Origin of the sequence: Janthinobacterium sp. NKUCC08_JDC (genome assembly GCF_019345575.1) — a bacterium.
In the GTDB taxonomy this organism is placed as follows: domain Bacteria; phylum Pseudomonadota; class Gammaproteobacteria; order Burkholderiales; family Burkholderiaceae_D; genus Janthinobacterium; species Janthinobacterium aestuarii.
This window is the reverse complement of sequence record NZ_JAHKQW010000009.1, coordinates 173,015-225,139: the sequence shown is the minus strand read 5'-3', so window position 1 is coordinate 225,139 and position 52,125 is coordinate 173,015. Positions and strand designations below refer to the sequence as shown.

Annotated in this window: 36 protein-coding genes (1 of these 36 running past the window's edge); 23 read left to right on the top strand and 13 right to left on the bottom strand. The window is 67.2% G+C overall.

The features are described from left to right. The coding region (locus KO538_RS20460; protein WP_219329481.1) for a transposase at nucleotides 1-488 on the top strand (488 nt) is incomplete at its 5' end. Nucleotides 489-686: 198 nt separating this feature from the next. On the opposite strand, the gene KO538_RS20455 is transcribed toward KO538_RS20460, so the two are convergent. Next, nucleotides 687-1,748 (bottom strand): nitronate monooxygenase family protein, encoded by a 1,062-nt coding sequence (locus KO538_RS20455; protein WP_219329480.1) that lies wholly within the window; start codon nucleotides 1,746-1,748, stop codon nucleotides 687-689. An 87-nt stretch (nucleotides 1,749-1,835) separates the two neighbouring features. Between KO538_RS20455 and KO538_RS20450 the strand changes: the two genes are divergently transcribed. Both KO538_RS20450 and KO538_RS20445 read left to right on the top strand, forming a co-directional pair. Next, nucleotides 1,836-2,708 (top strand): LysR family transcriptional regulator, encoded by an 873-nt coding sequence (locus tag KO538_RS20450; protein ID WP_219329479.1) that lies wholly within the window; start codon nucleotides 1,836-1,838, stop codon nucleotides 2,706-2,708. Beyond that, complete coding sequence (locus KO538_RS20445; RefSeq protein WP_219329478.1) at nucleotides 2,705-3,844, top strand: YbfB/YjiJ family MFS transporter; 1,140 nt, start codon at nucleotides 2,705-2,707, stop codon at nucleotides 3,842-3,844. Before KO538_RS20450 ends, KO538_RS20445 begins: the two co-directional genes overlap by 4 nt. A 3-nt stretch (nucleotides 3,845-3,847) precedes the next feature. On the opposite strand, the gene KO538_RS20440 is transcribed toward KO538_RS20445, so the two are convergent. Genes KO538_RS20440 through KO538_RS20430 form a run of 3 tightly spaced genes read right to left on the bottom strand, consistent with a single transcriptional unit; the run spans nucleotide 3,848 to nucleotide 6,695 of the window. Next, nucleotides 3,848-4,885: a serine hydrolase gene (locus KO538_RS20440; protein WP_219329477.1), complete on the bottom strand. Its 1,038-nt coding sequence runs from the start codon at nucleotides 4,883-4,885 to the stop codon at nucleotides 3,848-3,850. Next, nucleotides 4,876-5,682: an alpha/beta fold hydrolase gene (locus KO538_RS20435; protein WP_219329476.1), complete on the bottom strand. Its 807-nt coding sequence runs from the start codon at nucleotides 5,680-5,682 to the stop codon at nucleotides 4,876-4,878. Before KO538_RS20435 ends, KO538_RS20440 begins: the two co-directional genes overlap by 10 nt. Further along, nucleotides 5,679-6,695 carry a M14 family zinc carboxypeptidase gene (locus KO538_RS20430; protein ID WP_219329475.1) on the bottom strand — a complete coding sequence of 339 codons (1,017 nt, stop codon included), beginning with the start codon at nucleotides 6,693-6,695 and terminating at the stop codon, nucleotides 5,679-5,681. The genes KO538_RS20435 and KO538_RS20430 overlap by 4 nt, the downstream gene beginning before the upstream one ends. 208 nt (nucleotides 6,696-6,903) lie before the next feature. Here KO538_RS20430 and KO538_RS20425 point away from each other — a divergent pair, with 208 nt between their 5' ends. The 16 genes from KO538_RS20425 to KO538_RS20350 all read left to right on the top strand — a co-directional run bounded on the left by KO538_RS20425 (nucleotide 6,904) and on the right by KO538_RS20350 (nucleotide 37,784). Further along, nucleotides 6,904-7,638, top strand: coding sequence for a hypothetical protein (locus tag KO538_RS20425; protein ID WP_139248289.1), 735 nt, complete (start codon nucleotides 6,904-6,906; stop codon nucleotides 7,636-7,638). Beyond that, complete coding sequence (locus KO538_RS20420) at nucleotides 7,635-8,210, top strand: RNA polymerase sigma factor (protein ID WP_139248288.1); 576 nt, start codon at nucleotides 7,635-7,637, stop codon at nucleotides 8,208-8,210. The genes KO538_RS20425 and KO538_RS20420 overlap by 4 nt, the downstream gene beginning before the upstream one ends. An 8-nt stretch (nucleotides 8,211-8,218) precedes the next feature. Beyond that, nucleotides 8,219-9,196 (top strand): FecR family protein, encoded by a 978-nt coding sequence (locus KO538_RS20415; RefSeq protein ID WP_219329474.1) that lies wholly within the window; start codon nucleotides 8,219-8,221, stop codon nucleotides 9,194-9,196. A 143-nt stretch (nucleotides 9,197-9,339) separates the two neighbouring features. Next, the gene (locus KO538_RS20410; protein WP_257620471.1) at nucleotides 9,340-21,945 is read left to right on the top strand and encodes a filamentous haemagglutinin family protein; all 12,606 of its coding nucleotides are present in this window, start codon (nucleotides 9,340-9,342) and stop codon (nucleotides 21,943-21,945) included. Next, nucleotides 21,942-22,649 (top strand): sigma-70 family RNA polymerase sigma factor, encoded by a 708-nt coding sequence (locus tag KO538_RS20405; RefSeq protein WP_219329473.1) that lies wholly within the window; start codon nucleotides 21,942-21,944, stop codon nucleotides 22,647-22,649. The genes KO538_RS20410 and KO538_RS20405 overlap by 4 nt, the downstream gene beginning before the upstream one ends. A 76-nt stretch (nucleotides 22,650-22,725) precedes the next feature. Next, on the top strand, nucleotides 22,726-23,385 hold the full coding sequence (gene paoA, locus KO538_RS20400; RefSeq protein WP_219329472.1) for an aldehyde dehydrogenase iron-sulfur subunit PaoA: 660 nt from the start codon (nucleotides 22,726-22,728) through the stop codon (nucleotides 23,383-23,385). After that, complete coding sequence (locus KO538_RS20395) at nucleotides 23,382-24,341, top strand: xanthine dehydrogenase family protein subunit M (protein ID WP_219329471.1); 960 nt, start codon at nucleotides 23,382-23,384, stop codon at nucleotides 24,339-24,341. The genes paoA and KO538_RS20395 overlap by 4 nt, the downstream gene beginning before the upstream one ends. A gap of 4 nt (nucleotides 24,342-24,345) precedes the next feature. Continuing rightward, entirely contained in the window at nucleotides 24,346-26,544 is a 2,199-nt protein-coding gene (gene paoC, locus KO538_RS20390; RefSeq protein ID WP_219329470.1) for an aldehyde oxidoreductase molybdenum-binding subunit PaoC, read from the top strand. A 117-nt stretch (nucleotides 26,545-26,661) separates the two neighbouring features. Continuing rightward, the gene (locus tag KO538_RS20385; protein WP_257620470.1) at nucleotides 26,662-28,299 is read left to right on the top strand and encodes a response regulator; all 1,638 of its coding nucleotides are present in this window, start codon (nucleotides 26,662-26,664) and stop codon (nucleotides 28,297-28,299) included. Further along, the gene (locus KO538_RS20380) at nucleotides 28,296-29,309 is read left to right on the top strand and encodes an ABC transporter substrate-binding protein (protein ID WP_219329469.1); all 1,014 of its coding nucleotides are present in this window, start codon (nucleotides 28,296-28,298) and stop codon (nucleotides 29,307-29,309) included. The genes KO538_RS20385 and KO538_RS20380 overlap by 4 nt, the downstream gene beginning before the upstream one ends. A 10-nt stretch (nucleotides 29,310-29,319) precedes the next feature. Beyond that, nucleotides 29,320-31,836 (top strand): ATP-binding protein, encoded by a 2,517-nt coding sequence (locus KO538_RS20375; protein WP_219329468.1) that lies wholly within the window; start codon nucleotides 29,320-29,322, stop codon nucleotides 31,834-31,836. Nucleotides 31,837-31,972: 136 nt separating this feature from the next. After that, nucleotides 31,973-32,491, top strand: coding sequence for a sigma-70 family RNA polymerase sigma factor (locus tag KO538_RS20370; RefSeq protein WP_219329467.1), 519 nt, complete (start codon nucleotides 31,973-31,975; stop codon nucleotides 32,489-32,491). Continuing rightward, the gene (locus KO538_RS20365; RefSeq protein WP_219329466.1) at nucleotides 32,488-33,462 is read left to right on the top strand and encodes a DUF4880 domain-containing protein; all 975 of its coding nucleotides are present in this window, start codon (nucleotides 32,488-32,490) and stop codon (nucleotides 33,460-33,462) included. The genes KO538_RS20370 and KO538_RS20365 overlap by 4 nt, the downstream gene beginning before the upstream one ends. A 95-nt stretch (nucleotides 33,463-33,557) precedes the next feature. Continuing rightward, nucleotides 33,558-35,930 carry a TonB-dependent receptor gene (locus tag KO538_RS20360; RefSeq protein ID WP_219329465.1) on the top strand — a complete coding sequence of 791 codons (2,373 nt, stop codon included), beginning with the start codon at nucleotides 33,558-33,560 and terminating at the stop codon, nucleotides 35,928-35,930. A 145-nt stretch (nucleotides 35,931-36,075) separates the two neighbouring features. Next, nucleotides 36,076-36,708, top strand: coding sequence for a hypothetical protein (locus KO538_RS20355; RefSeq protein ID WP_139248287.1), 633 nt, complete (start codon nucleotides 36,076-36,078; stop codon nucleotides 36,706-36,708). Between the two features lie 89 nt (nucleotides 36,709-36,797). Continuing rightward, nucleotides 36,798-37,784 carry a magnesium and cobalt transport protein CorA gene (locus KO538_RS20350; protein ID WP_072453828.1) on the top strand — a complete coding sequence of 329 codons (987 nt, stop codon included), beginning with the start codon at nucleotides 36,798-36,800 and terminating at the stop codon, nucleotides 37,782-37,784. Between the two features lie 9 nt (nucleotides 37,785-37,793). Here the strand turns inward: KO538_RS20350 and KO538_RS20345 are convergent, their stop codons facing one another. Beyond that, entirely contained in the window at nucleotides 37,794-38,492 is a 699-nt protein-coding gene (locus tag KO538_RS20345) for an alpha/beta hydrolase (RefSeq protein ID WP_219329464.1), read from the bottom strand. A gap of 242 nt (nucleotides 38,493-38,734) precedes the next feature. Between KO538_RS20345 and KO538_RS20340 the strand changes: the two genes are divergently transcribed. Next, nucleotides 38,735-39,118, top strand: a complete 384-nt coding sequence (locus KO538_RS20340; protein ID WP_219329463.1) for a cytochrome c — start codon at nucleotides 38,735-38,737, stop codon at nucleotides 39,116-39,118. Nucleotides 39,119-39,154: 36 nt separating this feature from the next. Here the strand turns inward: KO538_RS20340 and KO538_RS20335 are convergent, their stop codons facing one another. From KO538_RS20335 to KO538_RS20305, 7 genes are all read right to left on the bottom strand, one after another. Next, nucleotides 39,155-40,000, bottom strand: coding sequence for a universal stress protein (locus KO538_RS20335; RefSeq protein WP_072453826.1), 846 nt, complete (start codon nucleotides 39,998-40,000; stop codon nucleotides 39,155-39,157). 34 nt (nucleotides 40,001-40,034) lie between these two features. Continuing rightward, nucleotides 40,035-41,840: an alpha/beta hydrolase gene (locus KO538_RS20330; RefSeq protein ID WP_219329462.1), complete on the bottom strand. Its 1,806-nt coding sequence runs from the start codon at nucleotides 41,838-41,840 to the stop codon at nucleotides 40,035-40,037. 62 nt (nucleotides 41,841-41,902) lie between these two features. Then, entirely contained in the window at nucleotides 41,903-45,400 is a 3,498-nt protein-coding gene (locus tag KO538_RS20325) for a PAS domain S-box protein (protein ID WP_219329461.1), read from the bottom strand. Next, a complete protein-coding gene (locus KO538_RS20320; RefSeq protein WP_219329460.1) occupies nucleotides 45,397-46,539 on the bottom strand; it encodes an FIST signal transduction protein in 1,143 nt (380 codons plus the stop codon). Before KO538_RS20320 ends, KO538_RS20325 begins: the two co-directional genes overlap by 4 nt. A 14-nt stretch (nucleotides 46,540-46,553) precedes the next feature. Next, nucleotides 46,554-47,612: an HD domain-containing phosphohydrolase gene (locus KO538_RS20315; protein WP_219329459.1), complete on the bottom strand. Its 1,059-nt coding sequence runs from the start codon at nucleotides 47,610-47,612 to the stop codon at nucleotides 46,554-46,556. A 52-nt stretch (nucleotides 47,613-47,664) separates the two neighbouring features. Next, complete coding sequence (locus tag KO538_RS20310; protein WP_219329458.1) at nucleotides 47,665-48,168, bottom strand: chemotaxis protein CheW; 504 nt, start codon at nucleotides 48,166-48,168, stop codon at nucleotides 47,665-47,667. A 60-nt stretch (nucleotides 48,169-48,228) separates the two neighbouring features. After that, a complete protein-coding gene (locus tag KO538_RS20305; RefSeq protein ID WP_219329457.1) occupies nucleotides 48,229-49,131 on the bottom strand; it encodes a sensor domain-containing diguanylate cyclase in 903 nt (300 codons plus the stop codon). Nucleotides 49,132-49,487: 356 nt separating this feature from the next. Here KO538_RS20305 and KO538_RS20300 point away from each other — a divergent pair, with 356 nt between their 5' ends. Then, nucleotides 49,488-49,721, top strand: a complete 234-nt coding sequence (locus KO538_RS20300; RefSeq protein WP_219329456.1) for a hypothetical protein — start codon at nucleotides 49,488-49,490, stop codon at nucleotides 49,719-49,721. Here KO538_RS20300 and KO538_RS20295 read toward each other — a convergent pair. After that, nucleotides 49,718-50,620 (bottom strand): LysR substrate-binding domain-containing protein, encoded by a 903-nt coding sequence (locus KO538_RS20295; RefSeq protein WP_219329455.1) that lies wholly within the window; start codon nucleotides 50,618-50,620, stop codon nucleotides 49,718-49,720. The genes KO538_RS20300 and KO538_RS20295 overlap by 4 nt on opposite strands. A gap of 125 nt (nucleotides 50,621-50,745) precedes the next feature. Here KO538_RS20295 and KO538_RS20290 point away from each other — a divergent pair, with 125 nt between their 5' ends. After that, nucleotides 50,746-51,396, top strand: a complete 651-nt coding sequence (locus tag KO538_RS20290; RefSeq protein WP_219329454.1) for a glutathione S-transferase family protein — start codon at nucleotides 50,746-50,748, stop codon at nucleotides 51,394-51,396. A gap of 18 nt (nucleotides 51,397-51,414) precedes the next feature. Then, nucleotides 51,415-52,125, top strand: the 5' portion of a protein-coding gene (locus KO538_RS20285; RefSeq protein WP_257620469.1) for an LLM class oxidoreductase. Its footprint extends 315 nt past the window's final position; only the first 711 of its 1,026 coding nucleotides appear in the window; its start codon is at nucleotides 51,415-51,417; its stop codon lies off the right edge, out of view.

The window sequence follows — 52,125 nt, the reverse complement described above, 5'->3', positions numbered from 1 at the left end:
TAGTTCCTAAACCGCTCACTTCGGGCAATCGTGCAAAGGGGCTATTCGATAAACGCGACTTCCGATATCTGCCCGAGAGCGACGAGTTCCAATGTCCTGCTGGAGAACGTGCAATCCGACGATTCAGCACGCTAGAAAAAGGGCTGCTGTTTCACAAATACTGGTCGTCATCTTGTCCCAAGTGCCTGATGAAATCTCAGTGCACCACCGGCGCAAATCGCCGTATCGCCCGCTGGGAGCACGAAGACGCCCTCGATAGGATGAGCAAGCGGATAGCTGAGCACGGAGACGTCGCGAGAATCAGGCGGCAAACAGTCGAACATCCATTCGGTACGTTAAAAGCTTGGATGGGTGCTACACATTTTTTAACTCGAACGTTACCACGCGTGAAAACAGAGATGAGCTTACATGTTCTAGCCTACAACTTGAAACGCATGGTGAACATCATGGGAAATCAGGGGCTGAAAGCGGCGTTGTTGGGGGCGTGAGCCCTTTTTAACTTCGACTCGCACGTCGGGGAAAATCGGGGGCTTGCACGGAGCGGCCGCTCCCGATACAAAAACTCGGGTTTTCACACAGCCTGGGGCGAAAGCGGACACTGCAATACAGTCGCACGTCGAACCAAGGTGGTATGCGGCCAAGGCCTTCATTGTCCTGGCTGCACGCGTGTCAGCGGCAGCCTGAAATCAGCGCGCCATTTCCTGTGCGAGCGTGGCCACCAGTTCCTCCGTCCCCATCTCCCGCGCCAGCGGCGCCCCCTGACCAGTCCACTGCGCGGCGAATTCGCTGTTGCCGTGCTGGCTGGCCAGCGCGTTTAATTGTTTGGCGGCATCGTAGGCGACCGGGTAGTCGGCTGGCGGCGGGCTGCCTGGCGCTTCGCCGTGTTCGATCAGACGGTTCACCATGCCGCGCGCCAGGCGGCCCGATAGCACGCTGGTCAGGCGCGTGCTTGCGGCACGTTCGCTTTTCAGGTTGGCGCGGTAGCCCGCGTTGGCCGACGATTCCGGACATAGTACGAACGCCGTGCCCAGCTGGGCGGCTGCGGCGCCCAGGTCCAGCGCGGCGCGGATGCCTTGTCCATCCATGATGCCGCCGGCGGCGATCAGGGGCAGGGCGGTGCTGCCTGCCAGCAGGCGCAGCAGGACGCTGGTGCTGTGGCGCTCGTCCGGCGCTTGCGGGTCGAAAGCCCCGCGATGTCCGCCCGCTTCCACGCCTTGCGCCACGATGGCGTCGACGCCGGCCTGTTCGATCAGCGCCGCTTCGCGCAGATTCGTGGCCGTCGCCAGCGTGTAGATGCCGGCCTGGCGCAGGGCGGCGATCTGCTGCGTCGTTGGCAAGCCGAAATGGAAGCTGACGACGGCGGGACGCAGTTCCAGCAACAGCTCGAATGCCGCGTCATTGCCGATGAACGTTTCGTAGATTTCGTCGAGCGCCACGGGTGCGGCCGCGCCCAGCTCCGCAAACAGAGGCGCCAGGTGGGCCAGCCAGGCCGCTTCGCGCCGCGCATCCCTGACCGCCGGCGCATGGCAAAACACATTCACATTGAAGGGACGGTCCGTCAGCGCGCGCGTGTCCATGATCATCTGGCGCGCCTGCGCCACGGTGCCAGAGCCGATGGCCAGCGAACCGAGGCCGCCCGCGTTCGAGACGGCGGCGGCCATGCGCGGCGTGGAGATACCGGCCATCGGCGCCTGGATGATGGGCAACTGCAAGCCGAGGCGGTCGAGGAAGGGCTGGAACGAGCTCATGGTGTTTCCTTCACAAAGTTGAGGACATTGTGCAATGTTCGCATTTAAAGAATATAATATCATAATCATTTTGAAATAGAGAATACCATGGACATGGAATCCCTGACGATTTTTTGCGCCGTTGCCATTGAGCTGAGCGTCACCCAGGCTGCTGCCAGGCTGGGGCGCGCGCCGTCCAGCGTCACCACGCGCATCCAGCAGCTGGAAGCCGATATCGGCGCGGAACTGTTCGTGCGCACGAATAAACGCATGGCGCTGACGGCTGCCGGCGAGCGCTTTCTCGAGTATGCGCAGCGTTTGCTGGCGCTGGCGGAGGAAGCGCGGCACGTCGTCACGGGCGGGCGCGAGGGCGGCACCTTGCGCGTCGGCAGCATGGAAAGCACGGCGGCCAGCCGCTTGCCGGCGCTGCTGGCCGCGTATCACGCCCGCCATCCGGCGACGCGGCTGGCGCTGAGCACGGGGCCGTCGCGCCCCCTGATCGAGCAAGTGCGCACGGGCTTGCTCGACTGCGCTTTCGTCGCCTTGCCGCCCTCGTTCGGCGGCGGCGCATTGGAAGAGCTGGGCCTGGCATCGACGGCCGTGTGGCGCGAGGAGCTGTGTCTGCTGCTGCCGGCCAGCGAAGGGCAGGCGCGCAGCGCCATGGACGTGCGCACGCGCTCGCTGGCAGCCTTCCCGCAGGGCTGCACCTACCGCGGCATCGCCGAAGAGCTGCTGGGCGTCGCCGGCAGCACGCAGTGGCAGGTGCAGGAAATGAGTTCGTATCACACCATGATCGCCTGCGTGGCGGCCGGCGCCTGCGTGACCTTGCTGCCGGCCAGCGTGCTGGCGCTGTCGGACGCGCCAGCTACCTTGACAACGCTGCCCGCAGGGGAGATTGACACCGTGCTGGTGTGGCGCGCGGGATTCGACGTGCCCGCCTTCCAGCATTTGTTGGTGCAAGTGGGCGAGGCGGCGCCATGAGCGCGCCGGCCAGGCTGCGCGCCGCCATCGCGGCGGCGGTCATCCTCGCCATCGGCATGGGCTTTGGCCGCTTTGCCTTCACGGCCATCTATCCGCACATGGTCAGGGAAGGCGTCTTGAGCTTGCGCGACGGAAGCCTGGCCGCCTCGGCCAACTATGCCGGCTACTTGCTGGGCGCTATCCTGGCCATGCGCGCGCGGGCCCACAGCGCGCACCGGCTGTGCCTGTGGTCGGTGGCCGGCACGGCGCTGTGCCTGGGCGTGCTGGCCTTGACTATGCCCGTCTGGCTCATCGTGACGGTGCGCGGCGTGGCGGGCGTCTTCAGCGCCCTGGCCATGGTGGCCGCCTCGCTGTGGCTGCTGGTCCAGCGCGGACATGGTCGCGGCGCGCCGCTGCTGTATGCGGGCGTGGGCGCGGGCATCGCCGTGTCGGCCGAATTGCTGGTGCTGGCTTCGCGGCTGGGCTGGCACAGCGCCGGCATGTGGCTGCTGCTGGCCGGCGTCACCGCGCTGGCGGGGCTGGCGGCAGCGCCCGCCATTGCCGCCAGCGGCCAGGCAACCCTGGCTGCACCGGCGCAAGCCGCCGCATCGGACCTGGCGCCCGTAGCGCCGTGGCCGCTGGTGCTGATCTACGGATTGGCGGGATTTGGTTATATCGTCACGGCCACGTATTTGCCCGTGCTGGTCGGCGCGGCTTTGCCCGGGCTGAACTCCGCCCACGTGTGGGCCGTGTTCGGCCTTGGTGCGGCGCCGTCGTGTTTCCTGTGGCACCGGCTGCACGAGCGACTTGGCACGCGCCAGGCGCTGAGGCTCAATTTGCTGCTGCAGGCGCTGGGCGTGGCGCTTCCCGTGCTGGCGCCCACGGCCGCCGGCTATCTGCTCAGCGCCGTCCTCGTCGGCGGCACGTTTGTCGGCACGGTGACCATCGCCATGCCGGCCGCGCAGCGGGCCGCCGTCAAGGCAGCTAAGTTTGGCTCGAACATGATGGCCATCATGACGGTGGTGTATGGTATCGGACAGATCATCGGCCCCGTGCTGGCTGGCAGCCTGTATGCGCAATCGCACAGTTTCAATAGCGCCTTGCTGGCCGCCGCTGGCGCGCTGCTGCTGGCGATTCTCGTCAGCCTGCGGCTGTAAAAATCAGAGATCGAATGCGCGGCGCATGAGGTCGCGCCGGATGTCGTTGATCCTGTCGAACTCGCGCGTGTAATACAGCTTGTTCGTCAGCAGCACGGCGTAGCGGCCGCGCCGGGGGCTGAGCCACATGGCCGTGCCCGTGAAGCCCAGGTGACACCAGACGTCGTCTTGCGGCCCGGTGCCTGCCGCCGGATGCCAGAACAGGCCGCGCGAGGGCTGCAGATCGCCCGTCTGTACCGTCAGCGATTCCCTCACCCAATCGGCGTCAAACACCTCGCCATGCGGAGTCAGCATCGCCCGCAGGAAGCGCTGCAGGTCGGGCACGTTGGAAAACAGGCCGGCAATGCCGCACACGCCACCCAGCAGCCGGCTCGAAAAGTCATGCACCGTACCGGCAAGATGCGCGCCTGCTTCGTCGCAGTACTCGGTCGGTGCGACTAGCTGGCCGTGCCGTGGCGTCACAGGACCATATCCCGTGGCGGCCATGCCCAGCGGTTGCAGCACATGCTCTGCAAGGGCCACATCCAGCGGCATGCCCAGCAGCCGTTCGATGACCAGGCCGAGGATCAGGGCCGCGCGGTCCGTGTATTCCACGGCCTGGCCTGGTATGCCTTCCAGCGGCTCGCGCAGCACGCCGCGCACGATATCGTCGTACACGTCGCCATAGCTGGCGCGCAGGCGGGCGCGCAGCGGCAAGCCGGCCGTGTGCGTGAGCAGCTGGAAAATCGTGATCGGCGCCAGCGCGTAGCCTGCCGTGCCGGGCAGCAGATCGGCCAGCCGGCTGTCCAGGCGCAGGCGATTCTGCTTCACCAGCTGGCCGACCAGCGACCAGACGCTGATGATCTTGGTCAGCGACGCGATGTCGAACAAGGTGTCGACCTGCATCGCGGCGCTGGCGGGATCGGGCGTGAGCCGCCCGGCCGCGCCCATTGCGTGGTGGTCGACGGTGCCCACGGCCCAGGCCGCGCCTGGAAAAATCTGTTCGCGTACGCCGGCTTCCACCAGCGCTGTCAATTGCTCTGTAAGGTTGCTTATCTGCATGATGATTGTGCTGTGTTTATCTTGTGATCGTCTGTCGCTGCCACGCCTAGCCACCTCGCCACCGATTGCGCCACCCATTGCCCCTCGTCGAGCGGCAGGTCGTGGCCCGCGTCGCCGTGGATCAGGCAATCGGCCTGCCAGGCGCGGGCCAGGCGCTGCGAGCAGCGGTGGTCGACCAATCGGTCTAGCACGCCGGCCATCACCAGCACGGGCATGGGGGGGCGGATTGCCGGGGCGCGGTAGCGGGCGGCCGACAGCAGCTGGCGCAGCGCGTTGCGCCGGCTGACCGGGTATTGCTGCTGGTAACTGAGCCAGTCGCCCAGCAGGGCCGGGTTGCCATGGGCATGCCTGCGGCTGGTCAGGCGCAGGATCAGACTTTCCTGGCTGCGCCCGTCGCCCAGCAGCAGCTGGCGCAGCAGGGCGCCATAGTTCTGCCAGCGCAGGCGCCGGTAAAACGGGCTATAGGGCCGCATGCTGGTGTTGATCAGTACGCAGCGGGCGATTTCCTGCGGGTAGCGGTGACCCCATTCAACGGCCACCATGCCGCCCAGCGACAGGGCCAGCAAGTGGTAGGGCGCGGGGATGCCGCGCGCCAGCAGCTCCTGGCGGCAGTCTTCCACCATGTCGGCCACGCGGGTGGCGCTGTCCTGCGCGTGGCGCGTGCCGTTGCCGGGCAAATCGGGCGTGACGATGGTGGCGCCGGGCAGGGCGCGGGCCAGGGTGGCGGGAAAGCTGCCCCAGTGGCGCTGTTCGCGCATCAGGCCGCGCAATAAAATCCAGGTGGGCGAGCCGCTCATGACTCGTACCATTGCGCCAGGGCGCGCCGGCGCTGGGCCTTGCGCAGCAAGCCTTCCGGCATCCAGCGGCCGTGGCTGCTGGCGGCGCGCATGAGGAAATCGAACCACACCAGGTGCCGGCGCAGCACACGCTGCAGGCGGTGCGCGGCCGTGGGGTTGAAGAGGCTGACGCGGTTGAACAGCTGGCGCGGGTTTTTCTTGACCCAGCGCCATGAACCCATTTCCAGGGTCAGCGGCAGGAACACGCGTCCGCTGTAGCTGGTGCCGTTCAGGTACAGATAATCCCACAGGTCGCCATGCGTGCGGTATTGCCGGCTTTGCGGCTCGAACACATAGTTGTGGTTGGGATAGCTCTGGCTGAATAGCTCTTCCAGCGCGCCGATCTCGGCTAGATGCTCGATGGGCACCTTGGTATGCGCATGGGGAAACCAGATGCGGTCGCGCAAGCCGAAACCGGAATGGCAATCGAGGGCGATGCTGAACTGGCGCGACAGCAGTTCGCGCTCGACGAGGTCGCACACGGCCTGGCTTTCCACCTCCATCGGGCCATCCGCCGCGCCCCGGTACCAGGGCAGGCGGGCGCTGTAGCGCTGTCCACCGAGCATGAACGGTACTTTTTCGCGCGCGCTCAATGGCGCATTGCGCATCAGGTCCACGCCCTGCGGATTGCAGCGCGTCGCTTGCCACATGCCGCCAGGATTGACCAGCGGCATAAACACGAGGCGCATGCTTTCCAGCTGCTGGTGCAAGGTGGCGTCCCAGCGCAGGCGCGCGATCAGGCTTTCGAGGAACGACAGCAGCACTTGCGTGCCGATGCGTTCGAGGCCGTGGATGCCGCCGAAAAAGCCCAGTACGGGTACGTCGGGGCTCGGATTGCCCATGGCGATCGAGTACACGGGAAATTCGCGCCCATCCATGGCGATGCTGCAGGGCGCGGCCACTTCCAGGTGGCTGCCGCCCTCGTCAATGAGGCGCTTCAGCATGACCAGCTCGGGCAGATTCTTTTCGATCATCAGGCGTCTGAAAGGGAAAGTAGCAGCCAGTGTAGCCGAAATCACGGCCGCGCCAGACGTCCCGCATGGCGAAATTTGCGCACGCCGCTGATGTCACGAAGCCGTCATTTTTTGTGTGTAGGCTATTGCAGTTGATGCAAGAATTATTACTTGGCAATGCCTTGTTGCCACGCAGTTTCCCCTCACACGATAGCGACTCGATAGCGATATGACAGGCAGCCCGGCATCCGTCCATGTGCTTGCGCTGGCGGGATACCTGGTACTGCTGGGTTTCCTGGCCACGGTGGGGCCCGTGCGGGCCCAGCCGGCCGATGGCGCCGTCTTGCAGTTCGATATCGCCGCGCAAAACCTGGGCGACGCGCTCGATATGTACAGCCGCCGCACGGGCGTCGCCGTGCTGATGGACCAGCGCTACGCGCAGCGCCAGTCGGCCGCCGTGCGCGGCCCGTATGCGGCGGGTGCGGCCCTGCAAGCTTTGCTGGAAGGCACGGGCCTGCTATCGCGCCTGTCCGACGCGCAAGCTGTCATTGTGTATGCCCCGGCCGGCGCTTCAGCAACGGCAGCGGACTTGCCGCAGGCCGCCGTCGTGGCCGCCGCCGACATCCCGGGCGCCACGCAGGGCGGCGGCGACCATGCGGCCTATGTCAGCCGCTTGCAGCACGCGCTGCTGGGACTGCTGTGCCGCGCGGCGCAGACGCGTCCCGGCGGTTATCGCCTGGCGCTGCAACTGTATCTGAACCGTGCCGGCGTGGTGGACCGCGTGCACCTGCTCGACAGCACGGGTTTGCGCGCGCGCGACACGGCCATTGCACGCGTCGTGCTGGGCATGCGCGTGGGCGCCGCGCCGCTGCCCTCGATGCCGCAGCCCGTTTCCATCCTGCTGCTGCCGCAAGGGCCGGGCAGCGAAGTCGATTGCGCCCCCAAGACCATGGCCGCGCCATGAGCATGCCCGACCTGCGCACCAAGCTCAAACGCCACCTCAGTTCGCGCTACGCCGTGCTGCGCTGGCGCCTTGAGCGCGTCGTTGGCTGCAAGCACCATGCGGCCGATGCGCTGCAGGAAACCTGGCTGCGCCTCGAAGCGATGGTGGCGCCGGGGCCGGCCGCCGCGCCCGTCCACAATCCCGACGCCTATTTGCTGCGCATGGCGGCCAATATCGCCACCGATGCCTACCGCCGCGACCGCATCATCGTCACCGAGCGCGAACGCGAAGAACTGATGCACATGGCCGACGAACCCGGCGACGACATCAGCGACCCGGCCCGCATCGTCTCGGCGCGGCTCGACGTGCAGGCGCTCGACGCGGCCCTGGCGGGCCTGTCGCCGCGCCGCCGCGCCATCCTGACGGCGGCGCGCATCGACGGCATGCTCAATGCGGAAATCGCCGAACGCTTCGGCATTTCCGTGGCAATGGTGAAGAAAGAATTGCAGGCCGCCCTGCAACACTGTAAAACGTGCATGGCCGACGCCGATGCGGCCCAGCGCAGCGATGTGTCGGGCCGGCGTAAATATTGATGAATCCCATGACTGCTCCCGACCGCGATCCACGCGCCCCTTCCCATACTGCCGACAGCGAGGCTGACATCGGCCGGCAAGCTGCTGCCTGGTGGGCGCGGCTGCGTGCCGACGATTTTACGCAAGCCGACGCCGACGCCTTGCGCGCCTGGTGCGCGCTTAGCCCCGACCATGCGCGCGCCTGGCGCGAGCTCAAGCAAGTGTGGCAGGCGCTCGACCCCGCCTTGACCCGCGCCGCCGCACCGCAGCAGGCGGCCGTGCTGGCGTTCCCGGCGCGGCCCGGACGCCGTGCTTTTCTCGGTGGCGCGCTGGCGGCCGGCGTGGCCATGCTGGCCTTGCGTCCGCCCTTGGGCGCCTGGCCGTCGCTGCAGGAGCTGAGCGCCGACTACCGCACGGGCACGGGCGAGCAGCGGAAAGTGGCCCTGTCGCAGCAGATGACGGTGCAGATGAATACGCAGACGCGCATTAACGTGCGGGCGCCGGAAGCGATCGAACTACTGGGTGGCGAAGCGGAAATCGTTGCCAGCGGCGCGCGCCAGCCCGTATCGGTGGTGGCGGGCGCCGGGCGTTTATTGGCGCAGTCGGCCCGCTTCAATGTGCGCCACACGGACGACGCCGTGTGCGTCACCTGCCTGGCGGGCGCCGTGGACGTGGTCTGGCAGCAGCGCCGCCAGACTCTCGATGCGGGGCAGCAACTGGTCTACGACGAGCAAGGCGTGCAGGCGGCCACGGCCGCGCCGGCGGGGGAGGCCAGCGCGTGGCGCACGGGCGCGCTGTCGTTTGCCGGCCAGCCGCTGTCCCGCGTGGTCGATGAAATCAACCGCTACCGTCCGGGCAGGGTCGTGCTGCGCAATGCCGAACTGGGCCGGCGTCTCGTGCGCATGCGTTTTTCCATCACCCAGATGGATGGCGCGCTGGCGATGATACGCGACTTGACGGGCGCGCAAATGACCAGCCTGCCAGGCGGCATTGTCTTGCTCAGCTGATCCCGGCGTTCCCTGCGGCAGGGGAATCAAAATATTTTTCAAAAAGTATTATCCCTTCCGCCGCCCAGCTACGTCATGGAGGCATGGACGCTTGCGCTAACGCCAGGCTCCGTTCCCTTCTCTCTAGCCAGGAAACCATTGCCATGACCAAGTTTCACACTGCCCAGCGCCCAGTCCTCACGTCCACGCTGGGCAGCCGCTTGCGGCTCACGCCGCTCGCTTACGCATTGACCACCATGCTGATGGCGGGCGCCTTCAGCACGCCGGCCCGCGCGCAGCAGGCGTTCAGCGGCGGCTGGTTCGCGGCCAAGGGCGCGGCGCAAAATACGGCGGCCAGCTCCGGCCGCTTGCCGAATGGCCAGCCGCTGCCCCTGGGCAGCCGTCCAGAGGGCCAGCAACAGCAGGCGAACCAGCAGTTGCAGCGCTCGCTCAACAACCTGAACCTGGCCGCGCGCGCCATCGCCGCGCAGCAAGCGGCCCAGGCGCAGGCGCGCCAGGCGGCAGCCGGCGCACCTGGCACACTCGGCGCGCCCGATGGTCTCGTACAAGGCGGCCTGCAAGTCGACACCAACAGCCTGACGGCCGGCTGGCTCAACGCCCAGGCGCCCGTGCAGACGGTAGCGGCGGGCAAGACGGCCGTGCTGGTGCAGCAGACGGCGGACAAGGCTGTCCTGAACTGGGAAACGTTTAATGTGGGCAAGGACACGACTCTGACCTTCCAGCAGCAGAAGGACTGGGCCGTGCTGAACCGGGTCAACGATCCGCAAGCGCGGCCCAGCCAGATCCAGGGCCAGATCAAGGCCGACGGCACCGTGCTGCTGGTCAACCGCAACGGCATCGTGTTCAGCGGCACGAGCCAGGTCGACACGCGCAGCCTGGTGGCGGCCGCGGCCCGCATCAGCGATACGCAATTCCAGAAGAATGGCATCTACAGTCCCGGCACGGCCGGCGCCGCGACGTTTACCGATGCGGACGGCAAGGTGCTGGTGCAGACGGGCGCGCGCCTGGCCAGCAATGCGCCCAAGGGCAGCACGGAAGGCGGCGGTTACGTGATGCTGCTGGGCAAAGAGGTCCACAATGCTGGCGAGATCAATACGCCGAAAGGCCAGGCCCTGCTGGCCGCCGGCGACAGTTTTACCATCAAGAAGGGCGTGGGCACGGACGGCAACCCGCTGTCGACCACGCGCGGCAGCGAAGTCACGCCGCAATTCGCGGCCGCCAGCACTGCGGGCAAGGTCGTCAACACGGGCCTGATCCAGGCGCGCGAAGGCGACATCACCCTGGCCGGGCGCGACGTAAGGCAGGATGGCGTGCTGCTCGCGTCCACCACGGCGGCCACGCGAGGCACGATCCACCTCAACGCCCTGGGCGGCGATGCGGCCGTGACCCTGGGACGCGGCGCCACCACGGCCATCGTCGTCGAGGACGACGGCAAGACGATGGCGCTCGACAGCCAGCGCGACGCCATGCGCGGCCCGGCCGTGACGACGGAGCAGAATATCTCGCTCGTCAACGACCGCCGCGACCAGTCGCGCATCGAGATCGGCAGCGCCGGCACGGTGGAATTCCTCGGCGGCTCGCTGACCCTGGCCACGGGCGGACAGCTCGCCGTCAACGCCGGCAGCCGCAGCCTCGTGCGCGATGGCGCCCAGCTCGACGTTTCCGGCGCCGTGGGCGTGAAAGTGGCGATGTCTGCGAACAATGTCGAGATCAACGTGCAGGGCAACGAGCAGCGCGACGCGCCCGTCAACCGCGACGGCAAGGCCCTGATCAACAGCAGCATCTGGGTCGACCGCCGCAAGCTCGTGTTCGTACCGAAAGGCACGAACGGCTACGACAGCGACCGCTGGTACACGGCCGGCGGCTTGCTGGAAGTGGCCGGTTATTTGGGCACGCAAGGCCATTCCGTCAGCGAATGGATGGCGCAGGGCGGCACGGTGAGTTTTGGCGGCAAGGATGTCGTCACGCAGCTTGGCTCCAGCATCAACCTGTCGGGCGGCACCCTGGACGTGCAAACGGGCGCCGTGCGCCAGACCTGGCTCAAAGGCGCGGACGGCAAGCTGCACGAGGCGGGCAGTGCGCCCGGCGACTTGCAGTATCTGGGCGTCTACAAGGGTTACGAGGAGGAACACGCGCGCTGGGGCAAGGATGCCAGCGCCTTCTACGCCAATCCCCTGATCGCCGCGCAACAGCGGCTGGAAAACGGCTACACGGCGGGGCGTGACGCGGGCAAGCTGGTGGTCGGCACGGGGTCGGCCGTGCTGGAAGGGGGCATCGCCGGCGACGTCTTCCAGGGCGAACGCCAGGTACAGGCGCCGCAAGCGCTGCTCGACGGCTACCAGCAGTCGCAGTTCGCCGCCGCGCAGCGGGGACAGTTGATCGTTGGTCAGTATCAGCCCATGTTCGACAAGCGCACGGGCGTGCTGCAGCATGCCTTGTCGGCCGTCATGGACGAGGTGCGCCTGACGCGCGTGCAGGACGGCATCGCGGCCGGCCTCGACGTGACAGGCATGCTGGACGTTGAACGCCAGGGCAAGCTGCTGCTCGACACGGGCTTGCTGAACAGCCAGCCACTGGGCGCCATCCGCATCGCGGCCAAGGGCGCGGTCACCGTCGACAGCGCGCTGCAGGTGGCCGATGGCGGCAACATCACCCTGTTCGGCAATGACGTGGCCATCAACGCCAACCTGCGCAGCCATGGCGGCAGCATCATGGCCGGCAATGTGCTGAACCAGATCGGCGCGCTTGGCATGAGCGACACCGTCGTCATCCCGGGCGGGTCCGTGGGCAAGCTGGTGCTGGCTGATGGCGTCAGTCTCGACACCAGCGGCTTGCTCAGCAATGTGCTGCGCGACCCGCTGGCCACCGCTGGCTTGCCCTACATGAATGGCGGCAATGTCTCGTTGCGGGCGAGCGGCGACGTGCGCATCGGCAATGGCAGCCTGATCGACGTGAGCTCGGGCGCGGCCATCCTGTCGCAGGCGAAGCAGCAGGGCGGCAAGGGCGGCAACGTGAGCCTGGCCAGCTATGGGCCGAAGGCCGACCTGGTGCTGGGCGAGGGCGCGCAAGTGCGCGGCCATGGCGTGGCGGGCGGCGGCAAGCTGGAATTGCAGGCGAACAATATCGTGATCGGCCAGGCCGAGACGGAACAGAAAGGCGCCCTGCAACTGGACGGCGGCTTCTTCGACAAGGGGTTTTCCAGCTACAGCCTGGTCGGCAAGCAGGGCGTGGCGGTGGCGGAGGGCACGCAGGTCGACGTGCGCATGCCCGTGCTGCGCGTGGTGGACAACGAGAAACTGGCCGTATGGACGCCGGAGCAGTACACGGAAAACGCGCTCAAGGGCACCTTGACCCAGCGCAAGGGCGCCAGCCTGGCCTTGCAGGTGGGCGATATCGAGTCCGATGCGGCCGGCATGGCCAGCGCCGAACTGCTGGTGGGCAAGGGTGCCGTGGTGAGCGTTGATGCGGGCCAGTCCATCAAGCTGTCCAGCGTGGGCCAGCTGACGGTGGATGGCCGCTTGAACGCCTGGGGCGGCAAGATCAGCCTGGGCGGCGTGGGCGTCGGCGTCAGTGTGTCCGAAGCCGTGGAAGCGGCCGGCCATGGCCGTTCCCTGTGGATAGGCGAGAATGCCGTGCTCGACGTCGCGTCGCGCGCCGTCACGGCTGTGGATGCGCAGGGCCGGCGCTACGGCAAGGTGGTCGATGGCGGCAGCATCGTCGTCGGCGGCGAGATCGACCATGCGCACGGCAGCACGTCGGCGGCCAGCCTGTTTGTTGTCGTGCGCGATGGTGCCGTGCTCGACGCTTCGGGCGCGCATGTCGTGCTCGACGTGAACGGTATGAATGGCGCGGCCGTCGACGTCGCCAGCGCGGGCGGCAGCATCGCGCTGGCGTCGAACAACGGCTTGTACCTCGATGGCCAGCTGCTGGCCAGGGCCGGCGGGGCGGGCGCGGCGGGCGGCAGCCTGTCCGTGGCCACGGGTTCGCCCGAATACCTGAAAGTGCTGGCGACGGACAAGGTGCTGCAGGGGCGCCAGCTGGCGCTGACGCAACGCCAGGGCGCCAGCGACCTGGCCGACAACGTGCGCGCACGGGACGCGGCGGCAACGCTGCAGTACGGCCACGGCCGGTTTTCCGTGGAGCAGGTGGAAGCGGGCGGCTTCGGCAGCCTGGCCCTGCTGGGTGCCGCCTCCTTCGATGGCGACGTGTCGCTGCATCTGCAGCAAAGCTTCCAGCTGTACGGCGCGCCCGTGCTGACACCAGGCAGCAAGCCCGGCGCGAAGGTCGGCATCGCGGCGCCGTACGTGCGCCTGGCCAGCGTCAAGCCGGTCGGACGCGATTTCTATGTCACGCCAGGCACGGCGGGCGAGTCGCCGGTCGCCGGCCAGGTCAGCATGGCGGGCGACCTGATCGACGTGCGCGGCCTGGTCAATATCGTTGCCGACGACGTGCGCCTGAGCAGCCGCGGCGACTTGCGTTTCCTGCTGTCCCCGCTGGGCTGGGGCGGCGCGGAGGCGACGACGGTGCTGTCCTCGCCGGGCGACATGACCCTCAGCGCGGCCCAGCTGTACCCGGACACGGGCGCCGGCGCCGCCGTACGCGTCGGCTACGGCCGCACCGATGGAAAGTTCGGTTACGACCCGGCGCGCAGCCTGCGCATCGCTCGCACGACCGATGGCGTGCCGGCCATGCCGTATTCCGCCTTCGGCTCGCTGGAACTGGAGGCTGCGCACATCGAGCAGGGCGGCGTGGTGCGCGCACCGCTGGGCCGCCTGGCGATCGGCGCGGCCCGCTATGACAATGACAAGAGCTTGACTGTCAATCTGCTGGCCAACAGCATCAGCTCCGTCAGTGGCGCCGGCCTGGTCATGCCGTATGGCGGCACGGTCGATGGCCAGAGCTGGAACGTGGATGGCAAGCTGGCCGCCTTCATGGGCGTGGGCGGCTTCAATGCGCAGGGTGGCTTGCGCGTCGGCGTGGAAATGGCCGGCGTGGCCGTGAACGTGCAGCCGGGCGCGCTGCTCGACCTGTCCGGCGGCGGCGAACTGACGGGCGCCGGCTTCATCGCGGGCCGCGGCGGTTCCACCGATGCGCGCACTCACCCGCTGGTGCAGGTGGGGGCGAACGGCGGTTTTGTCTTGCCTGGCCTGGCGACGAATCCCGTGTACGCCATCGTGCCTGGTGTGCAGGCGCCGCAAGGGCCTTCGGGCGCCGCCGATGCCGTCATTGGCCGGCAGGTGACGATAGGCAGCGGCGTGCCGGGCCTGGCGGCCGGCACCTATACCCTGATGCCGTCGACCTACGCCTTGCTGCCGGGCGCCTTCCGCGTGGAGCTGAACGGCCTGGCGGGCCAGGGCGGCGCCGGCTCGCTGGCGCAGCCGCTGCGCAACGGTTCCTGGGCCGCGCCCGGTACCCTGTCGATCGCCGGCACGGACATCCGCGCGCCGCTGGCCAGCCAGCTGATACTCACGCCGGCCAAAGTCTTGCGCACGTATTCCCAGTACAACGAAATGGGCTATGCCGCGTTTGCCCTGGCCGATGCGCAAACGCGCGGCATTCCCCGCGCGATGCTGCCGTCCGATGCGAAAACGCTCAAGCTGACCATGGCGCCCGGCGGCGGCCTCGAGACGTTCCAGTTCCAGGGTGCCGGCAAATTCGCGGCGGCCGAGGGCGGCTATGGCGGCACCGTGGTGCTGATGTCGAACGATAGCTCGACTGGCGAAATTGAAATTCTCGCCGACGGCGCGCCAGCCAGCGGCGGCGCAAAACAGGTCAGCATACGGGCTTCAAGCCTGAACAATATCGGCGCGGCCCGCATCGTGGTGGGCAATTCGCCCACGGTGGAATATGGCCAGGGCGGCAATTACGTGAACTTCGGCGTCCAGTCGGCGCGCGCCATCTATCTGCGCGCCGGCGCCGTCCTGTCGGCGCCCGAAGTGTTCCTGGTCGCCCAGGATCCGAGCAACGTGCAATTGGGCAATGGCGTGATCGATATCGCGGCCGGCGCCGGCATCAACACCCTGGGCCGCGGCAAGGCCGCGTACGACGCCAATGATGGCTTCATCTACCAGAGCCGCCCGGACGTGCACGTGCTGGCCGCGTCGAACGGCTTGCTCAATGTGGCGCCCGTCAGCGGCACGACGCGCGGCGGCATCCGCATCGGCATGTGCGCCGCCGCTTGCGCCGGCACAGGCACGGGTACAGCGAGCCTGTACTCGGAAGGCACCTTGCTGCTGGCGACCAGCGGCAGCTTCCAGCTCGACGACACGGCCCGCTACGGCACGCGCAACCTGAGCCTGGCCGTGGGCGCCATCAATATCGGTTCGAACGAGGCGCTGGCGGCGGCCCAGTCCGGCGGCACGCGTCCCGCTGGACTGACCCTGAACCAGGGCCTGCTGGACCGATTGCTGCGCGGCGACACCAGCACGGGCGCGCCAGCGCTGCAGGCGCTGATGCTGAACGCGGCCGACAGCGTCAATTTCTATGGCGACGTGGTGCTCGACACCTACGACAAGACGAGCGGAAAATCGAACCTGGAGCGCCTGGTGCTGACCACGCCGGCCATGTATGGCCAGGGCGAGGCCGGCACGGTGGCCACCATCCGCACGGCCAATCTGATCTGGGGAGGCGCCCTGTCGGCGCCCGGCAACGTGATTGCGCGCGGCGCCGGCACGGGCAGCGGCACCTTGAATCTGGAAGCGGAACGCATCGATTTCGGTTTCGGCCCGTTCACGCAGCCGGCCGGCGTCGCCACCTTCGACCGCCTGGCGCTGGGTTTTGGCACCGTCAACCTGAAAGCGTCGGGCCAGGTCACGGCCAACCACAAGGGCAGCCTGTCCGTCCACCAGGCGCAGGGCGCGTATGAGGCGGGCAAGGGTTTCCAGTACAGCGGCGGCAACCTGAACATCGTCACGCCGCTGCTGACGGGCGACGCCGGTTCGTCGCACAGCTATACGGCCGGCGGCGCGCTGGCCGTGACGGCGCCAGCCGGCGCGCCAGCCCCTTTCGCCAAAACTAACGCTGCGCTGGGCGCCCAGCTGGCCTTGAACGGCGACAGCGTGAACGTGGCCACGGCCGTGGTGCTGCCCAGCGGCAAGCTCACGATCAGCGCGCAGCACGACATCACCGTGGCCGACGCTGCGCGCATCGACATGGCGGGCCGCAAGAGCACCTTCTTCGACGTGGATAAATACAGCTGGGGCGGTGACGTGGTCCTGGACAGCCGCGCCGGCGATATCCGCGCAGCTGCCGGCAGCGTGATCGACCTGTCGGCCGAGAACAACCGCGCCGGCAGCCTGAAGGCCGTGGCCCTCGATGGCGCGGCCGGCATGGTGGAGCTGCAAGGCAAGATATTGGGCGGCGCCAGCGGCAGCTACGACGCGGGCGGCACCGTGGTGCCGTACAAGTTGGGCAGCGTGGATGTGCGCGCGCGCACCCTGGGCGTAGGCGGCACCCTGGACGGCCAGTTCGCCGCGCTCAACACGCGCCTGAACGAGGGCGGCGTGACGGGCGCGCGCAGCTTCCAGCTGAAACAGGGCGACTTGACCATCGGCAATGAACTGAAGGCGGGCGACGTGCAGGTGGCCGTCGACAATGGCCGCCTGACGGTGGCCGGCGTGATCGATGCCAGCGGCGAGCGCGTGGGCAGCATCCGCCTGGCCGGCAAGCATGGCGTCACCCTGGCCAACAACGCCGTGCTCGACGCGCATGGCACCGTTCTGCGCGTCGACAGCTATGGCAAGATCATCGACAGCCCGAACCGGGCCATGGTGGAACTGAACGGGGGCGAAGGCGTGCTGGACCTGGCCGGCGGCGCGCAGATCGACGTGCGCCACGGCACGGCGGCCGTGCTTGGGAAGGGCAAGGGCGAACACGACGGCGCCGCGCGCGGCACGGTGGAATTGATGGCGCCGCGCCTGGGCAGCGGCGGTTCCCGCACGGACGCAGACGCGGCCACCTTTGGCGATATCGCCATCGCCACCGGCAGCGGTTTTACCGTGCGCGGCGCGAAATCGATCGCCATCAATGCCATGCAGCGCTATGACGATGCGGCTTATGCCACGGACCTGTCGGCCATCGGCCGCCCGTACCAGGTGGTCAACCAGGCATACCTCGACAGCAAGCATGCGGACAGCACGGCCTTTATCGATGCGGCGCTGGCCAACACGAACTTGCGCAATGGCAAGCTGGCGGGCTTGAACACGGCCGCGTATGCCGAGGCGCTGCACTTGCGTCCCGGCGTCGATATCGTCAGCAAGACGCCAGACGGCGACCTGGTGGTGCAGGGCGACCTGGATCTGTCGGGCATGCGCTACGCCAGCCTGAACCCGCGTTTTCAAGTGACGAATGCGCGCGGCTCGGGCGAGGTGGGCAGCCTGCTGCTGCGCGCCGGCGGCGATTTGAATATCTATGGCAGCATCAATGACGGCTTCGCGCCGCCGCCGTCCACGCAGGACGACAAGGGCTGGTTGTTGCTGCCGGGGCGAGACATCAACGGCAGCGACGTCATCGTGCCGGGCAAGGGCGTGACCCTGGCCGACGGCACCATCTTCCCGGGCGGCGTCACGCTCAATTACGACGTGCCCGTCAAGGCCCTGAGCTTCCGCGCCAACACGCGCCTGCCCGTGGATGTGGTACTGAACCAGAAGCTCACCGTGCCGGCCGGCACGGTACTGGCGGCCGCCGTGCGCGACAGCGCCGGCAATATCGTCCACGCGGCGGGTACCTTGCTGGCCACGGAACAGACCTTTACTGCCGGCATGCGGCTCGACGCGGGCAACGTGGTCGGGCAAATGGTCAAGGTGCGCGCCATGACCTGGCCGAAAGGCGTCGCCTTGCCGGGCTTGCTGGGCGAGCTCAACGTGGTCACGCTCAGTGGCAAGGTGGCGCTGCCCGTCGGCGCGCTGATCCCGAACGGCACCGACGTCAAGCTGTTGCCCGGCGTGGATGCCATCGAACTGCGCCCGGAAGTGGCGGGGCGCCAGGGCGCGCTGTGGGCCATCGCACCGATGCTGGCCGAAGGTTCGCAATCGTGGGGCATGCGCCTGGCGGCCGGCGCCGACCTGGACGCGGCCGACACGCGCAGCGTGCAGGCGCATCCGTCGCACGGCACCCTGCGCCTGGCCGACAGCCATTACGGCATGTATGGCGTCATGATCCCGCCGAAGGGCGTGCAGCACTGGACGCAGGCGGCGCAGGAGCTGGGCGAGCGCGAGGGCATCGTCGGCATCGTGGCGGGCGAACCGATCACCGAGGAATTCATCAGCCAGTTCGGCCAGACCGTGGCGGAGTTTTGCGCTGGCGACGCCAGCATGTGCGTGCTGAAGCTGGCCTATGTGTGGACCAAGGCCGGCGCCGAAGAATTCGCCGACCCCAGCGTGAAGGCGGGCGACGTGGTCGACCTGGCCGGCCTGGGCTGGCCCACCATGTGCGAGGAAAACCCCACCTGGTGCGGCACCTCCAACCCTAGCTTCGACAACAAGGCGTCCAGCCTGCGCCACAGCGTGCTGCGCACGGGCACGGGCGACCTGGACCTCGTCAGCGGCGGCGACTTGCGCGTGGACAGCCTGTACGGCGTGTACACGGCCGGCATGTCGTCCATGGCGACGGCGGCAGGCGACCCGTACAACCTGGCGCGCGCGCGCAATCTGGACGGCAAGGTGCTGGCCAACCCCGATGGTGCGCATGAACGCCTGGTCGATGGCGGCGCCGACAGCATTTACCGGGCATGGTATCCGGACCACGGCGGCAGTCTGCTGCTGCGGGTGGCGGGCGACTTGAGCGGTTCGCTGGTCGGCGGGTCCGCCGCCACCAACGGGCGCCCCGTCAACACGGATGGCATGAGCGATTCGGTAGCGGTGGGCAACTGGCTGTGGCGCCAGGGCAGCGGTGGCGTGGCCACGGGCGGCCCGGCCCAGCCGACGGCGTGGTGGATCAATTTCGGCAGCTACGTGGGCCGCGATACCCTGGCCGATACCGTGCTGGGCTTTACGGGCTTCGGCACCCTGGGCGGCGGCAATGTGCGCGCCGACGTGGCGGGCGATGCGGGTGTGCTGGCGCCCAAGGTTGCCACCGTGTATGACATCAACATCAATCCGCGCTCGCAGGGCTTGCTGCTGGCCGTGGGCAGCACGGGCCGCGTGCTGGCCGATGGCAGCCTGCAACTGACGGGCGGCGGCGATCTGGACCTGCGCGTGGGCGGCGCCCTCAATCCCGCCAGCCAGTCCGGTGGCGGCCACTTGAATGGCGCGCTGGTCGACTTGCGCGGCCACGTGGACGTGGCCGCAACGCAGCTGGGCAAGGTCGCGCTGCAGTACGGCACGCGCTCGACCGACCACGTGCCGCTGGAAACGCGCGCCTTCGACGCCTTCCACGCCACGCGCGCCACGCCGCAGGGCGGCATGACCCTGGTGCCCGGCGACGCCACCGTCAGCGTGGCGACCCTGGGCGACCAGGTGCTGCAGGACGTGGCCGACCCCGGCCGCGTGCCGATGTTCAACGCCGCGTCGTTCATCAGCGCGTCGGGCGAGCCGGGCGCCGGCTACAGCTGGTTCAGCCTGTGGACGCCGCGCACGGCGCTCGACCTGTTCTCCGCCGGCGGCAACATGACGCCGCTGACGGCGCCGGTCGGCACGGCCACCGACCTGGCCGTCGTCTACCCGTCCATCGTGCGGGCCGCGGCCGCGAATGGCAGCTTGTACTATGGCAAGACCATCTCGGACTGGGGTGGTGCGACCGCGTATGCCGATCCTTTGCTGCTGGCGCCGTCGGGCTACGCCCAGCTGGAGTGGCTGGCCGGCGATTCCATCTATGCGGGCGGCTATGCCGTCAGCCAGTCCGGCGCAGCCGCCGACAGCATGGCCACGCCGTTCAAGCCGGCCTTCGAAGCCTGGAATCTCAGGCCTGGCAGCCTGACGTCGGCGGGCGGCAATGTTTCGGGCTCGGGCGTGCCATCGTCGCAGTGGAACTTTCCGCTGTTCGCCTTCGGGCCCGATTCCGCCGCCGGTCCGGCCAACAGCGGCACGCAAGTGGCGCGCATCTATGCCGTGAAGGGCGATCTGATCGGCGTCAATAGCGGCCGCATGGTTGCGTTCTACGACGCCAAGCACGCGGGCATCACCTGGTACGAAGGGGCGCAACCGGTCTGGATGAGGGCGGGCCGCGATATCGTCGGCAGCGGCACGGCGCTGCTGGAAGCCATCGACGGCACGGGCGGTGGCGACATGATGTTTCGCAATTACAGCAACCTGTTCGTGCACAACAACGCGTTCGACGTGTCGGTGGTGTCTGCTGGACGCGATATCCTCGGCAGTTCCTTCAACGTGGCCGGCCCCGGCACGCTCGACATCAGCGCCGGGCGCAATATATTGATGCAGGACAAGGGCAGCGTCGTCAGCCTCGGCCCCGTCGTCGCGGGAGACAAGCGCCCGGGCGCCGGCATCGCCATGCAGGCTGGTGTGGGCGCGGCTGGCCTCGACTACCTGCGCTTCGTCAAGCCCTATCTCGACCCGGCGAACGTGGCGAAGACGGGCGTGCCGCTGGCCGACCAGGCCGGCAAGGTGGTGAAAGCGTACGACGGCGAACTGGCGAGCTGGCTCGGCGAGCGCTACGGCTTCAAGGGCACGGCCGCCGAAGCGCTGGCCTTTTATCTGGCCTTGCCCGAGCCGCAGCAGCGCGTGTTTGCCCGCAACGTGTATTTCGCGGAATTGAAGGCGGGCGGGCGCGAGTTCAACGATGCGGACAGCGCGCGCTACGGCAGCTTCCTGCGCAGCCGCAACGCCATCGCGGGCCTGGCGCCGGCCACGGCCGCGACTGGCAAGGCGATTGCCTATGCGGGCGACATCATCATGTACCGCGGCCTGTACGCCAAGCGCAACGACGGCGAGCAGCGCTGGGATTACTTCCCCCGCAGCGGCTACGTGCATACGAACTTCGGCGGCGACATCCAGATGCTGACGCCGGGCGGCAAGCAGGTGCTGGGCATCGAAGGCGAGGCGCCGCCGTCGACGTCGGGCGTCATCACCAAGGGCGGCGGCAATATCGGTCTGTTCTCGCACGGCAGCATTTTGCTGGGCCAGAGCCGCATCATGACGACGTTCGGCGGCGACATCCTCGGCTGGTCATCGACGGGCGACATCAACGCGGGGCGCGGCTCGAAGTCGACCATCGTCTACACGCCGCCCAAGCGCGTGTATGACAGCTGGGGCAACGTGACCCTGTCGTCCGACGTGCCGAGCACGGGCGCCGGCATCGCCACCCTGGCGCCGATTGCCGAAGTGCCGGCCGGCGACGTGGACCTGCTGGCTCCGCTGGGCACCATCGACGCGGGCGAGGCGGGCATCCGCGTGTCGGGCAACGTCAACCTGGCCGCGCTGACCGTGATGAACGCGGCGAATATCCAGGTCAAGGGGGAGTCCAAGGGCATGCCCACGGTGGCGTCCGTCAACGTGGCCGCCATGACGAACGCCAGCGCGGCCGCCACGCAGGCCACGGCCGCCGCCCAGGACGTGGTGCAGCGCGAGCGCGCCGCCACCCGTTCGGCGCAGCCATCGGTGTTCACGGTGCGCGTGCTGGGGTTTGGCAATGACGCGCCGCCGGACAGCGCGCAAGCGGCGCCGCAGGATGGCGCGCGCATCGAGGCGGCCGACTACAACCCGCGCAGCGCCGTGCGCGTGCTGGGCCTGGGCCCGCTGCCGGAATCGGCCACGCGCCAGCTGACGGCGCAAGAGCGCAGCAGGTTGTCGCCATGATGGCCGGCCTGGTGAGTATGACGGCTGCCTTGCCCTTGCGCATGACGGGCATGGCTTGGTACCGCCCGGCCATCCGCCCCCGGCAGCAGGCGGCGAACGACGTGGCGCCAGGACAGGGCAGCCAGCTGCAGGCGGTGCTGGAGGGCAATTACGCGGCCCTGCACCGGCGCCTGGCGCGCCACCTGGGCTGCGCCGAGCTGGCCAGCGACAGCCTGCACGACGCCTGGCTGCGCCTGGGCAGGCTGGCGGCCTCGGACGCGGACGGAGCTGCGCTGGCGCACAGCCCCGTCGCCTATGTGTTCCGCGTGGCGTGCAATGCTGCCATGGACAGCCTGCGCCGCAACCGCGCCTGGCTGTATGCGGACGACGGCGATGGGAGTGGGGCAGGCCTCGTCGATTCCCTCGCCGATACGGCGGCGGGGCCGGAACGCCTGGCCGAGCTGCAGGCCGACGTGCGTCGGCTGGCGCTGGCTGTCGATTTGCTGCCGCGGCGCCACCGGCAAGTGCTCGAAGCGCTGCGCGTGGACGAGCTGACCCGCCAGGAAGTGGCTGAACGGCACGGCATGTCCTTGCGTAATGTCGATACGGCCTTGCGCCAGGCGCTCGACCATTGCGCCCGCCACACGGGCTACGCGGCGCAGGGCGGCGTCGGCACGACCCGGCGCGGCCTCAGGCTGAACGTTCGTTTGCGTACAGACGCGTAGGAATCGGGCCGTCAGACTGGTGCTTCGGGCCTGCATGCGCCCACCCAGCCAGTCCACAGCCAGGAGGAAGCGCGAGATGACAGAGTCCCATCACATCAATGCCGGCAGGCGCGGCTTGCTGATCGCCGGTGCACTGTCGGCCACGGCGGCGGCCGTGCCCAGTGTGGCAGGCGCGGCGGGGGCGGTGAATACGGCCACTAAAGCCGGTGTTTCTCCGCCACCCGTGCTGATGAAGGTCAGCCTCGACGTCAACGGCCGGCGCCACAGCCTGGAACTCGACACGCGCACCACCTTGCTCGACGCCTTGCGCGAACACCTGCAGCTGACGGGCACCAAGAAGGGCTGCGACCACGGCCAGTGCGGCGCCTGCACCGTCATGCTCGACGGCCAGCGCATCAATGCCTGTCTGACTCTTGCCGTAATGCATGATGGCGCCAAGGTCACCACCATCGAGGGGCTGGGCACACCCGAGAAGCTGCACCCGATGCAGGCCGCCTTCATCGCCCACGACGGTTATCAATGCGGCTATTGCACGCCGGGGCAGATCTGCTCGGCCGTCGCCGCGCTGGGAGAGATACGCCAGGGCATCCCCAGTCACGTCAGCGCGGACTTGAACGCGGTCCCGCAGGCAACGCCGGAAGAGCTGCGCGAACGCATGAGCGGCAACATCTGCCGCTGCGGCGCCTACTCCAACATCATCGAGGCCATCACCGAGGTGGCGGGGAGGCCGGCATGAGAGTGTTCAGCTACCAGAAGGCCACTTCACCGGCCGAAGCGGCGGCGGCCGCCGTGAACACGCCGGGCGCTCGCTTCATCGCGGGCGGGACGAATCTGCTCGACCTGATGAAGCTGGAAATCGAAACGCCGGCACACTTGATCGACGTCAATGGCCTCGCGCTGGATACGGTGGAAGCAACAAAGGATGGCGGCTTGCGCATCGGCGCCCTCGTGCGCAACACGGCGCTGGCCGCGCACGCCGCCGTGCGGCGCGATTATGGCGTGTTGTCGCGCGCCTTGCTGGCCGGCGCCTCGGCGCAATTGCGCAACAAGGCGACGACGGCGGGCAACCTCTTGCAGCGCACGCGCTGCCCGTATTTCTATGACACGAACCAGGCTTGCAACAAGCGCGTGCCGGGCAGCGGCTGCTCGGCCATAGTCGGCTTCAGCCGGCCGCTGGCGATTCTGGGCGGCAGCGATGCCTGCATCGCCACGCACCCGAGCGACATGGCCGTGGCCATGCGCGTGCTTGATGCCAGTATCGACACGGTGCGTGCCGACGGCAGCACGCGCAGCATCCCCATCGCCGACTTTTACCGCTTGCCGGGCAATACGCCGCACGTGGAAACCGTGCTGCAGCCCGGCGAACTGATCACCAGCGTCACCTTGCCCCCGCCCGTTGGCGGCACGCACCTCTACCGCAAGGTGCGCGACCGGGCCTCGTACGCGTTCGCGCTCGTGTCCGTGGCGGCCATCATCTTGCCGGACGGCACGGGCAGACTGGCCTTGGGCGGCGTCGCGCCGCAGCCATGGCGCGTGGCCGCCGCAGAGCAGGCCATGCCCGAGGGTGCCGCCGCCGTGAGCGAACGCCTGCTGGCCGGCGCCCATCCCACTGACGACAATGGCTTCAAGGTGACCCTGGCGCAGCGCACGATTGCCTCGGTGCTGGCGCAAGCACAAGCGAAGAAAGGCTAGGGCCATGAAATTTTCGACACCGGCGACCACCAATCCCATTGACCAGCTGAAAATCGTGGGCCGCCCCACGGACCGCATCGACGGCCCCCTGAAAACCACGGGCACGGCGCCGTATGCGTATGAGCAGAACAAGGCCGCGCCGCATGCGGCCTACGGCCATGTCGTCGGCGCGGCCATCGCCAAGGGGCGCATTGCTTCGATCGACACGAGCGCCGCGCGGCGCGCGCCGGGCGTGCTGGCCGTGGTGACGGCCGAGTCGGCTGGCAAGCTGGGCAAAGGCAAGATGAACACGGCAAAGCTGCTGGGCGGGCCGGACATTGAACATTACCACCAGGCCATCGCGCTGGTGGTGGCGGAAACCTTCGAGCAAGCCCGCTCGGCCGCGCAGCTGCTCGACGTCAAGTATGTCGAGCAGACGGGCGTGTTCGACCTGGCCAAGGCCAAGGGCGGCGCCACCAAGCCGAAAGATGGCAAGCCCGACAGCAAGACGGGGAACTTCGCCGGCGCCTATGCCCATGCTCCCGTGCGCCTGGACGCCAGCTACACGACGCCCGACCAGTCGCACGCGATGATGGAGCCGCACGCCTCGATTGCCGCCTGGGAAGGCGACAAGGTGACGGTGTGGACGGCGAACCAGATGGTGGACTGGGGCCGCGGCGATCTGGCGCGCACTTTGGGGATACCGAAAGACAAGGTGCGCATCGTTTCGCCGTATATCGGCGGCGGCTTCGGCGGCAAGCTGTTCGTGCGCGCGGAGGCCTTGCTGGCGGCCCTGGGCGCGCGCGCGGCCCAGCGTCCCGTCAAGGTCGCCCTGGCGCGGCCCCTGATGATCAATAACACGACGCACCGGCCCGCCACCATCCAGCGCCTGCGCATCGGCGCCACGCGCGACGGCAAGATCACGGCCATCGGCCATGAATCGTGGTCCGGCGACTTGAAAGGGGGCCAGCCGGAAACGGCCGTGATGCAGACGCGGCTGCTGTATGCGGGACCGAACCGCATGACGGCCATGCGCCTGGCCGTGCTCGACTTGCCGGAAGGCAATGCCATGCGCGCGCCGGGCGAAGCGCCGGGGATGATGGCGCTGGAAATCGCCATGGACGAGATGGCGGACAAGCTGAAAATGGACCCCATCGTTTTCCGCATCCTGAACGACACGAAAGTGGACCCGGAAAAGCCGAGCAGGCCGTTTTCCCAGCGCCGCCTGATCGACTGCCTGCGCACGGGCGCCGTGGAATTCGGCTGGAAAGAACGGCAAAGCCAGCCCGGCATGCGGCGAGACGGCCGCTGGCTCGTGGGCATGGGCGTGGCCGCCGCCTTCCGCAACAACCTCGTCATGCAGTCCGCCGCCCGCGTGCGCCTGGACGGCAACGGCATCGTGACGGTGGAAACGGACATGACGGACATCGGTACGGGCAGTTACACCATCATTGCGCAGACGGCGGCGGAAATGCTGGGCGTGACCTTGAACAAGGTGGTCGTGCGCCTGGGCGATTCGGATTTTCCCGTCTCGGCCGGTTCGGGCGGACAGTGGGGCGGCAACAGCTCGACGGCTGGCGTGTACGCGGCCTGCGTGCGCCTGCGCCAGGCCATCGCCGTCAAGCTGGGCTTCGATGAGAAAGAGGCGCGCTTTTCCGATGGGCAGGTCAGCCAGGGCGAGCGCAGCGTGCCGCTCGCTGCCGCCGCCTACCATGGCGACGTCGTCGCGGAAGACCACATGGAATACGGCGACCTCGATAAAAAGTTCCAGCAATCGACGTTCGGCGCCCATTTCGTCGAAGTGGGCGTGGACGGCGACACGGGCGAAGTGCGCGTGCGCCGCATGCTGGCCGTGTGCGCGGCCGGGCGCATTTTGAACCCGAAAGCGGCGCGCAGCCAGGTGATCGGTGCCATGACCATGGGCGTGGGCGCGGCCCTGATGGAAGAACTGGTGGTCGACCAGCGCCGCGGCTTCTTCGTCAACCACGACCTGGCCAGCTACGAAGTGCCCGTGCACGCCGACATCCCGCACCAGGACGTCATCTTCCTCGATGAAACGGACCCCACGTCCTCGCCCATGAAAGCCAAGGGCGTGGGCGAGCTGGGCATCTGCGGCGTGGCGGCGGCCATCGCCAATGCCGTCTACAACGCGACGGGGGTGCGCGTGCGCGACTATCCGCTGACCCTCGACAAGCTGCTGCGGGGGCTGCCCGTGATGAGCTGACACCTTCCTTGCGCGCGTGACAATGCGTGTATTTTTGGTAATTTTCAAGTGCTATGCTCGGAACGCATGTTGCGGGGAAAATTTCCGGCCCGCAAGGCCATGCCGCCAGGAGAATGCATGAACAGCTCATCAATGCCGCCGCGGATACTGATCGTCGATGACGAACTGGCGCATGTGCGCGCGCTGTGCGACACCTTGCGCGGCCAGGCATACGACACGACGGGGCTCGCTTCGGGCGAGACGGCGCTGTCGTTGCTGGCCGTCGAATCGTTCGACCTGCTGCTGGTCGACCTGATGATGCCGGGCATGAACGGCATCGCCGTGGTGGAAGCGGCGCGCAAGATCGATCCCGACCTGGCCTGCATCATCATGACGGGCGAAGGCACGATCGCCTCGGCCGTGCAGGCCATGAAGGCGGGGGCGCTCGATTACGTCGTCAAGCCGTTCAAGGTGTCGGGCATCCTGCTGATACTGGCGCGGGCGCTGGAGACGCGCCAGCTGCGCATCGCCAATGCGCGCCTGGAACTGCTGCTGCGCCAGCATACGGCCGAACTCGACGCCATGAACAAGGATTTGCAGCTGGCCCGCGAAGTGGCCGAGCGGGCAAACCAGGAAAAGACCAATTTTCTGTCCAGCATGAGCCACGAGCTGCGCACGCCGCTCAACGCCATCATGGGCTTTTCGCAGATGCTGATGTCCGATTCCATCCCCTCGACGGCGCAGGAAAAGAAAACCTTTGCCTCGCACATCTTCGGCGCCGGCCGGCATTTGCTGACTCTGATCAACGACATCCTCGACATCGCCAAGATCGAGTCGGGCAATATGTCGCTGTCGATGGAACCCGTGAGCCTGGCCGACATCTACCACGAATGCTGGCAAATGATGGAACCGCTGGCGCACAAGCGCGGCATCACCCTGACGTTCGTCGAAGCGGGCGGCGTGCATGTGCTGGCCGACCGCACGCGCCTCAAGCAGGTGCTGATCAACCTGTTGTCGAACGCCGTCAAGTACAACCGCGAACAGGGCGAGATCCACGTCGATTGCCAGCCCGTTGACGCGCGCCAGCTGCGCCTGTCCGTGCGCGACACGGGCGGCGGCATGAGCGCGGCGCAGCTGGAGGCGCTGTTCCAGCCCTTCAACCGCCTGGGACGCGATGCGCGCGACGAGGAGGGCACGGGACTGGGGCTGGTGGTCAGCAAGCGCCTGGCCGAAGCCATGCAGGCCAGGCTGGGCGTAGCCAGCACACCCGGGCGCGGCAGCACCTTCTGGCTCGATATCGCCAGTTGCCCGGCGCGCCAGCCGCCGCAGGAAAGTGCGCGCCTGTCCGTCATCGCCCGGCCCGCCGAAGCGGTACGGCTGCCTGACCGCAAGACGCTGCTGTATGTGGAAGACAATCCCCTGAATGTGACCCTGGTGGCGGGTTTGATTCATTTCCGCCCCGATCTCGACCTGCTGTCGGCCGGTGACGGCCAGACGGGCCTGGACATGGCGCGCCGCCACCTGCCGCAGCTGATACTGATGGATAGCGACCTGCCCGACATCAGCGGCACGCAAGTCATGCAGCTGCTGCGTGCCGATGCCCGCACCGCGCATATTCCCGTCATCGCCCTGACGGCCTTGGCCGGGCCCGGCGATATCCGCCAGGGGCTGGCGGCGGGCTTTTACCGCTATCTCACCAAGCCGATCGACGTAACGGCGTTTTCCGAAGCCGTCAACAGCGCGCTGGAGTCGGCCACGGCGCAGTGCAGCGCATGAGCGGCCGGGCGCTCAGGCTGGCAGCCATCGCGCTGTTGCTGGCGCTGGTTGCCGTGGCCATCTGGCAGCTCAATGCCCGTCCCGCCGCGCCGCCCGGCCCCGTGGAAGTGCTGCGCCTGGCCGTGAATGCGGATTACGTGGGCAGCTGCCCCGTCCTGGCCGCGCACGGACAGGGGCATTTCGCGCGCGAAGGCATCGACGCGCGGCTGCAGCCGTACTCGTCGGGCAAGGCGTCGATGGAAGCCGTGTTGCAGGGCAAGGCCGACCTGGGCACGGTTTCCGATATTCCCGTCGTGCTGGCCAGCCTGCGGAACCAGTCCGTCGTCATCATCGCCAGCATCTTCGAGGCCGAGCGCGACCACGGTATCGTGGGGCGCCTGGACCGCGGCGTATCCACGCCCGCCAGCCTGAAGGGCAAGCGCATCGGCGTGACCCTGGGCACCTCCGGCCAGTTTACGCTGGACGCCTTTTTGAACCGCCAGAAGCTGCTGCCCGCCGAAGTCACCTTGCGCAACTACGCGCCCGAGCAGCTGGCCGGAGCGCTGGCGCGGGGCGAGATCGATGCGGCGGCCGGCTGGGAACCGTTTCTGACGGGCATGACGCATGCCATCGCGGGCAAGGCGGCCATCTTCTATGGCGAGGATGTCTATGCGGGCCTGTTCAACGTGGCCGGCACGGGCGACTATGTGCGCAGCCACCCGGCCACGGTGCGCAAGGTGCTGCGGGCGCTGATTGCCGGCGCCCGTTTTTGCCAGGACGAGCCCGACGCCGCACGCGCCCTGTTTGCCAAGGCATCGGCCAGCGAGACGGCGCGCCTGCAGGCGGCCTGGCACGGTTACCGCTTCGGCGTCGTGCTCGACCAGGGCTTGCTGCTGGCGCTGGAAGACGAGGCGCGCTGGGCCATCAGGAACCGGCTGGCCGAGCGCGGCACCATGCCGAACTTCCTCGACGCCGTCTACCTGGACGGCCTGGAAGCCGTCGCGCCATCGGCCGTGACGGTCATTCATTGAGAAGGCCACCGTGAAAATCGTAACGCGTTTCAAGCTGGCCGAACTGTTTTGCGTGGTGCTCGTGGCCATCATCGTCGCCATGCTGTTTTCCACCACCATGGCGATGCAGCGCGAACTGGCGAAAAACAAGGCGGCGGCCGATATCCTGCAAGCCGTCACGTCGCTGCGCTACCTGTCGATCGAATATGCGCTGCACCATGGCGAGCGCACGCGGGCCCAGTGGCAACTGCGCAGCGAATCGCTGTCGTCGGGCCTGCTGGCCGCGCCCGCCTTCAGCACGGGCGAGGAGCGCGCGCTGCTGCTGAAATTGCAGGGCGACCTGGCCGGCGTGGGCGGCCTGTTCCACCTGTTTGTCGCGAACCACCGCGAGCTGGGGCAGGACCCGCAGCGGCGCGAAGTGCTGGACGAGCTGGAGTCGCGCCTGTCCGGCCAGATCATGGGCAAGGTGCAGGGCATGATTTCGGAGGCGATGCGGCTGTCCGAGTTGAGCCGGCAAGGCGTGCTGGAGGCGCAGCAGCGGGCCAACGTGGCCGTGATGCTGTTTGGCGGCATGATCATCGCGCTGGTGGCCGGCCTGATTTACTTCACCATGACCAGCGTCACGGGACCGCTGGAAAAGCTGCGCCAGGGCACCCTGATCGTCGGCGCCGGCAAGCTGGACTTTTCGCTCGGCGTGCACACCAAAAATGAAATCGGCGACCTGGCGCGCGCCTTCGACGGCATGACGGAAAAGCTGCGCCGCACCACCGTCTCGCGCGACGAACTGGCGCACACGAATGCCGCCCTGGAAACGCAGATCGCCGAACGCCAGCTGGCCGAGCGCAAGGTGCATGAACAGCTCGAGCGCCTGAACCTGCTGCAGCAGATCACGCGTTCGATCGGCGAGCGGCAGGACTTGCGCAGCATCTTTCAGGTGGTGGTGCGCAGCCTGGAAGAGCAGCTGCCCATCGATTTCAGCTGCATCTGCCTGTACGAACCGTCGCAGCACGCGCTGCAGGTGACGTGCGTGGGCGTGCGCAGCGAGGCGCTGGCGCAGTCGTTCATGATGAGCGAACACGCGCACATTCCCATCGACGAGAATGGCCTGTCGAGCTGCGTGCGCGGCAAGCTTGTGTATGAAGCCGACATCGCCGGGGTGGCGTTTCCATTTCCGCAGCGCCTGGCGCAAGGGGGACTGCGCGCCCTCGTCATGGCGCCGCTGCTGGCCGAAAACACGGTCTTCGGCATCCTGATCGTGGCGCGCCGCGCCGCAAACAGCTTTACCAGCGGCGAGTGCGAATTCCTCAGCCAGCTGAGCGAACACGTGGCGCTGGCCGCCAACCAGGCGCAGCTCTACGGCGCACTGCAGCGCGCGTATGACGATTTACGCCAGACGCAGCAGTCGGTGATGCAGCAGGAACGTTTGCGCGCGCTGGGGCAGATGGCCAGCGGCATCGCGCACGACATCAATAACGCCATTTCCCCCGTGGCCCTGTACACGGAATCGCTGCTGGAGACGGAAACCAGTCTCAGTCCGCAGGGCCGGCATTGCCTGGAAGTGATCGAACGGGCCATCGACGACGTGGCCGCCACCGTGGCGCGCATGCGCGAATTCTACCGCCAGCGGGAACCGCAACTGGCGCTCTCGCCGATCGACGCCAACCTGGTGGTACAGCAGGTGCTGGACCTGACGCGCGCGCGCTGGAGCGACATGCCGCAGCAGCGCGGCATCGTCATCGCCCTGCGCACGGAGCTGGCCGACGCGCTGCCCATGCTGCCCGGCAGCGTGGGCGAATTGCGCGAAGCGCTGACCAACCTCGTCTTCAACGCCGTCGACGCCATGCCCGATGGCGGCACGCTGACCGTGCGCACGGCCAGCGTGGGCGCGCCCGGCCAGTTGACGCGGCAGGTGCTGATCGAAGTGGGCGACACGGGCGTCGGCATGGACGAGAACACGCGCCGCCGCTGCCTGGAACCGTTTTTCACCACCAAGGGCGAGCGGGGCACGGGCCTGGGCTTGGCCATGGTGTACGGCATGATGGAGCGCCATGGCGCCAGCATCGACATCGTCACTGCGCCGGGGCAGGGCACGGCGGTGCGCCTGGCATTTCCCGTCTGCGCGGCGGACGCGGGGGAGCCGGCGCCCGACGCGGCCCACGCCGTGCCGCCGCGCCTGCGCATCCTCGTGGTCGACGACGACCCGATGGTGCTCAAGTCCCTGCGCGACATCCTGGAAATCGATGGCCACGACGTGGTGTCCGCCGACGGGGGCCAGGCCGGCATCGACAGCTTCCTGGCCGCGCGCGACCGGCACGAAGATTTCGAGGTAGTCATCACGGACCTGGGCATGCCCCACGTGGACGGGCGCAAGGTGGCCAGCGCCGTGCGCCAGTGTTCGCCGGCCACGCCCATCATCATGCTCACGGGCTGGGGCCAGCGCCTGGCGGCCGACAGCGATTATCCCGAACACGTCAACTGCGTGCTGGGTAAGCCGCCCCGGCTGAAGGAATTGCGGCGCGCCCTGAATGCGGTCATCTCGACGGCCTAGCCTGCTGCGGCATCCCTCGTCCTTCAAGACTGCTGCTGCGTTGTCGGCGCCTGACAACAATGGCAAAATTGCGGGACAGGCTCCAGTCTCTGCAATATAATGAGAATCATTATCATTAAAGCCGCCGGATCCGCTCTTGTCTGCCTTGCCTTTTCCCTCGAATGACGCCACCCTGGCCGCCAGCCTGTTTACGGGCCACCAGGGCTGGCTGCTGCAGCGTTTGCTGTTGCGCCTGCGTAACCGGGCGGAGGCGGAAGATGTCACTTCGGAAACCTTTGTGCGCGTGCTGCATGCGGGGCGGCTGGCCGCCATCCGCGAGCCGCGCGCCTATCTCACGACGGTAGCGAAAAGCATCTTGCTGCAGCAGTGGCGGCGGCGCGATATCGAGCAGGCCTATCTCGACACCCTGGCGCTGCTGCCGGACGCCGTCCAGCCATCGCCCGAGGAACGCGCCGTGCTGCTCGAAGCGCTGGAGCGGCTGTCGCGCGCGCTCGATACCTTGTCCGTCAAGGCGCGCAGCGCCTTTCTCATGAGCCAGCTCGATGGACTCACGTATGCGCAGATCGCCCTGGAACTGGGTGTGTCGGCCAGCATGGTGCGCCAGTACATGGCGCAAGGCTTGCGCTGCTGCCTGGCCGCCGCGGAGCCGGCATGAGCATCTCCCCTGCGGTACAGGACGCCGCCATCGGCTGGCTGGTCGAACTGAGTTCGGGCGAGGCGGACGCGGCCCAGCATCAGGCCTTCGCCCGCTGGCTGGCCGCCGATGCGCGCCATGCGGCCGCGTGGCACACCCTGGGGCAGGCCGTCGAGCACAGCGTCGGCCCGCTGCAGGCGGCGGGCGGGGCGGGGACCGTCGGGCAAACCCTGGCACGCGCCGCCCGGCACGATGAGCAGAGGCGCCAGTGGCTGCAGGGCGCCCTGTGCCTGGCGGGCGCGGCGTTCGGCGGCGCCTGGCTGCTGCGCGGCAGCCCGTTCTTGCCGGACTGGAGCGCGGACCTGCATACGGCCACGGCCAAGCGGGGCCGCTACCCGCTGGCCGACGGCAGCGTGCTGACTTTGGATGCCCGTTCCTCGGCCGATACGGACCTCACGCACGGGCATCGCCACCTCACCTTGCGCCAGGGCCAGCTGCTGGCCAGGGTGGCGCATGCGGCAAATGCGCCATTCCTGCTGCGCAGCGCGCACGGCACGGTGACGGCGCCGGGCGGCGAACTGATGCTGCGGCGCGAAGCGCAGGCCACCGTGGCGCTGGCCGTGCGGGGCGATTTCGACGTGCGTCCGGCCGGCAAGGGACTGGCGCGCGTGCTGCGCCAGGGCCAGGCGGCGCGCTTCGACGCGGACCGGCTGACCCTGCTGCCCGGCCTGGCGCCAGGGCAGGCGACGGCGTGGGAGCAGGGCATGCTGGTGGCCGTCGACCAGCCGCTGGGCGAAGTGGTGGCCGCCTTGCGTCCGTACCGCCACGGCTACATCGACATCACGGCGCAGGCGGCGGCGCTGCGCGTATCGGGCAATTACTCGCTCGACGACAGCGGAGCGACCTTGCTGGCGCTGGCCGAAACCCTGCCCGTCACCTTGCGCCAGGGACCCGGCGGCTGGTGGACGGGCATCGACCTGAAGGCAGGCTGACATTTTTTTTTGCGCCGGCACTGTCACTTTTGGCGCGCCGCGACTCATACCTGGTGTAGCCCCACTTTTCCTTCACCACAAGATAGAGTCCCAGCATGCCCCCATTGTTGATGCGCCAGATTCCCCTGGCTGTAATGTTACTTTCCTGCGCCGCGCCCACCGTCCTGGCGCAAACGCCAGCGGCGCAAATGGCGCCAGCCACCGTGCGCTATGACGTGCCGGCCCAGCCCTTGAACGCCAGCCTGATCGCGATTGCCAGCCGTGGCGGCGTGCGCATTTCCATCGATGCGGACCTGGCGCGCGGCGCCAGCGGCGCGGCCGTGCACGGCGATTTCACGGCGGAGCAGGCCTTGCGCCACGCCTTGCAGGGCACGCAGCTGGCCCTGCTCAAGACCGATAGCGGCGTCTATACCGTGCAAGCGGCGGCGCCACAGGCCGCCGCCCATCCCGAGGCAACGATGCCGGAAGTGGTCATCACCACCAATTACCTGGGCCAGGTGACGGAAGACACGGGTTCGTACACGACGGGCGCCGTCAGCACGGCGAACCGCCTGGTGCTGTCGCCGCGCGAGACGCCACACGCGGTCAGCGTCGTCACGCGCCAGCAGATGGACGATTTCGGCCTGGTGCAACTGAGCGAAGTGCTGAACCACACGCCGGGCGTGTACGTGCAGCACATCGACAGCGAACGCACGATTTACTATGCGCGCGGTTTTTCGCTCGACAATTTCAGCTACGACGGCTTGCCGTGGACGCGCGACGCTTCGCTGAACCTGGGCGAGTCCCTGGCCAATATGGACCTGTACGACCGGGTCGAGGTGCTGAAGGGCGCGAATGCGCTGATGAGCGGCGCCGGCACGCCGGGCGCCACGGTCAACCTGATCCGCAAGAAGCCCACGCGCGAATTGCGCGCGCTGGCCGACCTGTCGGCTGGATCGTGGAGCAATTACCGCGGCATGGCGGATGTGGGCGGCCCCCTGAACGACAGCGGCAGCGTGCGTGCGCGCGCCGTGGCGTCGTACCAGGACAAGCACTCGTTCGTCGACCGCTACCAGCGCCGCTCCGAACTGGCCTATGGCACGCTGGAGGCGGACCTGTCGCCGCGCACCTTGCTGACCGTTGGCGCCGACTACCAGCATACGGTGCCGCGCAATAGCGACTGGGGCGGCGCGCCCCTGTTCGACGCGGACGGCAACCGTTTCACCATGCCCCGCTCGTTCAACGGCGCGCCCACCTGGAGCACGCAGCAGACGCAAGCCAAATCCGTCTTCGCCTCGCTCGAGCACACGTTCGACAATGGCTGGCTGGCCAATCTGCGCCTGATCCACCAGGCCAACGCCCTGTACGCGCCCGTCGCCTACCTTGACGGTTTTCCGAAGGCGGACGGCAGCGGCACGTCCGTCACGGCGCGCCAGTACAACAGCGACGCCACCAGCAATGGCCTCGACGTGTACGCCAAGGGGCCGTTTGCATTGCTGGGCCGTACGCATGAACTGGTGGTGGGCGCGAACGCCTACCGCAAGCAGTCGGACGACGTCTTCAGCCCGTATTCCTTCATCAAGGTCGATAATATCTATACTTACCGGGGCATAGTCGCTGAGCCGAAGTGGGAACTGGACACGGCCCGCGAAGTCATCCGCCAGAAGGCCGTGTATGCGACGGGCCGCTTTTCGCTGCCGCAGGGCGTGCACGTGATCATGGGCGGGCGCCTGTCGTCCTACGTCAACCCAACGGCCGAGATCGATGAAGCGTCGATCTTCACGCCGTATGCGGGCCTGACATGGGACTTCGCGCAAAACCTGACGGCGTTTGCCAGCTACAGCGACATTTTCAGTCCGCAAAACAGCCGCGACGTCGACAACAAGACCCTGGACCCCGTGCTGGGCAAGAATATCGAGGCGGGCGTGAAGGGCGTATTCCTCAACGGCCGCCTGAACGCCAGCGCGGCCGCGTTCGAGGTGCGCCAGGATAATTTTGCCGAGTCTGTCGACGCCGTGAACAAGGTGACGGGCATGGACGCCTACCGCGCCATCGACGGCGTGCGCTCGCGCGGCGTGGAGCTGGAAGTGTCGGGCCAGCTCATGCCGGGCTGGCAATTGCAGGCCGGCTACACGCACAAGATCGCGCGCGACGCGGCTGGCAAGGTCAATACCCTGGCGCCCGAAGACCAGCTCAGCCTGTACAGCACCTGGCAGCCGATGCCGCGCCTGACGCTGGGCGGCGGCGCCCGCTGGCAATCGCATACCTGGCAGCAAACCCGGGCCGTGCGCGGCGGCACCACCACCGTGCACCAGGGCTCGTACGCCGTCTTCGACGCCATGGCGCGCTACCAGGTCTCCGATCGCCTGGCCCTGTCGCTCAACCTCAACAACCTGGCCGACCGCAGCTACTACGGCATCAGCACGGGCCGCAGGGTCAGTTACGGCGACCCGCGCAATGCGATGCTGAGCCTGAACTACCGCTATTGAGACGTGATGAGACGCGACGCGCAGGCAAACCGCACATTATAAAATTGCCATATGGAAATATTTAATATATTATCTTTTATGGCAATATTGGTTATGTTGAATTAACTAATGTTTCGATGAAACCTACTTTGAATCTGGATTTCTTGTGCGTAAAGATAGTGTGCGTGGTGTATTGAGTGTCTTGCTGGCTGCGGCCAGCGTGAGTGCCTGGGCGGCCCAGGCGGGTGACGAAGTCGTGGCGAAGCCGGCGGTGGAAACGCCGGTGGCGCAGCCTGTTGCTGCGGAAGCGGCCGCCGTGCCCGCGGTTGCGAAACTGAGCCTGGTATCCTCGGGCGAGCAGATGGTGGTGGACTACGGCACCAGTGGCAGCAAGGAGGAGTGCAAGGACTTCACGCCGGCGGGCAAGGTGTACGACGCCACGACCTTGCGCGAGAAATTGTTGCCGTTTATCTCGAAGATGGTCGAGCGTTCGCGGCGCATGACGGGCGTGTTGCCGGAAGTGCAGAAGACGCTGACGGCGGGCGTACCGGTCTGGGTGCAGGCTTACGCCGACTGGCCGGCCGAACACGGCTTGCGCGCCGGTTCCTGCGGCCCGCTGACCTTGCAGCTGACGCCGGAAGCGGGCAAGACATATCAGGTGGAATTCCGCTTCCTCGGTGAAAACAAGTGCAAGCAGGTGCTGCTCGATGTGACGGATCCGGCGGCCAGGCAGGAAATCGAGGCGCCCGTCACCGCGGCCTGCGCGGCGCCGAAAAAATCGCTGTTCGGCCTGTTCTAAGCTTCGTTGCGGGCGACGGTGGCCAACTTAACAGAGTGACAGTGTCATTCCGCTATACTGACGGCCCGACATCGTAGCCCGAAAATCACATGGACCTGAGTACCCACGCCGCCGTCGTCAATTGCGAAGCGTATCGCGACGGCAAGAAGATCGCCCACTTCGACATCGACAAGGTGGGCGACTTTCTCGGCGACCCCGATTGTTTCGTCTGGATCGGCATGGCCAGCCCCGACGCCACGGCCATGCAGGCGCTGCAATCGGCGTTCGGCTTGCACGAACTGGCCGTCGAGGATGCGCAGGGCGCGCACGAGCGGCCCAAGCTGGAAGAGTACGGCGACACCCTGTTCATGGTGATGCACACGGCCACCCTCGATGGCGAGGCCATCGTCTATGGCGAAACCCACGTCTTTCTCGGCCCACGCTTCATCATCACGGTGCGCCATGGCCCCTCGGCCGGCTATGCGAAGCTGCGCGAGCGCAAGGAAAGCGTGCCCGAGAAACTGGCCAGCGGCCCCGGCTACGTGCTGTATTCGATCATCGATTTCATCGTTGACCAGTACCAGCCCTGCATCGACCATTTGCAGGCCCGCTTCCAGCACTACGAACTGCAGCTGTTCAAGCCCAGTTTGAGCGAAGACAAGCTGCAGGATTTCTACCAGCTCAAGACGGAGCTGCTCAAGCTCGATGCGGCCGTCAACCCCCTGCACGACATCTGCACCCAGCTCATCCGCTTTCATGGCGACATCGTGCCCAAGGAAAACCGCATCTATTACCGCGACATTCTCGACCACGTCAAACGGGTCACGCACACGGCGGGGCAGATGCGCGAGCTGGTCAATTCGGCCATGCAGGTGGCGCTGGGGCAGATCTCGATCCGCCAGAACGAGGTGGTCAAGCGCCTGGCCGCCTGGGCCGCCATTCTGGCCGTGCCCACCATGGTCTTCAGCCTGTACGGCATGAACTTCGAATTCATGCCGGAACTGAAGTGGCGCGGCAGCTATCCGGCCGTGATCGTCGCCATCATCGCCGGCTGCTTCTGGCTGCACCGGCGGCTGAAGCGCGAAGGGTGGCTGTAGCCAGCACGCCTATTCGCCGGCCACCGCGCCTGCCGCTTCGAGTATCAGCGCCGCCACTTCCACAGGGCGCGAAGCCAGCGACGCGTGGCTGGCGTTGAGCGTGATGACCTTCCTGGCGCCCAGGCGCGCCGCCATGCGCTCCTGGTTGACGGGGGAAATCATGCGGTCGGCGCTGGAAATCTGGTACCAGCTGGGTTTGTGCTTCCAGGCCGGGTCGCTGACGGTGTCGCCGAAGGTGCTGGCCAGCGGCGCTTTCTGCACCACGCCCAGCACGGCGCCTTCTTCCGCGTCGAGGTCCTGGCAAAAGCTGTCATGGTATTGCTCGGGCTTGACCCACAGATAGCCGTCGCTGTCGCCCTCGAGGCTGGCCGCGCCGATGGGCGGGTGTTCCTGCGTGATGCTGCCCGGGCTTTCGCCCGCATCGGGCGAGAAGGCGGCGATGTAGACGAGGCCCGCGACATTCGGCGCATTGCCGGCCACGCTGATGACGGCGCCGCCGTAGGAGTGTCCTACCAGCAATACCGGGCCATCGATTTGCGCCACCATTTTGCGCGTGCGCTCGGCGTCGTCGGCCAGCGACGTCAACGGCAGTTCGACGGCACGGATGGCCGTGTGGCCGTGGCGCCGCAATTCGACAATGACGCGGCTCCAGTGGGCGGCGCCGCCCCAGAAACCGTGGACGAGGACGATGGTGGCTTGCTTGCTCATGCGAATACTCCTTGTGGCGGTGGCGCTGACAGGGGCGACGCAGGCCGCGCGGCCCGTCAGCAGGCGGCCGCGCAGTGTCCAGCCTGGCTATTGTAGGCCGTTCCCGCGAAGCCGGCGCCGGACTGGCCGCAGGCGTCACTTGGTGAATGAGCAATCCCGGTTAAAATATTGTCTGGAGCGTTGCAGCGGCATTGACGGGGTCAGCCCTGATTCCACTCCGATTGATATCAATAACAAACTACATGATAACGAAATTAGTATTCACCGCTACGCTGGGCCTTTTATCGCTGTTTCACACATCGTCCTCCTTCGCGGAGAACGTGAATGGAAAAAATCTCTACATGCAGCGATGCGCCGTGTGCCACGGAGCCGAAATCAGAGGAACAGGGCCGCTGGCAAATAAAAGCAATCCCCGTACCCCCGATCTGACCACCGCCGCTTTCAAGAAACGGCTCAATGATTATCCGGGCGTGATCGTCTCGTCGGTCATCCTTCGTCCGAATGGCGACCTGATTCCGAAAACCTTGAAAGAGAATGGCGTCAAGATTGCGCCGCACGCCTGGAGCGTGAAGGATTTTCGCGATCTGAATCAATACATGAGCGGCGTGATTTTACAAAAACGATGACGCCGCACGGCATGCCGACATGACCGAACGGCCGCGCTAGTGCGACACCAGCACCGGTAACGTCATCTCCTGCAGCACCGTGCGCGTGACGCCGCCCAGCAGCGCTTCGCGCAGGCGCATGTGGCCGTAGCAGCCCATCACGAGCAGGTCGCAGTGCCGCTGGGCCGCCATGGCCAGCAGGGCCGTGCCCACGTCCTGGCCCGGCGGCGTATCGTGCTGCAGCACCTCGACGTTGACGCCGTGGCGCGCCAGATACAGTGCCAGGTCGGCGCCCGGCTGCTCGCCATGCGCGGCCGGCTGGGCGTGCGAATTGACGACGGCCAGCGTGACCTGCCGCGCCCCTTGCAGCAGCGGCAGCGCATCGGTGATGGCGCGCAGCGCTTCGGCGCTGCCGTTCCAGGCCAGTAGCGGATGCTGCGCGATGCCCGCTGGCGCGGCGGACGGCGTGTGCGGCACCATCAGCACGGGCCGGCCGCAATGGAGCATCAGGTATTCGGGCGTGCCGGCGATGACGCGCGACGGCGTATCCTGCGCATCCGTCTGGCCCAGGATCAGCAAGTCGCAATAGCGGGCCTGCAGCAGCAGCGCGCCTTGCGCGTCGTCGTCGACGAAGCGCGTTTCATAGGTTCCCAGGCCTTCTTCGCGGGCGATGCGCTCGAAGTCGTGCAAGGCCTCGCTGGCCTGGGTGCGCAGCGCCTGCATCTGCGCCGGCGCAAACTGCAGCGCGTTGACGCCGCCGCCATACGCGTAGCGCGAGATGCCGCTCATGGCCGAGCCGATCAGGTGCGCGCCGTCGGCAACGGCCAGGCGCACGGCCAGGCGGATGCGCTGGGCGCAGTGGCGGGAATTATCGACGTGGACCAGCAGGGTGGTGTAGGGCATGGCGTTTTCCTCGGTTGTCGCTCGGTTGTCAGTATCAGGTTTGCAGCACGTAGCGGCCCGGCGCGTCGCCCAGGCCGGGCCCCATGGCCGGCGGCGCCACTTGCGCGCCGGAGCGCTGCGCCAGCCACGCCTGCCAGGCGGGCCACCACGAACCGTCATGGTGCGGCACGTCGCGCTGCCAGCTGTCCGCGTCGATGTAGGGTGCGTCGTGGCGGTGCGTGGCCAGCTGGTAGCTGCGGCGCGGCTGGCCCGGCGGCGAGACGACGCCAGCATTGTGGCCGCCCGAGGTGAGTAAAAAAGTGACGTCCGTGTCGGTCAGCAGCTGCAGCTTGTACACGGAGCGCCACGGCGCCACGTGGTCCGTCAGGGTGCCGACGGCAAAGATGGGCGCATCGATGTCGGGCAGGGCGATGTGGCGGCCCGCCGTGCGGTAGCGGCCTTCGGCCAGGTCGTTGTGCAGGAACAGACGGCGCAGGTATTCCGAGTGCATGCGGCAGGGCATGCGCGTGGCGTCCGCATTCCAGGCCATCAGGTCGCTGTCCTGCTCGTCTTGTCCCAGCAGATAATGGCGCAGCTGGCGCGACCAGACCAGGTCGTTCGAGCGCAGCAGCTGGAAAGCGCCCGCCATCTGCTTCGTATCGAGGTAGCCCTGTTTCCACATGGCCGCTTCCAGGAAGCTGACCTGGCTCTCGTCGATGAACAGCGACAGTTCGCCCGGCTCCTTGAAATCCACCTGCGAGGCCAGCATGGTGAGGCTGGCCAGGCGCGCATCGCCGTCGCGCGCCATCGTGGCGGCGGCGATCGCCAGCAGGGTGCCGCCCAGGCAGTAGCCGGCCGCGTGCACGTGCGGCGCGCCCGTGATGCGGGCAACGGCGTCGAGCGCGTCCATCACGCCCAGCTGGCGGTAGTCTTCCAGCGACAGCTCGCGGTCTTCTTCCGTGGGGTTTTTCCAGGAAATCATGAACACCGTGTGGCCCTGGCCCACCAGATAGCGCACCAGCGAATTGTGCGGCGACAGGTCGAGAATATAGAACTTCATGATCCACGCGGGCACGAACAGCAGGGGCGTCGCATGCACCGTGGCGGTCGTGGGCGCGTACTGTATCAATTCGATCAAGTCGTTGCGGTAGACCACCTTGCCCGGCGTGACGGCCACGTTCCCGCCCACCTTGTAGCGGCGCGTGTCGGACGCATACGGTCCCATGGCGGCGCGCTGCCAGTCTTCGGCCAGGTGCTGCGCGCCGCGCGCCAGGCTGGCGCCGCCGCTCTCGAGGGCCGCTTGCTGGACCACGGGATTGGTCAGCATGAAGTTCGACGGCGCCAGCATGTCGAGCCACTGGCGCACGGTAAACGTGACGACATCCTCGTGGTGCGGCGTGACGCCGCGCACGCCCGTGGTGGCGCGGTGCCACCATTGCTGCTGCAACAAGAAACCCTGGTAGACGAGGTTGTACGGCCAGCGCCGCCAGGCCGGGTCGTCGAAGCGCCGGTCCTGCGGCAGCGGCGCGATGCATGGCGGCTCGAAGGCGCCGCCGGCCATGGCCGATTGCAAGGCATATTGCTGCCAGCGGCCGATCTTCTTCCACGCTTCCTGCAGCAGGGTTTGCTGCTTCGACGGCGCCAGCGCCAGGTGGCTGAGCCAGTCGGCATAGGCGTTGCCCAGCGCGGCCGGCGAAATGCCGCCCGTGAACTTGCCCAGCCAGGCGTTCAGCAGCAAGTCCAGGGTGGCGCCTTCCGGCGCGCTTTCCGGATAGTCCGGCGCCGGCACGCCTTGCCAGGCGCTGCCCAGGCGCTCATGTTCAACGTCGTGTTCCGCATGGCTTGGCTGCGTCTTGCTCATCCAGGGCTCCTGTCATTTTTTTACAGGATAGCAAGAGCTTGTTTAAAAAATTATGATCTACATCAAGTTTGGCCGGATGCGTGCAGCATGTGGCTTGCCGCCTGGATGGCCGTGTCCGTTTCCTGCACAAACAGCCGCAGCTGCTCTTCCAGCGCATCGAGCCGCGCCAGCAGCGCACCCTGCGGCGCCTTTGCCGCTTCGCGCTCGATAGCGGCGGCGATGGCGACGGCCGGTGCGGCGCGGAAGTTGGCCAGCAAGCCGGCCAGCGTGTGCGCCTGCCGGCTGACGGTGGCCCGGTCGTCCGCGCGCAGGGACGTGCGCAGGGCCTCCAGCTGCGCCGGCAAGCCGGTCAGGAACGATGCGCCGATGATGCCGATCACGTCGGCGTCGGCCTGGGCCAGCGCGGCGCCGTAGCCGAAGCGCGGCGTCTGTTTGTTTATCTGCAGCACATGCTGCTCGATCAGGCTGTGGAAGGCGGCCGTGCGGAACGGCTTGGACAGGTAGTCGTCCATGCCCCCGGCGATGCAGCGTTCCCGGTCGCCTTCGAGGGCGCTGGCCGTCATGGCGATGATGACGCTCCGCGGCATGCCTTGCGCTTCGCGCGCGCGGATCCGCGCGGTGGCTTCGAAACCGCCCATCTCCGGCATTTGCAAGTCCATCAGTATCATGTCGAAATGGCCGGCGGCCTGGCAATCGAGGGCGATGCGGCCGTTTGCCGCGTGCGTGACGCGGTGGCCCGCATTCGACAGCAGCACGGTGGCCAGTTCGCGGTTCATGACGTTGTCCTCGACGAGCAGGATGTCCAGGCCGGGCATGCTTTCGCGTACGGCCTGGCGCGTCGCCACGGGCGCGGCGCTGGGCATGCCGCGGCGGGTGCCCAGCACGCTCATGGCGACGGTCAGCAATTCCTCGGGGCTGGCAGGTTTGAGCAGGTAGCCGCCAATGCCCAGTTCGCGGCAGCGCGCCGCGTCGCCGAGGCTGCCGCAGGACGACAGCATGACGATGGGCGCCTGGCTCCAGTGGGGCAGGGCGGCCAGCGCCGATGCCGTGTCGAAGCCATTCATGCCGGGCATGGCGAAGTCCATGATGATGCAGTCCGCCGGCAAGGCGCCGCGGCAGTGCGCCAGCGCCGCCTCGCCCGACTCGCAGGCGGTGACCGTGGCGCCGCTGTGTTCGAAGATCCGGCGCAGGATGGTCAGGCTGCTGGGATTGTCGTCCACCAGCAGGATGTTGCGTGCGGCCAGCGAGGCGTCGGGCGGCGGCGCCAGGGGCTGCTGCTCGCCGATGGGCAGTGCCAGGTCCACGGTGAAACAGCTGCCCTTGCCCAGTTCGCTCGTCAGGCCGATGCCGCCATCCATCATCGTCACCAGGCGGCGCGTGATCGACAGGCCCAGTCCCGTGCCGCCGAAGCGCCGCGTGGTCGACCCGTCTTCCTGCTGGAAGGCGTCGAAGACGGCCTCCTGCATGTCGGCGGCGATGCCGATGCCCGTGTCGCGCACGCTCAGGCGCAGGCTGGCCACGCCATCGCCGCTGGCGCGCAGCCGGGCGCTGACGACCACCTCGCCCTGCGGCGTGAACTTGATGGCGTTGCCCGCCAGATTGGTCAGCACCTGGCGCAGCCGGCCCGGGTCGCCGAGCAGGGTGTGCGGCAGCGCGGGATCGACGTCGAGCACCAGTTCCAGGCCGCTGGCCTGCGCCCGCATGGCGTGCGCGCGCATGGTTTCCTGCAGCAGCTGGCGCAGGTCGAAGGGGATGCTTTCCAGGGTCAGCATGCCCGCCTCGATCTTCGAGAAATCGAGGATGTCGTTGATGATGCACAGCAGAGCATCGGCCGAGGCCTTGACGATTTCCAGGTATTTGCGCTGGTGGGCATCGAGCTCGGAATCGAGCACCAGGTCCGTCATGCCGAGGATGCCGTTCATCGGCGTGCGGATCTCGTGGCTCATGTTGGCCAGGAATTCGCTCTTCGAGCGGCTGGCCGATTCGGCCACTTCCTTGGCCAGCAGCAGCGCGCGCTCGGCCGCTTTTTGGCTGGAAATGTCGACGATGGTGCCCACCAGACCGTGCAGGCTGCCGTCGGACTTCAGCAGGGCCGCCTTGCTGCACAGGACATCGACCTGCCGCTTGCCGACGGTCAGCCGGTCTTCATACGACTGGTTGCCCCGGTCCTGCAGCAGTGCCAGGTCGTGCTGCAGCGCTTGCTGCGCCTGCTGCTGCGTCAGGATGTCGGCCACCGTCAGGCCCGGGATGCGCGCCTGGTCGAGGTGGAAGAAGGCGCAAAAGGCGCGGTTGGCGCGCAGGTAGCGGCCCTGCACATCTTTCAGGTACAAGGGGATAGGGATGGTTTCGATCAGCGCGTCGACGAAGTTGAGGTTGTGGCGCAGCTCGCGCGCCGCCTGGCGCCGCTCCGTGATGTCCGTCAGGCTGCCCGTGATGCCAGCCAGCCGCCCCAGGCCATCGCGTTCGGCGCGCGCGCACACGTCGATCCAGCGCACGTCGCCATCGCGGGTCACGTAGCGCGCTTCATGACGCATGCTGTCCACCTGGCCGCCCAGCAGCTGGGACAGGCCGGCCGCGGCGCGGTCGCGGTCGCGCGGATCGACGAATTGCAGCACGCTCTTGCCCAGGCTGTCGGCGGCGCCAAAGCCCGTGATGGTGTGCCAGGCGGGGTTCAGGAAGGTCCAGGCGCCGTGCAGGTCCGTGCGGAAGACCACTTCATTGAGGCTGTTGACGACGTTGCGGTATTCGCGCTCGCTTTTCGCGATGGTCTCGGCCATGCGCTTGCTGTCGCTGATTTCCGTGCGGATGGCGATGTACTGATAGGGTTTTCCGGCCGCGTCGAGGAAGGGCACGATGGTGGCGTCGACCCAGTATTGCCCGCCATCCTTGGCATGGTTGCAGATTTCGCCGTGCCACACGTGGCCGGCCGTAATGGTTTGCCACATCTGCGCAAAGAAGGCGTCCGGATGCGCGCGCGAATTGATCAGGCGGTGCGTCTTGCCGACCAGCTCTTCGCGCGCGAAGCCGCTGATGGCGCAGAACTTGTCGTTGACGTAGATGATGACGCCGGCCGTGTCGGTGATGCTGACAATCGCATGCTGGTCCATCGCGAAGCGCTGGTTCTGCAATTCGATGCGGCGCAGTTCCTGCTGCGACACCAGCTCGGCCAGCAGCACCGACAGGCCTTCGATATCGTCTTCCTGCGGCAGGCGCAGGCCGGAATCGTTGTTGTCGAGCAGGCGCACGGCCGCCACGCGCAGCGACTGGATCACGCGGTTGCGGCTGGCCAGTTCCGTGCGCAGCAGGTCATTCGTCATGCTCAGTTCATTCGAACTCAGTTCCAGGCTGCGCGAGCGCAGGTCCAGATCGCGTTCGGACTGTTCGTAGGCGCCGTCGATGCGCTGCAGCAGGGCTGGCAAGCCGGCCAGAAAACCGGCCAGTTCGGGCGGCGTGTCCGCCCGCCCGCACAGTGTCTGCGCCTGTTCCAGCAGGGCGGCGCAGGCGCTATCCGAGTCGATATCGCAGACGCGGTTCAACTGGCGTGCCAGGGTGCGGTTCATGCTTCGCTCAATACAGTCACGGTCATCGTCTGGTTATGCAGCTGGCATGCGCCATGCGGCTGGGCGATGCCGATTTCGCCGTTCGAGTAAAAGCCGGCGATGCAGGCCGCGCCGCCCAGCAGGTCTGCCACGGCTTCGACCTCTTCCTCGGCCCGGTCGCCCATCACCAGCTTGCGTCCCACGCAGCTGACCAGCAGGGCCAGCTGGTCGCCCTGCGCATCGGCGTGGGGGGCGACGCCGCGCGCGGCCGTCTCGGCCCCGTCGATCAGCCGGTTGGTACTGGAATGCATCAGTCTCAAGTAGCCGTCGGCGAGGATGTCGCCGGCCAGGGTCAGCGAACCTTGCTCTTCATCGACGGCGAGGATGGTGCGAAAGACATTGCTTTTTTCATGCGCGGCCGTGAGCATTTCAAACGGGAACAGCAGGCCTGAAGCGGGCAGGTCGCGCGCATGGTCGCCCAGGTACAGCTTGTAGATGTCGAGCGCCCGCGCGCCGTCGAGGCCATACAGCACGTTGTCGACGCAGCGCGTCACCTTGCGCGCGGGGCCGAACGCTTCCCAGCCCGCATGGCTGCCGTAGCCGAGGCGGATGCGTTCGCCGTACAGGCCGACGGCGACGATGGTATTGTCGGCCGCGCCGCGCGGGCCCAGGGTCCACGTCTGGAGGAAGGCGCCGCCGTCCGCCGCCAGCCCGCCCGACACCGTCACGCCAGGCGGCAGGTTCGCCTGCAGGCCGGCGATCAGGGCGCTGCCGTTGATGGCCACGCCCGTGCCCAGCATGAAGACGGCCGTCAGGCCATCGTGCGGCAGGGCCTGCGCCAGGCGCTCGCCCGCGTCGTGCGAATCGGCCATGTCGCAGATGATGGCATCGGCAATCGCCACCGTGGTGTGGGCGAAGCGGATGGCCGTGATGACGCAGCTGTCGTCGTGGACGCGCTTGCCGGCGATCTCGCCTGCCGTGGAGCAGCCGGCGATGACGGCGCCGGGCAGCTGCCGGCGCAGCGCCGCGCTCAAGCCTGGCGTGGCAAAGTAGGGGCAGGCGCCGAAGACCAGCACCAGGTCGGGGCTCATGGCGGCCAGCGGCGCCAGGGCCGCATCGATGTCGGCACGGTTTTTCAGGATCAGTTGTTGCACGCGCATGGCAGGCTCCTCGCTTACAGTGGGTGGGCGTGTGGCTGGACGGGGTCGGGCAGGCTGTCGCGGATGGCGAGCACCTCGTCCCAGGCATCCAGGAAGGCGTCGAGGCACAGCGGGCAGAAATGGCTGCCCCGGTTTTCCTCGAGGTACTGGCGCGCCTGCGCCAGAGGCCAGGCCGGCTTGTACGGGCGCTCCGAGCTGAGCGCGTCGAAGACGTCGGCCACGGCGACGATGCGCGCCGACAGCGGTATCTGCTCGCCCGCCAGGCCGTCCGGATAGCCGCTGCCGTCATATTTTTCGTGGTGGCCGCAGGCGATCTCCTCGGCCAGGCGGATCAGCGGCGAATCGCTGCCGGCCAGGATATGGCCGCCGATCTTCGCATGCAGGCGCATGATGGCCATTTCATCGGGATCGAGCCGTCCCGGCTTGAGCAGGATATGGTCGGGCGTGGCCAGCTTGCCCACGTCGTGCATGGGCGCCGCCTTGAGCAGCAGCTCCTGCCACTGCGCATCCATGCCCAGGTTCCTGGCGATCAGCGCCGAGTAGCGCGCCATGCGCATGATGTGGGCGCCCGTTTCCGGGTCGCGGAATTCGGCCGCCCGCGCCAGGCGCGTGACCAGTTCCATCTCCCTGGCCGTGACGTTGGCGATGGCCTGGGCCACTTCGTGTTCGAGCAGCTTGGCGCGGTCGGCCAGCATGGTTTGCGCCGTGCGCAGGGCCAGCAGATTGCGCACGCGCAGGCTGAATTCGATGGTGTCGACGGGCTTGGTGAGAAACTCGGTGACGCCCAGCGAAAAGGCCTGCTTGCGCACGGCGCGGTCGTTTTCCGTGGTCACCATGATGATGGGGATGTCGGCCATGCCGCCCATCTTGCGGAAAATGCTGAGGAACTCGTTGCCCGACAGGCTGGGCATCCGGTAGTCGAGCAAGACCAGGTCCGGCACGTGCGATTCGCACCAGTACAGCGCATCGACGGGATCGCTCATGCAGACCGTCTCGATGCTGCTGGCCTTGGACGCCAGGGTCGATAGCAGGCTCAGGTTGGTGTCGTTGTCATCGACGATCAGGATGCTCATGGTGTCTCCGGCGGATGGCGGTCAGGTGGCGGACGGGACGGCGGCGGCTGGCTCAGGCCGCCAGCTCGCCCGTGGCGTGCATGCCCAGGCCCGCCAGCAGGCTGTCCATGTCGAGCACGATCAGCATGCGCTCGTCGAGGGCGCCGATGGCCGTCACGTGGCCGGCCATGGCCGAACCGTGCAGCTGCGGCGGCGGCTTGATCTGCCCCGGCGCCAGCGGCACCACATCGGCCACGCGGTCGACCACGATGCCGGTGGCGCCATGCGCGAAGACGAGGATGATCACCACCGTCGAGGCATCGTACGCGGGCTCGGCCTGGCCCAGCGCGATGCGCAGGTCGGCCAGCGGCACGATGCTGCCGCGCAGGTGGATGAAGCCCTTGAGGAAGGCGGGCGCGTTGGCGATGCGGGTGACGGCGCCGTAGCCGCGGATTTCCTGCACCAGGCCGATGTCGATCGCGTATTCCTCCTTGCCGAGTCCGAAGACCAGCAATTCCCGTGCGCCCGCTTGCGCCCGTTGGCCCGCTGCGGCGGCATGTGTCGTGGTCGTTTCCATGTGCTTGCTCCTGTCAGGTGCTGCGTACTGCATGGGACTGCGAGGATCGCCGGGCGGGGTTCAAGCCTGCTCGACGCGGTTGCGGCCATTTTTCTTGGCCTGGTACAGGGCGGCATCGGCCTGCGTGAAGCCCGCTTTCCAGTCGCCGTCCGCAGGCAGCGGCGCCAGGCCGATGCTGATCGTCGCGGCGATGGGCGCGTGCTCGACATCGACCTGCGCCGCGGCCACGGCAAGGCGGATGCGCTCGGCCACCTGGCGCGCCCTGGCCAGGTCCGTGTGGGGGAACAGCAAGCCGAATTCCTCGCCGCCCACGCGGGCGACGACATCGGCGGCCCGTGCCTGGGCCAGGATGATGGCCGCGATGGCTTGCAGCACGGCGTCGCCGGCCGCATGGCCATGCTGGTCATTGACATGCTTGAAGAAATCGATGTCGGCGATGCCGATGGTCATCGGGTGGCCCGAGCGCCTGGAGCGCGCCGCCGTGCGCACGGCGTCGATCTCGAAGGCGCGGCGGTTGGGTAGCTGGGTCAGGGGATCGCTGAGGGCGATGCGCTGCAACTGCTGCCAGCGGGCCGCGTTCTGCTGCTCGATGGCCAGTTCGCGGCGCTGGTCGATGAAAAAGGCGCCCATGAAGTTTTCATCGTCGAGGGTGCCCAGGTCCATGGCCTTGAGCACAATGGGCAGCATCGTGCCATCGCGGTGGCGAATGGCGAAATGGCGCTTGTGGCCCAGCACCCGGGACTTCTTGTAGCCGGCCAGATACGCGCCGATCTGCGCGCCATGCTGCTCGCGCACGGCGTCGGGCAGCAGCGCCTCGATCGGCTGGCCCGGCAAGCTGCCCGCGGGATAGCCGCTCAGCGCATACATGGCGTCGTTCGCATAGCGGATGCGCGAGCCCGCATCGATGATGACGGCGGCGTCATCGGCGGCGTCGAGCAGGCGCAAGGCCAGGATTCTGTTCATCTGCTTGTCCCCTACAAAGACGGTGGAGATACCGGGCGGTCGAGGCAAAGAGGCCTGCCGAATCGCCCTGGGCGCTCCTTTGCACTCATCATACATCAAATAAAAATGATTTCAACGAATATTGTGATTTCCATGATTTTATTTGGATTTTCGACACAGCCAAGTTCGGGGGCGCATGGCGTAAACAGCTGATGCTGGGCCATTTCTTCCTATGGTGAGCAAAGTTTTCTTCTTCGTTTCGTTTGCTCACGGAAAGAGAAAATGATTTTTTCGTGAAATTATTTATTGTATTCGGTAAATTTATGTAGCAAAATTCAGTGAAGCAACACCATTCACTGTGGATAGAGGAGACGGACATGCATACGAAGATGTCGGCAAGAGGCAGCGTAGAGGCGGGCAAGGGCTATCCACACGGGGCGCAGGTGCGCCATGCATCCATGCAGCGCCTGAAGGTGATCGCTTACCTGGCCCTGTTGCTGGCCGTGGTGCCGGCCGCGGCCTGCATCGCCACGGGACGCGCCGGCATGCCGGCGCCGTTCAGCGCCATGTGCGGCGTCGTGTCGTGCGCGGCAGGCGAGCACGGACTCTAGCGCGCGGCCTGCGCCTCCTCGCGTATCCATGCCATGAATGCCTGGACGGCAGGGCGCGTGGCCGCGTCGGGCCGCGTCACCAGGTAGTAGGCAAAGCGCGCGGGCCAGGGCAAGTCCAGCACTTGCACCAGGCGTCCCGCGGCGATTTCCTCCTGCGCGTACAGCTGCGGCACCAGGGCCAGTCCCTGTCCCGCCTCGGCCGCGCGTATCAACAGAAAATCATCTTCGAAGGCCGAGCCGCGCAGCGCCCGCGCCTCATCCGCGCTGCCGTCCGGGGCGCCGTGCGCGGCCAGCCACAAGGGCCAGTCAGCGCGGTCGGTATCGTGCAGCAGCGGGTAGCGCAGGCAATCGCCGGGCGTGGCAATGGGCGGCTGGCCTGCCATCAGGGCGGGGCTGGCGACGGGCACCAGCACGGGTGCCATTAACCGCGTCACCTGCAAGCCCGGATACTCTCCCAGGCCGTGGCGCAAGGCCACGTCGACCCTGTCGCGGCGCAGGTCGACCAGCGCCGACGTGGCTTCCACGCGCACTTCGATTTGCGGGTGGCGCTGGTTGAAGCGGCCCAGGCGCGGCACCAGCCACGCGGCGGCAAAGGTGGCGACCGTGCTGACGGTGAGCGTCTGGCGCCCACCCATGTCTTCCAGCGCCTGGCTGGCGCCGGCGATCTGCGCAAAGGCACCCAGCAGGGTGGGGTGGACCATGGCGCCCGCTTCGGTCAGGCGCAAGCCCTGGCGTTCGCGCGTAAACAGGGGCATGCCGACCCGTTCTTCCAGCAGGCGGATTTGCTGGCTGACGGCGCCCGACGTCACGTGCAATGCTTCGGCGGCGGCCTTGATGCTGCCGCGCTGGCCCACTTCGACAAAGGCGCGCAGTGCCTGGAGCGGTAAAGGATGTTTCATTGATATAGTTTTTCTATAGTAAGACAGCAAAAATCATCGTTTCCATTCGCTGAAAATAAGAGCGAGGATGGCGGTGTTTGCAACGCTTATTTTACTTCAGTAAAACTATATCGACAGGATACTCCATGCACAGCATCACATCCCCCGCGGGTTCGCTTGAACTCTACACCGACAGCTCGCCCAACGGCTTCAAGGCCACCATCGCACTGGCCGAACTGGGCTTGCCGTATCAATTGCGCCATGTGCGCATCGACCAGGGCGAACACCGGCTGCCCGCTTTCCTGGCCCTCAATCCGCACGGGCGCATTCCCGTGCTGGTCGACCACGAGACGGGCGTCACCGTGTTCGAGTCGGCCGCCATCCTGCTGTACCTGGCCGAGAAGACGGGGCGGCTGCTGCCCGCAGCGCCCGCGCAGCGCTGGTCCGCCGTCACCTGGCTGCAATTTCATGCGGCCAGCATGGGGCCGATGCTGGGCCAGCGCGTGCATTTCGAGATCGCCGACGCGGGCGCGAACGTGCCCGCCACGGCACACTTTCGCCAGCTTTGCGGCGCGGCGCTGGCCACCATGGATGGCCGCCTGGCGGCCAACGCCTACCTTGCCGGCGACGGCTATTCCATCGCCGACATCGCCAGCTTCGGCTGGCTGCACATCGCCCGCATCGTCGGCTTCGATTTATCCGCCTGGCCCCACGTCAGCAGCTGGTACGCCCGCGTGGCGGCGCGCCCGGCCGTGCAGCTGGGCGTCACTATCCCCGCGCCCGCCACGGGCGCCTGATTTTTATCGAGGAACAGCATGAGCAATGACATCACGGAAGGCGCCTCGTCGCAGGCCTTCACGCAGCACCGCGGCTACCGCCGCATGTTCGCGCCCGGCGCGCTTACCCTCGGCATTTACCTGCCGCTGCGTTTTTACCAGGGCGACATGCGGGCGCTGGCCGGCCAGGCCGACCTGGTCGCCGCCATGGACAGGCAAGGCTTCGCCGCCGCCTGGGTGCGCGATATTCCCCTGTTCGACCCGCGCTTCGGCGACGCAGGCCAGCTGTTCGACCCGTGGACCTATCTCACCTACCTGGCGGCGCGCACGGACTCGCTGGCCCTGGCCACGGGCAGCGCCATTTTTACCCTGCGCCATCCCATCGACCTGGCCAAGGCGGCCGCCAGCATCGACCAGTTGTCGGGCGGGCGCCTGGTGCTGGGCACGGCCTCGGGCGACCGCGCCAGCGAATTTCCCGCATATGGCGTGCCGTACGATACGCGTGGCGAACGCTATGCGCAGGCCGTGCACCTGTTCCGCCAGTTGCTGCGCCCTGGCCCCGCGCATGTCAGCAGCCCGCTGGGGAAGCTCGATGGCCTCGAACTGCTGCCCAAGCCCGTGGCGGGCGCCATTCCCCTGATCGTCACCAGTTCCTCGGGCCAGCCGCTTGAGTGGATAGGGCGCCACGCCGATGGCTGGCTGACGTATCCCGAAGCGACCGGTACGCCGGACGGGCCGCGCCGGCTGGCG

Excerpts from the sequence above, each read along its gene's own strand:
- KO538_RS20295 (WP_219329455.1), bottom strand. The coding sequence starts at position 50,620 with ATGAAACATCCTTTACCGCTCCAGGCACTGCGCGCCTTTGTCGAAGTG.
- KO538_RS20330 (WP_219329462.1), bottom strand. The coding sequence starts at position 41,840 with ATGAGCAAGACGCAGCCAAGCCATGCGGAACACGACGTTGAACATGAG.
- KO538_RS20315 (WP_219329459.1), bottom strand. The coding sequence starts at position 47,612 with ATGAGCATCCTGATCGTCGATGACAACGACACCAACCTGAGCCTGCTA.
- KO538_RS20430 (WP_219329475.1), bottom strand. The coding sequence starts at position 6,695 with ATGATCGAAAAGAATCTGCCCGAGCTGGTCATGCTGAAGCGCCTCATT.
- KO538_RS20450 (WP_219329479.1), top strand. The coding sequence starts at position 1,836 with ATGGACATGGAATCCCTGACGATTTTTTGCGCCGTTGCCATTGAGCTG.
- KO538_RS20360 (WP_219329465.1), top strand. The coding sequence starts at position 33,558 with ATGCCCCCATTGTTGATGCGCCAGATTCCCCTGGCTGTAATGTTACTT.
- KO538_RS20415 (WP_219329474.1), top strand. The coding sequence starts at position 8,219 with ATGACTGCTCCCGACCGCGATCCACGCGCCCCTTCCCATACTGCCGAC.
- KO538_RS20340 (WP_219329463.1), top strand. The coding sequence starts at position 38,735 with ATGATAACGAAATTAGTATTCACCGCTACGCTGGGCCTTTTATCGCTG.
- KO538_RS20310 (WP_219329458.1), bottom strand. The coding sequence starts at position 48,168 with ATGGAAACGACCACGACACATGCCGCCGCAGCGGGCCAACGGGCGCAA.
- KO538_RS20405 (WP_219329473.1), top strand. The coding sequence starts at position 21,942 with ATGATGGCCGGCCTGGTGAGTATGACGGCTGCCTTGCCCTTGCGCATG.
- KO538_RS20325 (WP_219329461.1), bottom strand. The coding sequence starts at position 45,400 with ATGAACCGCACCCTGGCACGCCAGTTGAACCGCGTCTGCGATATCGAC.
- KO538_RS20380 (WP_219329469.1), top strand. The coding sequence starts at position 28,296 with ATGAGCGGCCGGGCGCTCAGGCTGGCAGCCATCGCGCTGTTGCTGGCG.
- KO538_RS20350 (WP_072453828.1), top strand. The coding sequence starts at position 36,798 with ATGGACCTGAGTACCCACGCCGCCGTCGTCAATTGCGAAGCGTATCGC.
- KO538_RS20440 (WP_219329477.1), bottom strand. The coding sequence starts at position 4,885 with ATGCAGATAAGCAACCTTACAGAGCAATTGACAGCGCTGGTGGAAGCC.
- KO538_RS20320 (WP_219329460.1), bottom strand. The coding sequence starts at position 46,539 with ATGCGCGTGCAACAACTGATCCTGAAAAACCGTGCCGACATCGATGCG.
- KO538_RS20425 (WP_139248289.1), top strand. The coding sequence starts at position 6,904 with ATGACAGGCAGCCCGGCATCCGTCCATGTGCTTGCGCTGGCGGGATAC.
- KO538_RS20455 (WP_219329480.1), bottom strand. The coding sequence starts at position 1,748 with ATGAGCTCGTTCCAGCCCTTCCTCGACCGCCTCGGCTTGCAGTTGCCC.
- paoA (WP_219329472.1), top strand. The coding sequence starts at position 22,726 with ATGACAGAGTCCCATCACATCAATGCCGGCAGGCGCGGCTTGCTGATC.
- KO538_RS20395 (WP_219329471.1), top strand. The coding sequence starts at position 23,382 with ATGAGAGTGTTCAGCTACCAGAAGGCCACTTCACCGGCCGAAGCGGCG.
- KO538_RS20385 (WP_257620470.1), top strand. The coding sequence starts at position 26,662 with ATGAACAGCTCATCAATGCCGCCGCGGATACTGATCGTCGATGACGAA.
- KO538_RS20435 (WP_219329476.1), bottom strand. The coding sequence starts at position 5,682 with ATGAGCGGCTCGCCCACCTGGATTTTATTGCGCGGCCTGATGCGCGAA.
- KO538_RS20290 (WP_219329454.1), top strand. The coding sequence starts at position 50,746 with ATGCACAGCATCACATCCCCCGCGGGTTCGCTTGAACTCTACACCGAC.
- KO538_RS20345 (WP_219329464.1), bottom strand. The coding sequence starts at position 38,492 with ATGAGCAAGCAAGCCACCATCGTCCTCGTCCACGGTTTCTGGGGCGGC.
- KO538_RS20410 (WP_257620471.1), top strand. The coding sequence starts at position 9,340 with ATGACCAAGTTTCACACTGCCCAGCGCCCAGTCCTCACGTCCACGCTG.
- KO538_RS20445 (WP_219329478.1), top strand. The coding sequence starts at position 2,705 with ATGAGCGCGCCGGCCAGGCTGCGCGCCGCCATCGCGGCGGCGGTCATC.
- KO538_RS20305 (WP_219329457.1), bottom strand. The coding sequence starts at position 49,131 with ATGAACAGAATCCTGGCCTTGCGCCTGCTCGACGCCGCCGATGACGCC.
- KO538_RS20300 (WP_219329456.1), top strand. The coding sequence starts at position 49,488 with ATGCATACGAAGATGTCGGCAAGAGGCAGCGTAGAGGCGGGCAAGGGC.
- paoC (WP_219329470.1), top strand. The coding sequence starts at position 24,346 with ATGAAATTTTCGACACCGGCGACCACCAATCCCATTGACCAGCTGAAA.
- KO538_RS20365 (WP_219329466.1), top strand. The coding sequence starts at position 32,488 with ATGAGCATCTCCCCTGCGGTACAGGACGCCGCCATCGGCTGGCTGGTC.
- KO538_RS20335 (WP_072453826.1), bottom strand. The coding sequence starts at position 40,000 with ATGCCCTACACCACCCTGCTGGTCCACGTCGATAATTCCCGCCACTGC.
- KO538_RS20420 (WP_139248288.1), top strand. The coding sequence starts at position 7,635 with ATGAGCATGCCCGACCTGCGCACCAAGCTCAAACGCCACCTCAGTTCG.